Origin of the sequence: Paenibacillus sp. FSL M7-1455 (assembly GCF_038004655.1) — a bacterium.
Classification (GTDB): domain Bacteria; phylum Bacillota; class Bacilli; order Paenibacillales; family Paenibacillaceae; genus Paenibacillus_AQ; species Paenibacillus_AQ cookii.
On sequence record NZ_JBBORO010000001.1, the window covers coordinates 4664177 to 4721847 of the forward strand.

General features: G+C 55.3%; 47 protein-coding genes (1 of these 47 cut by a window edge). 17 read left to right on the top strand and 30 right to left on the bottom strand.

What is annotated here, in order from left to right:
* Positions 1 to 576: the 5' portion of a YeiH family protein gene (locus NYE48_RS21530; protein ID WP_340999915.1), read on the bottom strand. 450 nt of this gene lie to the left of the window's left edge; only the first 576 of its 1026 coding nucleotides appear in the window; its start codon is at positions 574 to 576; the stop codon falls past the left edge of the window.
* 325 nt (positions 577 to 901) lie between these two features.
* Here NYE48_RS21530 and NYE48_RS21535 point away from each other — a divergent pair, with 325 nt between their 5' ends.
* On the top strand, positions 902 to 1804 hold the full coding sequence (locus NYE48_RS21535; protein ID WP_212948233.1) for a LysR family transcriptional regulator: 903 nt from the start codon (positions 902 to 904) through the stop codon (positions 1802 to 1804).
* Here NYE48_RS21535 and NYE48_RS21540 read toward each other — a convergent pair.
* The 4 genes from NYE48_RS21540 to NYE48_RS21555 form a co-directional block, all read right to left on the bottom strand.
* The gene (locus tag NYE48_RS21540; protein WP_036710946.1) at positions 1789 to 2598 is read right to left on the bottom strand and encodes a formate/nitrite transporter family protein; all 810 of its coding nucleotides are present in this window, start codon (positions 2596 to 2598) and stop codon (positions 1789 to 1791) included. The genes NYE48_RS21535 and NYE48_RS21540 overlap by 16 nt on opposite strands.
* Positions 2599 to 2911: 313 nt before the next feature.
* A complete protein-coding gene (gene moaA, locus NYE48_RS21545; protein ID WP_246536660.1) occupies positions 2912 to 3922 on the bottom strand; it encodes a GTP 3',8-cyclase MoaA in 1011 nt (336 codons plus the stop codon).
* A 40-nt stretch (positions 3923 to 3962) separates the two neighbouring features.
* The gene (gene fdhD / locus NYE48_RS21550; protein WP_340999916.1) at positions 3963 to 4808 is read right to left on the bottom strand and encodes a formate dehydrogenase accessory sulfurtransferase FdhD; all 846 of its coding nucleotides are present in this window, start codon (positions 4806 to 4808) and stop codon (positions 3963 to 3965) included.
* A gap of 13 nt (positions 4809 to 4821) precedes the next feature.
* Positions 4822 to 5163 (bottom strand): DUF2294 domain-containing protein, encoded by a 342-nt coding sequence (locus NYE48_RS21555; RefSeq protein ID WP_036710948.1) that lies wholly within the window; start codon positions 5161 to 5163, stop codon positions 4822 to 4824.
* Between the two features lie 364 nt (positions 5164 to 5527).
* On the opposite strand from NYE48_RS21555, the gene fdhF reads away from it, so the two are divergent.
* Both fdhF and NYE48_RS21565 read left to right on the top strand, forming a co-directional pair.
* The gene (fdhF, locus tag NYE48_RS21560) at positions 5528 to 8443 is read left to right on the top strand and encodes a formate dehydrogenase subunit alpha (protein ID WP_445324076.1); all 2916 of its coding nucleotides are present in this window, start codon (positions 5528 to 5530) and stop codon (positions 8441 to 8443) included.
* 17 nt (positions 8444 to 8460) lie between these two features.
* A complete protein-coding gene (locus NYE48_RS21565; protein WP_340999918.1) occupies positions 8461 to 8934 on the top strand; it encodes a DUF1641 domain-containing protein in 474 nt (157 codons plus the stop codon).
* 221 nt (positions 8935 to 9155) lie between these two features.
* On the opposite strand, the gene NYE48_RS21570 is transcribed toward NYE48_RS21565, so the two are convergent.
* From NYE48_RS21570 to NYE48_RS21595, 6 genes are all read right to left on the bottom strand, one after another.
* Positions 9156 to 10460 carry a Gfo/Idh/MocA family protein gene (locus NYE48_RS21570; RefSeq protein WP_340999919.1) on the bottom strand — a complete coding sequence of 435 codons (1305 nt, stop codon included), beginning with the start codon at positions 10458 to 10460 and terminating at the stop codon, positions 9156 to 9158.
* Between the two features lie 83 nt (positions 10461 to 10543).
* Complete coding sequence (locus NYE48_RS21575; RefSeq protein ID WP_340999920.1) at positions 10544 to 12214, bottom strand: response regulator; 1671 nt, start codon at positions 12212 to 12214, stop codon at positions 10544 to 10546.
* 13 nt (positions 12215 to 12227) lie between these two features.
* Positions 12228 to 13958 (bottom strand): sensor histidine kinase, encoded by a 1731-nt coding sequence (locus tag NYE48_RS21580; protein WP_340999922.1) that lies wholly within the window; start codon positions 13956 to 13958, stop codon positions 12228 to 12230.
* Between the two features lie 35 nt (positions 13959 to 13993).
* Positions 13994 to 14872 (bottom strand): carbohydrate ABC transporter permease, encoded by an 879-nt coding sequence (locus NYE48_RS21585; RefSeq protein WP_036715606.1) that lies wholly within the window; start codon positions 14870 to 14872, stop codon positions 13994 to 13996.
* A gap of 21 nt (positions 14873 to 14893) precedes the next feature.
* On the bottom strand, positions 14894 to 15799 hold the full coding sequence (locus tag NYE48_RS21590; RefSeq protein WP_340999923.1) for an ABC transporter permease: 906 nt from the start codon (positions 15797 to 15799) through the stop codon (positions 14894 to 14896).
* Positions 15800 to 15919: 120 nt separating this feature from the next.
* A complete protein-coding gene (locus NYE48_RS21595) occupies positions 15920 to 17584 on the bottom strand; it encodes an extracellular solute-binding protein (RefSeq protein WP_340999924.1) in 1665 nt (554 codons plus the stop codon).
* Positions 17585 to 17823: 239 nt separating this feature from the next.
* Here NYE48_RS21595 and NYE48_RS21600 point away from each other — a divergent pair, with 239 nt between their 5' ends.
* Positions 17824 to 18567, top strand: a complete 744-nt coding sequence (locus NYE48_RS21600; RefSeq protein ID WP_340999925.1) for an SDR family NAD(P)-dependent oxidoreductase — start codon at positions 17824 to 17826, stop codon at positions 18565 to 18567.
* 78 nt (positions 18568 to 18645) lie between these two features.
* Here the strand turns inward: NYE48_RS21600 and NYE48_RS21605 are convergent, their stop codons facing one another.
* The gene (locus tag NYE48_RS21605; protein ID WP_212948253.1) at positions 18646 to 19998 is read right to left on the bottom strand and encodes an N-acyl-D-glucosamine 2-epimerase; all 1353 of its coding nucleotides are present in this window, start codon (positions 19996 to 19998) and stop codon (positions 18646 to 18648) included.
* 169 nt (positions 19999 to 20167) lie between these two features.
* Between NYE48_RS21605 and NYE48_RS21610 the strand changes: the two genes are divergently transcribed.
* Positions 20168 to 20590 (top strand): hypothetical protein, encoded by a 423-nt coding sequence (locus NYE48_RS21610; protein WP_246536661.1) that lies wholly within the window; start codon positions 20168 to 20170, stop codon positions 20588 to 20590.
* Here NYE48_RS21610 and NYE48_RS21615 read toward each other — a convergent pair.
* Entirely contained in the window at positions 20548 to 21180 is a 633-nt protein-coding gene (locus NYE48_RS21615; RefSeq protein ID WP_340999926.1) for a TraX family protein, read from the bottom strand. The two genes, NYE48_RS21610 and NYE48_RS21615, sit on opposite strands and share 43 nt — an antisense overlap.
* Before the next feature lie 142 nt (positions 21181 to 21322).
* On the opposite strand from NYE48_RS21615, the gene NYE48_RS21620 reads away from it, so the two are divergent.
* Positions 21323 to 22504, top strand: a complete 1182-nt coding sequence (locus NYE48_RS21620) for a MalY/PatB family protein (RefSeq protein WP_340999927.1) — start codon at positions 21323 to 21325, stop codon at positions 22502 to 22504.
* Positions 22505 to 22661: 157 nt separating this feature from the next.
* Entirely contained in the window at positions 22662 to 24659 is a 1998-nt protein-coding gene (locus NYE48_RS21625; RefSeq protein WP_340999928.1) for a methyl-accepting chemotaxis protein, read from the top strand.
* A gap of 76 nt (positions 24660 to 24735) precedes the next feature.
* Here NYE48_RS21625 and NYE48_RS21630 read toward each other — a convergent pair whose 3' ends face one another.
* Complete coding sequence (locus NYE48_RS21630; RefSeq protein WP_341000703.1) at positions 24736 to 26055, bottom strand: (Fe-S)-binding protein; 1320 nt, start codon at positions 26053 to 26055, stop codon at positions 24736 to 24738.
* 16 nt (positions 26056 to 26071) lie between these two features.
* Positions 26072 to 27487, bottom strand: coding sequence for an FAD-binding oxidoreductase (locus NYE48_RS21635; RefSeq protein WP_212948256.1), 1416 nt, complete (start codon positions 27485 to 27487; stop codon positions 26072 to 26074).
* Positions 27488 to 27767: 280 nt separating this feature from the next.
* On the opposite strand from NYE48_RS21635, the gene NYE48_RS21640 reads away from it, so the two are divergent.
* A complete protein-coding gene (locus NYE48_RS21640; RefSeq protein WP_212948258.1) occupies positions 27768 to 28508 on the top strand; it encodes a FadR/GntR family transcriptional regulator in 741 nt (246 codons plus the stop codon).
* Positions 28509 to 28529: 21 nt separating this feature from the next.
* Here the strand turns inward: NYE48_RS21640 and NYE48_RS21645 are convergent, their stop codons facing one another.
* Positions 28530 to 29003 carry a hypothetical protein gene (locus tag NYE48_RS21645; RefSeq protein WP_340999929.1) on the bottom strand — a complete coding sequence of 158 codons (474 nt, stop codon included), beginning with the start codon at positions 29001 to 29003 and terminating at the stop codon, positions 28530 to 28532.
* A 408-nt stretch (positions 29004 to 29411) separates the two neighbouring features.
* On the opposite strand from NYE48_RS21645, the gene NYE48_RS21650 reads away from it, so the two are divergent.
* Together NYE48_RS21650 and NYE48_RS21655 are read left to right on the top strand one after the other, a co-directional pair.
* Entirely contained in the window at positions 29412 to 30332 is a 921-nt protein-coding gene (locus NYE48_RS21650) for an AEC family transporter (protein ID WP_036713904.1), read from the top strand.
* 113 nt (positions 30333 to 30445) lie between these two features.
* Positions 30446 to 32455: a DUF2339 domain-containing protein gene (locus tag NYE48_RS21655; protein WP_340999930.1), complete on the top strand. Its 2010-nt coding sequence runs from the start codon at positions 30446 to 30448 to the stop codon at positions 32453 to 32455.
* A gap of 130 nt (positions 32456 to 32585) precedes the next feature.
* Here the strand turns inward: NYE48_RS21655 and NYE48_RS21660 are convergent, their stop codons facing one another.
* Complete coding sequence (locus NYE48_RS21660) at positions 32586 to 33314, bottom strand: HAD family hydrolase (protein WP_036713914.1); 729 nt, start codon at positions 33312 to 33314, stop codon at positions 32586 to 32588.
* Positions 33315 to 33750: 436 nt separating this feature from the next.
* On the opposite strand from NYE48_RS21660, the gene qoxA reads away from it, so the two are divergent.
* Genes qoxA through qoxD form a run of 4 tightly spaced genes read left to right on the top strand, consistent with a single transcriptional unit; the run spans position 33751 to position 37563 of the window.
* Positions 33751 to 34713: a cytochrome aa3 quinol oxidase subunit II gene (qoxA, locus tag NYE48_RS21665; protein WP_081992681.1), complete on the top strand. Its 963-nt coding sequence runs from the start codon at positions 33751 to 33753 to the stop codon at positions 34711 to 34713.
* A 27-nt stretch (positions 34714 to 34740) separates the two neighbouring features.
* On the top strand, positions 34741 to 36687 hold the full coding sequence (gene qoxB, locus NYE48_RS21670) for a cytochrome aa3 quinol oxidase subunit I (protein ID WP_212948261.1): 1947 nt from the start codon (positions 34741 to 34743) through the stop codon (positions 36685 to 36687).
* Positions 36684 to 37280, top strand: coding sequence for a cytochrome aa3 quinol oxidase subunit III (qoxC, locus tag NYE48_RS21675; RefSeq protein ID WP_036713917.1), 597 nt, complete (start codon positions 36684 to 36686; stop codon positions 37278 to 37280). Before qoxB ends, qoxC begins: the two co-directional genes overlap by 4 nt.
* A gap of 1 nt (position 37281) precedes the next feature.
* Positions 37282 to 37563: a cytochrome aa3 quinol oxidase subunit IV gene (gene qoxD, locus NYE48_RS21680; RefSeq protein WP_212948263.1), complete on the top strand. Its 282-nt coding sequence runs from the start codon at positions 37282 to 37284 to the stop codon at positions 37561 to 37563.
* 149 nt (positions 37564 to 37712) lie between these two features.
* Here the strand turns inward: qoxD and NYE48_RS21685 are convergent, their stop codons facing one another.
* The 3 genes from NYE48_RS21685 to NYE48_RS21695 form a co-directional block, all read right to left on the bottom strand.
* Positions 37713 to 40205, bottom strand: coding sequence for a WG repeat-containing protein (locus tag NYE48_RS21685; protein WP_340999931.1), 2493 nt, complete (start codon positions 40203 to 40205; stop codon positions 37713 to 37715).
* A gap of 101 nt (positions 40206 to 40306) precedes the next feature.
* On the bottom strand, positions 40307 to 41530 hold the full coding sequence (locus NYE48_RS21690; RefSeq protein ID WP_340999932.1) for an RNA polymerase sigma factor: 1224 nt from the start codon (positions 41528 to 41530) through the stop codon (positions 40307 to 40309).
* A gap of 198 nt (positions 41531 to 41728) precedes the next feature.
* Entirely contained in the window at positions 41729 to 42244 is a 516-nt protein-coding gene (locus tag NYE48_RS21695) for a mismatch-specific DNA-glycosylase (RefSeq protein ID WP_340999933.1), read from the bottom strand.
* A 366-nt stretch (positions 42245 to 42610) separates the two neighbouring features.
* Here NYE48_RS21695 and NYE48_RS21700 point away from each other — a divergent pair, with 366 nt between their 5' ends.
* On the top strand, positions 42611 to 43996 hold the full coding sequence (locus NYE48_RS21700) for an ABC transporter substrate-binding protein (RefSeq protein ID WP_212948271.1): 1386 nt from the start codon (positions 42611 to 42613) through the stop codon (positions 43994 to 43996).
* 48 nt (positions 43997 to 44044) lie between these two features.
* The gene (locus NYE48_RS21705) at positions 44045 to 45670 is read left to right on the top strand and encodes a DUF4091 domain-containing protein (protein ID WP_340999934.1); all 1626 of its coding nucleotides are present in this window, start codon (positions 44045 to 44047) and stop codon (positions 45668 to 45670) included.
* A gap of 166 nt (positions 45671 to 45836) precedes the next feature.
* On the opposite strand, the gene NYE48_RS21710 is transcribed toward NYE48_RS21705, so the two are convergent.
* Complete coding sequence (locus NYE48_RS21710; protein WP_052147294.1) at positions 45837 to 46697, bottom strand: MurR/RpiR family transcriptional regulator; 861 nt, start codon at positions 46695 to 46697, stop codon at positions 45837 to 45839.
* A gap of 250 nt (positions 46698 to 46947) precedes the next feature.
* Between NYE48_RS21710 and NYE48_RS21715 the strand changes: the two genes are divergently transcribed.
* Positions 46948 to 47496, top strand: a complete 549-nt coding sequence (locus NYE48_RS21715) for a hypothetical protein (protein ID WP_340999935.1) — start codon at positions 46948 to 46950, stop codon at positions 47494 to 47496.
* Positions 47497 to 47580: 84 nt separating this feature from the next.
* Here NYE48_RS21715 and NYE48_RS21720 read toward each other — a convergent pair whose 3' ends face one another.
* The 9 genes from NYE48_RS21720 to NYE48_RS21760 form a co-directional block, all read right to left on the bottom strand.
* Positions 47581 to 48327 carry a hypothetical protein gene (locus NYE48_RS21720; RefSeq protein WP_036713931.1) on the bottom strand — a complete coding sequence of 249 codons (747 nt, stop codon included), beginning with the start codon at positions 48325 to 48327 and terminating at the stop codon, positions 47581 to 47583.
* Positions 48324 to 49022, bottom strand: coding sequence for an ABC transporter ATP-binding protein (locus NYE48_RS21725; RefSeq protein WP_212948291.1), 699 nt, complete (start codon positions 49020 to 49022; stop codon positions 48324 to 48326). Before NYE48_RS21725 ends, NYE48_RS21720 begins: the two co-directional genes overlap by 4 nt.
* Positions 49000 to 49416 carry a GntR family transcriptional regulator gene (locus NYE48_RS21730; protein WP_212948293.1) on the bottom strand — a complete coding sequence of 139 codons (417 nt, stop codon included), beginning with the start codon at positions 49414 to 49416 and terminating at the stop codon, positions 49000 to 49002. Before NYE48_RS21730 ends, NYE48_RS21725 begins: the two co-directional genes overlap by 23 nt.
* Before the next feature lie 43 nt (positions 49417 to 49459).
* The gene (locus NYE48_RS21735) at positions 49460 to 50209 is read right to left on the bottom strand and encodes an ABC transporter permease (protein WP_340999936.1); all 750 of its coding nucleotides are present in this window, start codon (positions 50207 to 50209) and stop codon (positions 49460 to 49462) included.
* Entirely contained in the window at positions 50202 to 51167 is a 966-nt protein-coding gene (locus NYE48_RS21740; RefSeq protein ID WP_340999937.1) for an ABC transporter ATP-binding protein, read from the bottom strand. The genes NYE48_RS21735 and NYE48_RS21740 overlap by 8 nt, the downstream gene beginning before the upstream one ends.
* Positions 51168 to 51307: 140 nt before the next feature.
* Positions 51308 to 53428: a CAP and S-layer homology domain-containing protein gene (locus NYE48_RS21745; RefSeq protein WP_340999938.1), complete on the bottom strand. Its 2121-nt coding sequence runs from the start codon at positions 53426 to 53428 to the stop codon at positions 51308 to 51310.
* Positions 53429 to 53795: 367 nt separating this feature from the next.
* Entirely contained in the window at positions 53796 to 55127 is a 1332-nt protein-coding gene (locus NYE48_RS21750) for an arsenic transporter (RefSeq protein WP_340999939.1), read from the bottom strand.
* Between the two features lie 378 nt (positions 55128 to 55505).
* A complete protein-coding gene (locus tag NYE48_RS21755) occupies positions 55506 to 56594 on the bottom strand; it encodes a dihydrodipicolinate synthase family protein (protein ID WP_212948301.1) in 1089 nt (362 codons plus the stop codon).
* Position 56595: 1 nt separating this feature from the next.
* Positions 56596 to 57618, bottom strand: a complete 1023-nt coding sequence (locus tag NYE48_RS21760) for an NAD-dependent epimerase/dehydratase family protein (RefSeq protein WP_373316205.1) — start codon at positions 57616 to 57618, stop codon at positions 56596 to 56598.
* Positions 57619 to 57671: the final 53 nt, after the last annotated feature.

Genomic DNA, 57671 nt, shown 5'->3' on the forward strand with positions numbered 1-57671 from the left:
GTATGCCGAAGGCGTCAGTCCGAGGAACGGGTAAAGCCCGACATATAGCAGCGTAAACAACGTGCCGAGGATCGCGACGGTCGCCGCGCCGACGGCGGTTTCCTGCTCCCTCGCTTTGATCAGCGGCGCGATGGCCACAACCGCGGCTGCGCCGCAAATGGCCGTCCCGCATGCCGTCAAAAGCGCCAGCGGGCGGTCCACTTTAAACAGTCTCGCCAGTCCGTATACAACGAAGATCGTTACCGTAATATTTATGGCGGCAATCAATACGACCCTTGGCCCGGCATGGGCGATATCCACCAAATTCAGCCGCATCCCCAGCAGGATGATACCGAAACGAAGCAGCTTTTTGTTGGAAAAGCCTACACCCGGCATCATCGATTCCGGCACGCCGACCGCCGCCTTGTAGATCATGCCCAGTATAATGGCCAGAACGAGCTGACCCATAATGCTCAGAAACGGAAGCAGCGACAGCCCCTTGGCAAGCAAAGATAAAATGAGCGTCAAGCCGATCCCCAACATCAATGCGTTTGTGTTCCTTTTTCTGCGCGGAGCCGCAGATTCCCTTGAAATCATGGCATTGCATCCCCTTTGTTTTCACTCGGTGTTCTCATACGCTCACTATAAAGTCGGCCGGCGGGGAAGGGAAATACCGATTTGCTATCCCTATCATGAGGAAAACTTATCATTGGGAAGATGCGGAATTCTTTTGGTATTGTTCATCCGCGAAATGAAGTTTATACCTGGGGGTTTTGCAAACTCATGACCTGATACATCGCAATTTATTTATTGCAAAATGCAAACTATGTATTACGATTTATGGGAAGAACCAAAAAAGACGAAGACGATACATAGATCAGGGATGGCCGATCATCCCGAACCGCACTGGAGGAAGATCCCGATGATTACCGATACATTAAAAGTGTTTGTGACGGTGGCCGAGCAGAGGAACTTCTCGCAGGCCGCCAAGCTGCTGAACTTGTCCCAGCCGGGCGTCAGCCTTCATATCCGCAACCTCGAAAACGAGCTGGGAGCCAAACTGATGCACCGTTCCCCGAAGCTCGTGAAGCTAACCGAGGCCGGAGAAATTTTATTTCTCAAGGCGCAGCAAATATTGGCTTTGTACGACGAAGCGAAGGAAGATATCCATATGCTCCGGGACGAAGTGACGGGTTCCCTTTCCATGGGAGCGAGTTTTACGATCGGCGAATACATTTTGCCGAGGGTGCTGGCGGAATATGCGCAGCTGTACCCGCTGGTGGACGTGCAGGTCCATATCAGCAATACGGGCAATATTTTGCAGGATATCCGCGCAGGCCGATTCCACATCGGCCTGGTCGAAGGCAAGGTGGATGCGAAAGACCTGAAGGTGACGGCTTTCATGAAAGACGAAATGGTGCTGATCGCCGCGCCGGACCACCCCATCGCTTCCGAAAAAAGCGTTGATTTCGGCCGGCTGCAAAATCAGGTATGGGTCATGCGGGAGACGGGTTCCGGCACGCGCGCCTACAGCGACAGGCTGATCCAGGACGGGGGGCTTGCCGTGAAACGCAGCTTCGTGTTCAACAGCAGCCAAGGGGTCAAGGAAGCGGTCGCCTGCGGGTTGGGCATCGCCCTTTTGTCGCGCTGGGTCGTCCGCAAGGAGCTGGAAAGCGGGGAACTGCAGGAAATTCCGATCCGGGGAACAAAAATCAGCCGGGATCTGTCCCTGCTGCAAAGCAAGGAAGAACCGGCTGTGATGGCGGTGCTGAAGTTTATTCAAACCTTAAAGCTGAACGTGAAGTCGCTTTACGCCGATTTTTGAGCTTCCTTCATCGTCAGCGCCTCCGCGCCTGCAGGCTGGCGGTAAGCAATAAAGTAGGCGCCGGCCACGAACGCGATGCCGCCGACCAGATTGCCGAGGAATACGGCGGCGAAGTTCGGGAAGTATTGGCTCCATGTCATTTGCCCGGCAAAAATGGCTGCCGGAATGACGAACATGTTGGCGACGACGTGCTGGAAGCCGATGGCGACGAAGGCCATGACCGGGAACCAGATGCCGGCGATTTTGCCCGCGAAGTCCTTTGCGCCGTAAGCGAGCCATACCGCAAGGCATACGAGCCAGTTGCAGCCGATGGCGGATACGAACGCTTGCGCAAAGCTGTCATGCACTTTCCCGGTGGCGATGGCCACCGTTTTAGCCAGGAAAGCGCCTTCGGTCAAACCGACGACATGGCCGAAAAAATAAGCGACGAATACCGCCCCGATAAAATTGGCGACCGTGACGAGAACCCAGTTTTTCAGCACGGCACCGAACCCGATTTTACGGGAAAACCAAGCCATCGGCAGCGTCATCATATTGCCCGTCAGCAATTCCCCGCCCGCGAGCACGGTCAAGATGAGCCCCACCGGGAACACCGCCGCTCCCAAAAAGCCCGCGACCGAACCCCATTCTTTCGGCGCCGTGCCGATGACGCGAATATCCAGCAGAAATCCCAAAGCAATAAAAGCCCCGGCCAAAAATCCAAGGACAAGCACCGAGGAGACGGGGATTTTGGCTTTCTTTTCCCCGTTTTCGGCCGCGATTTCCTTTATTTGTTGCGGTGTGTAAAACGACATGCTGCATACCTCCATACCATTTCGTTGAACTGAATATCATTTCGTTGTCCGAAAACGCTTACCAGAGCAGCGTTAACGGGAAAACCAAAAAAACCGCCACGAACCTTTCTTCTCGCCAGAACCGAAAAGAAAGATTTGTGCCGGTTAATCCTCCTACACGTAACCTATAGGAGCATCAATCACACGTCCAATCGTTCAAATAAAGCGGCTGCAATGCCTACAACCCCTTCATTTGCTTGACATAACACATGATAACATACGTTTTATTTTTGTCAACAATGTGAACTTCAAGATTTTTTGTCCTCTAAACGTTTTAGCCGCCGATCCGGGACATTTCCACCTTGGCCCCGTCGCGCTTCTGCCTGGCCTCGTCCCGCTCCAGGGAATAACGGTCATGGCGTCCTTCCCAGATCGAACCGATCTCCTTGGCGATCGTCTCGTCCGAAACGTCCGAACGCAGCAGCGTCCGCAGGTCATGCCCCTTCGTGGCAAACAGGCAGGTGTAGAACATGCCGTCCGCCGACAATCGGCCTCTCGTGCAGGACTGGCAGAAGGCGTCGCTGACGGAGGAAATGATCCCGATCTCGCCTTTGCCGTCCGCAAAGCGGTAGCGGGAAGCCACTTCCCCCGCGTAATTGGGGGCGGCAGGCTCCAGCGGGAATTCCGCGCCGATCCGCTCCAGCATTTCCTTTTTGCTCACGACATGCTTCAAGTCCCAGCCGTTCGTGTTGCCGACGTCCATATATTCGATCATGCGCAAAATATGGCCTTTTTCGCGGAAATAGCGGACCATCGGCAGCAGGGCATGCTCATTGACGCCTTTTTGGACCACCATGTTCACTTTGACGGCCAAACCCGCATCCGCTGCCGCATCGATCCCTTCAAGCACCTGGCGCACGCTTGCTTTGCCGCCGTTCATGGCCATGAAGGTCTCGTCGTCCAGCGCGTCGAGGCTGACCGCCACCCGCATCAGCCCCTCCTCGCGCAGCTTCGCGGCTTGTTTGGCCAGAAGGCTTCCGTTGGTCGTCAGGGCGATATCCTGCACCCCTTCGATGGCGGCAATGCCGCGAATGATCTCCGGCAGCTCCTTGCGCAGGATCGGCTCGCCGCCCGTGATCCGCATTTTCCGCACGCCGAGCCGGGCGAAAATCCTGGCGATCCTTACCGTCTCGTCGACCGAAAGCACGGATTCCCGGGGCAGGAACGGATAATCCTTGCCGAATACCTCCTCCGGCATGCAGTAACGGCACCGGAAATTGCAGCGGTCCGTCACGGAAATCCGCAGGTCCCGGAGCGCTCGTTTGAAATAATCACTGGTTTCCATGATGCTCTCACTCCATTTCGCGTGCCAGGGGCAGCCGGACTTACGCGTCCGGCCGCTCTGCATCTGCCGTATTTGGGTTCGGCGCCGGCCGGCATTCGATGATGCGCTGCGGGTGCGTATACACGTTGCATGATTGTCCGCGCACGAAGCCGACCGTTGTAATGCCCAGATTCTCCGCCAATTCCAGCGCAAGCGCCGTCGGCGCCGATTTGGACAGGATGACGCCGCAGCCGATTTTGGCGACCTTAAGCAAAATTTCCGAGGAAATCCGCCCGCTGAACACGATGATTTTATCGTTCACGGGAATGTTCCGTCTGAGGCAGTAACCGTAAATTTTATCGAGCGCGTTATGGCGGCCGATGTCCATCCGGTCCAGCAAAATGCCCTGCCTGTCGCAAAGGGCAGCATTATGGACGCCTCCCGTTCGGCTGAACGTCTCCGATCCTTCCTGCATCTGCCGCACCAGCCTGAAAACGTCGTCAAAAGACAGCTCGACCGGTACGTCGTGCAGCCGCTTGGCGGTTTTGGCGTCGTTGAAAAAAACGAATCCCTGCCGGCTGGCGCCGCAGCAGGACGTGACGTAACGTTTGCTGTACAGCTGGCGGTGAAGCGGACTCCAGCGGCTGACGGTCGCGTGGACGAACCCTTCCTCCTCCTGCACCCATAACTCCTGCAATTCGTCGATGCCGGCAATGACGCCTTCGGACGCCAAGTAACCGACGGCCATATCCTCCATGTATTCGGGCGAACACACGAGCGTGGCGAATTCCTCGCCGTTGATTTTGATCGTGACGGGATGCTCGGCGACGACGAGATCGGATTTTTGCGCGATCCGGCCCTGCTCGAAGCGGATGATGCTCCCCCGTTCTTTCGTCACAGCATTCATGCCGGCCACTTCCTCACACTATATTTTTTTCGAACATGAACACGGAAATCGCCACGTCTTCATCGACCTTGATATCCGTGAACAGATGCACGAGCCGGGAGCCGCAAAGCTCTTCGAGCCCTTCGGGCACCTGGTCTTTGTACAAATCCTTGATCATGTGCGTTCTGGCGCTGTGCACCATCTTTTTGCCTTCCGGCGTCTGCGCGATAAACTTCTCGGTAGGGGTAAAATTCCCGTACATCCGGGTGATCGCCATGTTTTCGACGAAGGTCGTATGAATGCGTTCAGGCCCTTTGCCAAACGTGTCTTTCCGGACTTTCCGGATGATGTCGTTAAACGCAACTTCCTTTTTCATCCCTCAATCACCTCATCACAAGTTTAACACTATACTAAATCTTAGGGACATTGTACAGAATATTTCAACCTTGTTTTTTCGGGCGGAAGTAGTATAATCATGGCGAGACGTGAGTTTTTTCATTGCATGTTAATTTCATAACGGAATGATCAGTTTAGTAGGCCATTGCTAATCGGTTACTCCACTACAACCTGCCGCACCAGAACTAGCGGACCGGGTTTAGTGGAGTTTTTTGTTTGCGGAACTTTTGAGACAAAATTCTGCATGTTTTTGTATGCATATACAAGCGCCCGAAGTCTTCCGTTAACTCCAGGAAAAAATGTTGGGAAGAGAGGTTATTTTCGTGAGCAAACAAACGGTAAGCATTGCTTTGAACGGACAACAGGTCGAAGTCAAAGAAGGAATGACGGTGCTCGAAGCCATTAACCTGGCCGGCCTGTCGCATCCCCAAATCTGTTACGTTCCCGAGGTCGATCCGATCCAGACCTGCGATACGTGCATCGTCGAGATCAACGGCCGGCTGAAACGCGCCTGCTCGACCAAAGCCGAGGACGGCATGGACGTCCGGCTATCCTCGGAACGAGCAAAAGAAGCGCAAACCGAAGCGATGGACCGCATCCTCGAAAACCATTTGCTGTACTGCACGGTGTGCGACAACAACAACGGCAACTGCAAGCTGCACAACACGGCGGAAATGATGGAAATCGAGCATCAAAAATACCCTTACCGGCCGAAGGTCGACCCTTCCGAGGTCGATATGTCCCATCCGTTTTACCGGTATGACCCGAACCAGTGCATCGCCTGCGGACAATGCGTCGAGGTCTGCCAAAGCCTTCAGGTCAACGAGACGCTGTCGATCGATTGGGAAGCGGACATTCCGCGCGTCAAATGGGACGATGGCGTATCCATCAACGATTCCTCCTGCGTCAGCTGCGGACAATGCGTCACGATTTGCCCGTGCAACGCCTTGATGGAAAAATCGATGCTGGGCGAAGCCGGGTTCATGACCGCGATCGACAAGCCGATCCTCGATCCGATGATCGACCTGGTCAAAGAGGTGGAACCGGGATACAGCGGCATTTTCGCCATCTCCGAAATCGAGGCCGCGATGCGCGACACGAGAACGCGCAAAACGAAAACGGTATGCACGTTCTGCGGCGTCGGCTGCTCGTTCGAAGTGTGGACCAAAGGCCGCAAAATCCTGAAAATCCAGCCGTCCCACGACGCGCCGGTCAACGCGATTTCGACCTGCGTCAAAGGCAAATTCGGCTGGGATTTCGTCAACAGCGAAGAGCGCATCACGACGCCGCTCATCCGCCAAGGGGACGCTTTCGTGGAAGCGACCTGGGACGAAGCGTTGTCGCTCGTTGCGGAACGGCTCGGCGGGATCAAAAAAGAATACGGTTCCAATGCGCTCGGCTTCATCTCGTCCTCCAAAATCACGAACGAAGAAAATTACGTCATTCAAAAGCTGGCGCGCCAGGTGTTCGAAACGAACAATATCGACAACTGCTCCCGCTATTGCCAGTCGCCCGCCTCGGACGGCCTGATGTCCACCGTCGGCATCGGCGGCGATGCCGGATCGATCAAAGATATCGCTTCGGCCGGGCTGGTCATCCTGATCGGCTGCGCGCCGGCGGAAGGCCATCCCGTGCTGGCGACGCGGATCAAACGCGCCCACAAGCTGCATGGCCAGAAGCTGATCGTAGCCGATCTGCGCAAGCATGAAATGGCGGAACGCTCCGATTTGTTCATCCGTCCGAAACAAGGCACGGATTTCGTCTGGCTGAGCGCCGTCACGAAATACATGATCGACCAAGGCTGGCATGATGAAGCTTTCGTGCAGCAGCATGTGCATCAGTTCGGCGAATACAAGCAGCTGCTTGAGAAATTCACGCTGGAATTCGCGGAACAAGAAACCGGCATCTCCAAAGAGACGCTCATTTCGATCGCGACCATGATCCATCAAGCCGACGGAACCGCGATCTGCTGGGGCATGGGCGTTACCCAAAACGTTGCCGGTTCGCATACGTCCGCCGCGATTTCCAACCTGCTGCTGGCGACGGGCAACTACATGCGTCCGGGTGCCGGCGCGTATCCGCTCCGCGGACACAACAACGTGCAGGGCGCCTGCGACATGGGCACGCTTCCGCCATGGCTGCCGGGCTACCAGCATGTATCGAACGACGAAGCCCGCGGACGTTTCGAGCAGGCGTACGGCGTCAAAATTTCGCCGAAACCGGGCATGGACAACATTCAAATGCTTGACGCGGTGGAGCGCGGCGAGCTGAAAGGGATGTACCTGGTCGGGGAGGACATGGCTTGGGTGGATTCGAACGCCAACCATGTGCAGGATCTCCTCAGCAAACTCGACTTTTTTGTCGTGCAGGACGTGTTCCTGTCCCAAACCGCGCAGTTTGCCGATGTCATTTTGCCTGCCACCCCTTCCCTGGAGAAGGACGGCACCTTCACGAATACCGAACGCCGCGTCCAGCGTCTGTATCAGGCGCTCGAGCCGCTCGGCGACTCCAAGCCGGACTGGTGGATCACGACGCAAATCGCCAAACGCCTCGGCTTTGATTGGGGATACACCCACCCGAGCGAAATTTTCGCGGAAATGGCCAGCCTGACGCCGTTTTTCGCCAAAGCCAGCTACGAAGTGCTGGAAGGCTGGGGCAGCTTCACCTGGGGTTCGCCGACCGGCGAAGACACGCCGCTGCTGTATACCGACGGATTCCATTTCCCGGACAAAAAAGCGCGCTTCTCGCTGGTCGATTACATCCCGCCGGTGGAATTCCCGGCCGAATACGATCTCGTGCTGAACAACGGCCGCCTGCTGGAGCAGTTCCATGAAGGCAACATGACCAACAAATCGCATGGCATCAACGCGAAGCTGCCGGAGGTGTTCGTGGAAATTTCGCCGGAGCTTGCCGCAGAACGCGGCGTCGAAAGCGGATCGCTCGTGCGTCTCGAATCGCCGTACGGATCGATCAAGCTGAAGGCCCTCGTGACGGACCGCGTGCACCGCAACGAAGTGTACGTTCCGATGCATTCCACCAGCCATGAGACGGCGGTCAACCTGCTGACGGGCGGTGCCGTCGACGTCCGCACGCATACGCCTGCCTACAAGCAGACGAGAGTCCGGATGCAAATCCTGAACGTCAAAGGAGCGAGCCCGCTGCCGCTCAGCAATCCGCGCAACAAAAAGCGGCATCCGCAAAACGGCGTCGAAGTGCACCGCAAATGGAGCCGTCCGGATTATGTTTCTCTTGTGGACTAAAGGAAGGGGGAACGAACATGGCCGAACCTATATCGTTTATCAAAAAGAAAGTTTTAACCGAAGAAGAAGTCAAACAGCAGTCTCTCGACCAGCTCAAGGACTCCCTGGCGGAGCATGAACAGGCGATCGACAAAGCGATCGACGTTCTCAGCGAGCTGTACGGCAGCGGCGTGCTGGAGGCGGCCGAGGCGCTTCTGAAAGCGAAAGCCAAGGTCGCCGAAATCGCTCTGCATCAATTGAAGCGTCCCGAAGTGACGAACATGATCAACAACGGGATGGCGGCGGCCGGAGCGTTGGCCCAGATCGACCCGGAACAGACCTCCAAGCTGCTCGGCAGCGTGGCCAAAGGGCTCGAGGAAGCAAGCAAGCCGCAGGACAAAAAGGTGACCGTATTTTCCATGATGAGCGCCTTGAAGGATCCCGACGTCAACCGCGCCATCGGCTTCGGCCTGCGCTTCCTGAAAGGGATGGGCAAGGAGCTTGGCGATTAGACAGAGCTGAAATCGATTTGCAAAATAAATAGAAAAAGAGCCTTCGACCGAATCGGAGGCTCTTTTTTGTTGCCGCGCATATAAAAACATACCCCGGAGCAGCGGACTCCAGGGCACAAGAAATATATTTATAAAAGGGGTATGGCTTCATTATAGAAGCCGATTCTTAAAATTAGATGAAAATAACCTTCAAGTTTCCTTAAAATTTTATGACGGAAGGCCTAACATCTCATCGGCACCGGCCGCCGCCCGCTGAACGAGTTCCGCCAGTTTGACGGATTTCCCTTCGTGAAGCCGCGATTCCTCCGCGGCAAACGCGATTCCTCCGCGGCAAACGCGATCAAATGGCTCTGCAGCGAAGCCGTCGCCGAAGTGAGCGCCGCGCCGGAGCCGTCCCCGTGCTCCCGCACCTGGCGAAGGAAATCCGCGACCATCCGCTCGTCTCCCCCGCCGTGGCCGTCCCCGGCAACGCCGCAATGGAACACGATCTTCTCCCCGCCGGCAAAGCGGCGAAGCGTATAGGTTCCTTCCTCCATGTCGCCGTAGATCTCGCCTTTCGTGCCCATGATCCGTACGCTGCGCACTTCCCTTTCGGTAAAGCCCGACAGCGTAAACGTCGCGTTGGCCCCGCCCGCGAACTCCATGTTGACGACCTGGTGGTCGACGACGTTGTTATCGCAGCGGTAAACGCAGCGCCCGAACGGCCCCTCCTTTAAAGCCTTCATGATCCCTTCGGGGGACAGGTCATGCGTAATGTACCGCGCCCATGGATGTTCCGGAGGCTGGTTATACAGCTTCAGCGCCGAGAACGGGCACTCCTTTTCCACCCGGCAGCCGTCCGTGCACCGGTCGGTCGAACCGGCGGGCGCATGCTCCTTGCGGAAATGCAGCAGCGATCCGAAGGAGCTGACGCTGATGCACGGCTGGTCGATCAGCCAGGAAATGATGTCCAGGTCATGGCAGGACTTGGCCAGAATCATCGGGCTCGTTTCGGCCGAATTCCGCCAGTTGCCGCGCACGTAGCTGTGCGTCATATGCCGGTAGCCGACGAATTCCGCATGCTGGATCGTCGCGACGGCGCCGATTTCCCCGGCTTCGATGCAGCGCTTGATGCCGGACCAAAACGGCGAATAGCGCAGCACGTGGCTGACCGTCAGCACCCGCTTGCGGGCGATGGCCGCCTGCTCGATCCGGATGCATTCTTCAGGCACGGGCGACATCGGCTTCTCCAGCAAAATATGATAACCCAGTTCAAGCGCCTTCATCGCCGGCTCAAAATGCAGGTGGTCCAGCGTGCTGATGATCATGACGTCCGCGATCCGCCCGTTTTCGAAAGCATGCTCCCATGACGCATAAACGTTTTCGGGCGCGATACCATGGATTTCCGCGATTCGCCGCCGGCGCTCCTCGTGTGGCTCCGCGACCGCTACGATTTTTAATTCCTCCGGATGTTTCTCGGCATAAGGCCCGTAAATATACCGTCCCCGGCTCCCTGCTCCAAGCAATACGGCTGTTAATGTCTTCACGCGGGTTCCTCCTCGTTATGGTGATGCAATGCCCTGATTGTACGCCACCATGCGCAAGGCCCGAAAGAGACATTTCCGTACATTCATATACTATTGTTGACTTCCCTTGCCTGGCGCTGCAGACGGTATTCCTGGGGCGTCGCCTGGTTCTGCTTTTTGAAAAAGCGGATGAACGCCAAAGCCGAATTGTAGCCGAGCTCCCCGGCGATTTCGCCCACCTTCATCGTGCTGTTCAGCAGCCATTCCTTGGCTTTCAGGTTGCGGTATTCGTTGATATAGTCGGACAAGCCGATTCCCGTCAGCTGCTTATACAACCGCGAAAGATAGGAAGGGTTGAGCCCGACATGCTCCGCGATCGCAATCAGCGAGATGTCGCGCGCCAAATGCTCCTCGATGTAACGGTGCACCCGTTTGACCAGATCGCTTGGCACTTCCTCGCCCTGATTCTCCTGCTTCGCAAAATAACAGTCGGCCAAATTCCAAAAATACTGCTTGACGTCCGGCCAGGCGATGCCTTCATCCTTCCGGTAGAGCAGCATCGTGTCCAGGGTTATTGACGCTTCCTGCTTGAACTCTTCATTCTGGTCCATCATCGACAGAAACATCGCCGCCATCGAGTGATACAACTCCATCTTGCGTCCATAGGCATGGGCATCGTCGGTCCAGACGGACGTCAGATGAAGATACAGCTTGTTGAACTCTTCCCTGTGCTTGTTTTCGAGGCAGCGCTGCAGCAGCTGCAGCCGGGCATGGTGGCAGTAATCGTTTTTGCCTTCCCCGCCTTCCTGCATCTTCAGCAAATCCACGTCGGAGACGATGACGGAAGGGGACAGGCCGAGCCCGTAGACGAAACAATATTTCAGCAAATGGAAGCGCTCCGAGATGGAAGGCAGCGCCGTCGGCTCGCTGCTGATCGCAAAAGATACCGACACGCGCAGCAGGCGCCGGCAGGTCTGCTGAATGGTGTCCAGCAACCCGCTGATATGGCCGTACCCCGCCTTCCAGGCATCCGGCTCCCCGGCGCCTTCCTCCTCCCAAGGCTGCAGCAGCCATATGATGCGGGAGTTTTCGTAAACGCAGGAATAACATGTCATGCCGGCTCCGGCGTATTCTTCCGCAATGTTTTGAATGCCGTAAAGCAGCAGCGCTTTGTCCATGGGCGTATACGATTCCTTCCACGTATCCACCCTTCCAAGCAGCAGCAGGACGGGCCGGTCCGCCCGAAGCAAAATGCCAAGCTCCTCGAAATGGCGCGCAAGCTCCTCGGGAGTCTCCTGCTTGCCTTGAAGCAGGTCCCAGATATACTCTTTTTGGAGCAGGGGGAGCGCCTCGCGCATCCGCCTGTTGGCCCGCTCCAGCATCCGAAGGTGTTTTCCCTCCTCCTCCAGCTTTTCGAGGGCCCGCTCCACGGATGCGATGATCTTGTCGTCGCTTTCCACCTTCAGGATATAATCGAACCCTCCGTAAGCCATCGCGCTCCGGATATAATGAAAGTCGTTGTATCCCGTCAGGAAAATCACCTTGCAGGCAGGCCAATCGGCCTGAATGATCTGCAGCATCTCGATGCCTTCCAGTCCGGGCATTTTAATGTCGGAAATGACGATGTCGACCGGCCCCTCCCGCATCAACCGGAGCGCTTCTTCGCCCGAATACGCTTTCAACACGTCGAGCTCCAAATGCTCCGTCGATTGGAACAATTCCAACAAACCGTCAACGATGATCGGCAAATCGTCTACGACCAAAAGCCTACGCATAACCGATTCCTCCTTATTCCATGCCAAGATGTATAAGCACCTTCAGTCCGCCCAGCGAAGATCGTGATACTTCAAGCCCGTATTCCTTTCCGTAATGAAGCTGAATTCGCCGATGCACGTTGATCAGCCCCGTCGTTTCATCCATGCGGTCCCCGGCATGGGCCAACCGGATCCGCAGTTGTTCCAGCTTCTCCTCGTCCAGGCTGTTTCCGTTATCCTCGACGCAGATCGTGAATCGGTCTTTCCCCTGCTCGCTGTAAACGCGGAGATCGCCTCTGCCCGCCATCCCGCCGATGCCATGTTTATAGGCGTTTTCGATAATCGGCTGGAGAATGAGGCGCGGAACCCGCAGCGGAAGCGCCGCTGCTTCGAAACGGACCTGGATGCGATCGCCGTAGCAAACGGTTTGCATGTCGACGTAAGTGCGCGAATGATGGATCTCGAGCTCAAGCGGAATAATATCTTCGTCATCCCGCGTAATAAATTGGAAATATTCACCGATATAAAGGCAAAACTGGTAAGCTCTCTCCTTTTTGTCGGACTTGATCAGCCTGCACAGCACAAAAAAACAGTTGTACAAAAAATGCGGATTGATCTGCGATTGCAGCCGCTTCAGCTCCGAGCGCTGATTCCGGATCTGCTGCTCGTAATTTTGCTCGATCAGCGTCTTCAGCGAATGGACCGTGTCGTTGAAGGCCTGGTACAAATAACCGAATTCGTCCCGCCTTCGATCGATGGTCAGCGGGATAAGCTCCAGCTTTTGCACCCGTTTGAAACCGTGGATCAGCCTCATTAACGGACGGTACATCAGCTTGATAAGCGAATAGGAGAAAAACGCCCCTACCCCGACCGCAAGGCCGCATGCCCATAAAAACCATCGTCTGTACGTCTGGATCGGTCCGAGTACCGCCGATTCGGGAATGCAGGTGACGGAATAGGACTTCCACACGTCGGAGTATTTGAAAACGGTAAGGTAACGCCCGTCGTTGAACCGGACCATCTCATAACCCTGCTTGGTTCCTTTCGACTGCTTCTGAAAAATAAAGTCTTTGAGCGCATCCTGCAGTTCGGGTTTTTCGTCGCTGCCGATCACCCAGCCCCGCTCCACGTTCAGGAGCATGCTTTCGCCGCCGGGCGAACCCGCGATTTGCTGCAGCGCTTCCTTGATTTTGGCCGTGGATAATTCGATGCCCACCATATATAAAGGATCCTGGAACGTGTTCGTAGGGTAGGACATCGTGAGGAACAAGCGGTCGTTCCAATAGACGAACGGCTCGACGTAAAACGGCCCGTCATGCTGCATCGCCGCGTATTCCGCTTCATTGATCCCCGTCTCGTATTTCACGCTGAGCAGCGTTCGCCCGATCATCGGCACGTAGGCCTTGGATTCCCGAATGAACGGGCTCGAGTTTTTCATCAGGTCGAGGCGTTTTTGGATCAGCGTGATGCTTTGGGCTCGCTCGTAATCCGTCATATCCGTCCCGATGGCCGCAAGCTCCATCAAATCGTTGTCCATGACGTAATTGGGCAAATACTGCATGATGCGCTCAACCTCTTTATCGAGCGAATCGAGGTAAAAGCCGGCCGTATTCAAGGTGGAGCGGGAAATTTCCGTCTGGATGCTGCTCGCCCCCCGCTCGTTGATAAACCAGGTAACCATCATGAGGGGGAGCAGAACGATCAGGAACACCGCCATCATTTTCATAAAAATCAAGGAATCTTTCATTCGGAATAACAGCTTCATCGGTCGTCCCCCGTTAGTTGAGATTGCCGGAACTATTATTCTTTGACGCTCCCCATCACAATTCCTTTAATGAAAAACCTTTGAAGCACCGGATAGATGACCAGGATCGGAAAAGCGGCGACGAAAATTTGCGCGGCCTTGCTCGTCCGGTCGGACAGCTTCTGCATCAGCTCGATGTCCTGGGACTTCAAGAAGCGGAGGTCCATCTTGATGATAATCGATTGCAAAAAAGTTTGCAGCGGATAATGATCGGGATGATTCATCAAAATCATGCCGTCGAACCAGCTGTTCCAATGCCAGACGATCGTAAACAGCCCGGTGGTGGCCAGTGCGGGAAGCGACAGCGGCGCATAGATTTTCCACAGCGTCGTGAAGTGGCCCGCGCCGTCGATTCGGGACGACTCCTCCAATTCCTTCGGCAGGTTGCGGTAGAAATTCAGCAGCAAAATGATATTAAACACCTGTACCGCGCCCGGCAGCACCAGCGCCCAGATCGAATCGATGAGGCCCACGGCTTTGATCGTCATGTACCACGGAATCAATCCGCCGTTGAACAGGATCGTAAACACGAAAATCCAGGCGTAAAAGGTGCGCATCCCGAATTGATGCGTTTCTTTGGAGAGCGGGTACGCCGTCAGAATGGTCAGGAACATGCTGATCGCCGTGCCCAGCACGACCCGCTGAATCGTAACCCAAAACGCCCGCAGGTATTCGGGTTTGCCGAATACGTTCTGGTAAGCCGCCGGCGTGAATTCCACGGGCCAGAGAAGCACCTTGCCGGCCGAAGCGGCCGAACCCGAGCTGAACGAAATGGACAAAATATGAAGGATCGGCATGAGGCACATCAGCGACAGCAGCGCGAGAAAAACGAGGTTGCAGCCCAGAAACAGCCGTCTGCCCAATGACTTTTTCATAAGTATGACTGTTCTCCTTTTCTAGAAAATGCGGTAATTGGCGAAGCGGTAAGCCATGACGTACGATACCGAGATCAGGATGAAGGACACGACCGATTTGAGCAGTCCGACGGCGGTCGCAAACCCGTACTGCGCCTGCTCGATCCCCATCCGGTACACGAAGGTGTCGATCACGTCCCCGCTTTCGTACACTTGCGGGCTGTACAGGTTGAAAATTTGATCGAAACCTGCGTTCAGCACGTTGCCGATATTCAGCGTCAGCATCAATATGATGATCGGCATCATGCCGGGCAGCGTAACGTTTATGGTCTGCTTCCAGCGGCCGGCTCCGTCGATTTCGGCTGCTTCGTAAAGCGACGGATTGATGTTCGTCAGCGCCGCCAGGTAAATGATCGTGCCGAAGCCGAACTCCTTCCACACATCGGTAATGACCATCACGTAAGGAAACCATTTGTTGTCCCCGAGGAAAAAAATCGGCTTGGCGCCGAACAGCCCCAAAATTTGATTGACAATGCCCGTCGACGGGGACAACACGTCGATGATGATCCCGCTCAGCAGGACCCAGGACAAAAAATGCGGCAAATAGACCATCGTTTGGAACGTACGCTTCATCCATTCCTGGCGCAGCTCGTTCAGCAAAATCGCGATCGTGATCGGCACGACAAGCCCCGCGATGATTTTCATCGTCGCGATATACAGGGTATTAAACACGATCCGGCCGATATCCGGGTAATCGAGCAAATACTTAAAATGCTTCAAACCCACCATCGGGGAGCCGAACAGGCCTTTGGTCGGGATGTATTTCTGAAATGCCATCAGGACGCCGGCCATCGGGATGTAACTGAATAGGACAAGGAAAATCAATGCGGGAACCACCATGAAATGCAGCGGCCATTCGCGCTTCCATCTGCGTGCGAGTTGATTCATACATGCGTCACCTGCTTCAAGTCGAATTAGAAAAAGGGGGGAATCGATTTCCGATTCCCCGCGAATGATCTTACCGTCGTCGTTGTCGAATTGATTGACTCCTTCAAGCTTCCAAGCCGATTACTTGTTTTTCGCGTACCACTCGTTGACTTCTTTCGTGATGTCATCGCCGCCAAGCTTTTTCCACTCTTCGACGAACTTGTCGAATTCGTCGATCGGCACTTGGTTCATAATGATTTTCAGGAAAATTTCGTCGCGCTTGCGGTTCAAAATTTCCCGTTTTTCCACCATCGTCGGCGTCGGCGCGCCGTAGAACTTGTTCTGATGGAAGAGGTTATGCTCCTTGAGGTACGGGATGTTTGATACCGCTCCTTTAGGTCCGGAAATCAGATATTCCCACCACATGCTGATATCTTCGCCGTTGACGTATTTCATCGCGCGCTCGAAGCGCGTTTTTTGGTCCTTCGTTTTCGGCAGGCCGGCATCCTTCGTTTCGATCGCTTTCGACAGCACGTCGCCGTTGTCGCTCGTCAGGTTGAACGCCATGACCGGATTCAGCAGCCAGTAGTTGTTCCCTTTTTCCTTCAGATCTTTACCAAATTCATACACCTTTTGCTCCGGAGTCGTTTGATGATTGTCTATAGCGATCCACTGATTCAGCAGCTTGATCAGCGCTTCCGGATGTTTGGCCTTTTTGGATACGACGTAATAGCTGTTCGTGCCAAGCTCGATCTGCGTGGAAGCTTCCGTGCCGTCAATGGAAGGCAAGCGGTATACGCTCCATTCCTGAACGACTTTCCCGTCTTTGACGGCGCCTTGGGCCAGATGGGCCGGCGTCCATTCCGCGCCGTACAGCACGCCGATTTTGTTGCTGAAGATCAGTTCGGACTCCTTTTGCATATCCTTGACGGCGAATTCCGGATCGATCAGGCCTTTTTTGAACATGTCCTGCAGGCCGCGCAGCGCCTCCTTCATCTGGGGCTGGATGTCGCTGTACATCAATCCGCCGTTCCCGTCGTCGATCCATTGGTTCAAATACGCATGGTAGCCGTTCAGGAAACCGACCAGTCCCAGCGCGCCCTCGTCGAATTTTTTGTTCAGGGCGATGCCGTAGGATTTTCCCGTACCGCCCGGATCTTTGGTCGCGAAAGCTTCCATGATGTTCATCAAATCCTGCATCGTCTTCGGTTCAGGCAGGTTCAGCTTTTTGAGCCAGTCCGAACGCACCCATACGAGCTGCGGAGCAAACGGGTTGCCCGTCTGCGGGATCGCCATCAGCTTGCCGTCGAAGGTGCCGGACTTCATCTGCAGGCCGCCGTCCTTTTGCATGAACTCCTTCGTTTCGTCGCTGGCGTATTGATCGTATACGCTCGTCAGATCCTGGATCATGTCCGCCTCGATCAGCTGCTGCACTTGAGCCGGGGTCGCCGGGAAGAAATCGGGAATGTCGTTGGTGGTGATGGCCATCTTCAGCTTTTCCTGGAACTGCGGCCCGTCCACGGTGCCGTCGACGACCCATTGGTTTTTGATGCGGACGCCGATGTCTTTTTCATACGCGTCGTACACGGCGTTTTTGTCGAAATTCTCCCCTTCGTCAAACTTCAGATACGGGTCTTGCGCGCGCACGGTCGAAATTTCGATGACTCCGCCTTCCTTGGAAGCCGCCGGCTGCCCGGCCGCTTTTGGCTCCGCCGATCCGGTATCCGCCGTTTTGCTGCTGCAGGCCGTGACGCCCAGGCTCAGGATCAGCGTCAGCGCCAGCCCGATTTTACGTATTTTTTGCACAAATGACCCTCCCATGTTTGGAAATTACCGATTTTGTTGAAATCCCTTGATGATGCCTTTCATGATTGTTTCTATCCTTATTATAGGTAGCGCCGCCGGGCAGGGGCTATATCCCGGTCTTTACTTCCGTATACAACTGTTGCTGGCCGGAGGGCCCCGGCAGGATATTATTTCAAAAGCAGGCCATGATAAGGGAGGAAAAATACTGATATCCATGTCTGCAAAGGAGCGTTTAGCGTATGAAACTATCCGGCAAATCGGCCATTGTTACCGGCGGCGCCAGCGGGATCGGCCAGGCGACGTCGAGATTGTTCGCGGAGGAAGGCGCCAGCGTCGTGATCGCCGATTTTTCCGAAGCGGGGGAAGAACATGCCAAGCGGCTGCGGGACGACGGCCATCAGGCCATCTTCTTCAAGGTCGACGTCACGAAGGAAGACCAGATCCAGGAGCTCATCGATCACACGGTGCACGCCTTCGGCAAGCTGGACATCATGTTCGCGAATGCCGGCGTCGCCAATGACGATCCCGCCGACCGGCTATCGCTGGAAAAGTGGCAGAAGACGATCGACGTCAATTTGACGGGCGTTTTTCTCTCCGACAAATATGCTCTCATTCAAATGCTGAAGCAGGGAACCGGCGGCGCGATCGTCAACACCGCCTCCATACACGGCCATGCCGCGAAAGCCGGGGTCACCGCCTACGGCTCGTCGAAAGGCGGCGTGGTCATGCTGACCCAAACCCTCGGCATCCAATATGCCTCCAGAGGTATCCGCGTCAACGCGGTATGCCCCGGCTATATCGAAACGCCGCTGCTTAAAGTGCTGCCGCCGGAGGAGAAGCAGAAGCTGGTCGATCTGCATCCGATCGGCCGTCTCGGAACGCCGGAAGAGGTGGCCAAAGCCGTCCTGTTCCTTGCCAGCGACGACGCCTCGTTCGTAACGGGCGCCAGCCTGCTGGTGGACGGCGGATATACCGCCCAATAAACGAATAAAAGCGCCGGGAATCGGTCGATTCCCGGCGCTTTTTCATGTTCAGGATTCATGGCGCCAAGCGTTTCGTTTTCATTTGACGAGGATTCGGGTCCCCGGCGGCGTTTCGTTCGGCCGTTTGCCTTTGACGTGCCACAGCGACGGCGTATCCTTTACCTGCCGCAGCTCGATCTGAAAAGGCCGCCGCTCGGGCAGCCGGGGAAATCGCAGCCGCAGCCTGTTCCCGTCGACATGGCTTTCCGCGGGCTGGATCTCGCCCCATTGCCCTTCGTGTTCATCCAGCACGATGACGCCGGAGGATTCGGGATCGAGCCGTTTGTTGAAGGATACGGTCACGTCCGCGGCGCCATGGACGACCGCCGTCAGAGGCTCGGGAGGTTCCTCGTACATGTACCCGCCCAAATGATATTCATAGGCCGTCCAGGTATGGTATCCCAGATCGTAGACCGTGTTTTGGAACGCGTTCAGCCACTTCCGGCTTTTAACCATATTGGCCCTGGAGCCGACATCCGCCTGGATGCCGAGCGGAAGCTCGGGATACGCGGCGCGGATCGGCGCGGCAAAACTTTCGTACGACCGGACGTATTCCGCTTTGAGCCCGCGTTTCATCCAATCCGGCCAATGCGTCTGCAGCATGTGCAGGTCCGGTTTGACCTTGCCGATCATGGAAATGGCGTCGAGCCCCTGCCATTCCTTCAGCCTTAACGTGGAGACGGCTCCGCCGTCCACGGCAAGCGACCAGGTGGCCACCAGGGCATCGGGACGGGAATCGCGCGCCCCGCCGCGGCCGTTAATGATTTCATCGATGAGTGCATTGACGGCGTCCACGCGGAAATCGATCCATTTGGCGTAAATGTCCGGCGTTTTTTTATAATAATTGGCCGCGAACCTGTTCGCGAACTCGGGAACGTCAAAACCGTATTTTTCTTTGAAAGCCTGCTGCGCCGCTGGCCCGATGTCCCCGTAGACCCCGCGGCGGAGGCCGTCCCATTCGGGGAAATACGGCTCCGCGACTTCGATGCCGTCAAACGGATAGTCGCGGAGCATCCGCGCCACGGCTTCTTTTTTCCACTGCACGTACGCTTCCGAAAACGGGGAAAACCGTACGAACCCGTCGTTCAACTCCTTCATCAGCCCCATTTTCCAGGACGGCCATTCCGGAGGCAAACCCGCGGTCGAAAACGTCCCGTTGCCGATCACAAGCGCCCAGACGGCGATGCCCCGCCGGTGCAGGCAATCGATCAGTTCGCCGTCGACCGCCGTTTCCTTCACGACGAAGTAATGGACCGTCCGGTAACCGGCAAGCTCGATTTCCTCGGCGACGCTGTCCCTGGAGCGGTTCTGATAGTACGGAAACGTCGGGTCGATTTGAATGCTGGGGCCTTCCAAAGCCCAAAGTTTCAGGTTCTCGGAATCCTTTTTCACGTTGTTCTCCTTCCCTCCCGGCTTCGCTAGCTGCGCCTTCCCGTAGTAGCATTGCCGGAAATGGAAAATTTCACCCTTCGTCTTTTTTCCCCGGGAGCCTCTTCACCCCTCACCCGCCCAAAAAGGAGCACATACAATAGAACAAACACGTAACGGAGGGGGGATTTCCTTGTCGATACTCAAACGGAGGAAAAACATCACGCTCCAGCAGCGGCTTGCCCAATTGACGGGCCATCTGGCGGAAATCAACGGCGAAGGTTTGGGGCTTGAGCCCGGAAAATTGCAGCGCGTCTTCAAAAGAAATTTCATCCAGGTTTCGGGCGAATTGTTCGTCCCGCTAAGCCTGCAGTCGATCCGGGTCTTCGACGTTAAACCCGCTGCCCGGACCGTCCGGGTCGGCCTTAGGACGACCTTTAAAACGGGGAAAGCTTTCTCCAGCATCCGCCTGGTGCAAATCGGGACCGATTTTGTCGAAGTACAGGCCAAAGGGAAGTTTCCTTCCCGGATTCTGTTCCCGCTGAATAAAATCGAAGGCATTTTTCCGGTCGGCTACCATGCGGCCCCTTCCAAGGCGGCTAGCGTCAGCAAATGAAGGGGATAAAAGGAACGCCACACCCATTTGCGCACCCGGAATTCCTCAAGCCTCTTCCATGCGGCCGGCCCATAGACGAGAACCAGCGTCGGCACGATGCTCAGCATCTGCAGCATGCCGCCGAGCCCGTAAACGAGCATGTAAACCAAATTCAGCAGCAAATGGATAAAAAGAAGGCGTTCGGATGCAAAATAGCGGAAGGACAAGACAAGTAGCAGCCCGTAACAACCGTAATCAAACGGAAAAAGCTGCATGACCGCCCCGGCGCCAAGCACGATGCCAACCTTGGCCCAAACCCGGGACGTGCGGTCAAGCGCCTGCATCACGGCCGCAGCCATGAACAGGGTAGCGACGACGTTCATCCCTCCCGGATTCAGGGCCAGCTGGTAAGGCACTTGCGACAATAAGGCCAGCACGAACAGCCTGACCAAATATCGGGATGGCGACTTCGTATAGCGATGCCCTTGAACGAGGGCGTAGGCATAAATCGGAAATGCCGCCCGGCCGACCATCCGCAGCCAAAGCCGGTCTCCGAAAAATACGATGCCGATATGATCCATGAGCATGGTCAGCATGGCAATCAGCTGCAAGACGACTCCTCTCCCTTGCCGGACAAAGTTTGAATCTAAACCTATTTTACTTGGCTGCGGCTCTTTCTCCAAGTTCCCCTCTGATATAATATAGGCATGAACGTTTTATTTTCTTCTACTTATCTTCGAGGAGGGCAACATTTTGAATTTTGACAAACCGATATCGCGACACATGACCGGCTGCGAAAAGTGGGACGGCATGAAACATATTTTCGGTACGGCGGACGCGCTGCCGATGTGGGTGGCGGACATGGATTTCGAATCCCCGCCATCCGTCATCTCCGCGCTTAAGGAGCGCGTCGAGCATGGGGTATTCGGTTATACCATGCAAACGGACGAATATAAGGGGGCCGTGGCCGGATGGATGAAAGAGCGCCATGGCTGGGAAATCGACACCGATTGGATCGTCTTTTGCCCGGGCGTCGTGCCTGCGTTAAGCTTTGCGGTCCAGGCCTTTACCGCTCCGGGAGACAAAGTGGTGATTCAGCCGCCCGTTTACCCTCCGTTTCACAGCGTCGTGGAAGAGCATGGACGCGAGCTGGTCATCAACCCGCTCCGATCCGAAAACGGCCATTATTCCATGGATTTGAAGGGCCTGGAAGAGATTTTGCAAGGCGGGCAAATCAAAATGCTCATTCTGTGCAGCCCCCACAATCCGGTCGGACGGGTATGGACGCGCGAAGAGCTGGAAGCGTTGGTGACGCTTTGCGTGCGCCATGACGTGCTGATCGTCTCCGACGAGATCCATGCGGACCTGGTTTTCGAAGCGAAGGCCCACACGCCGATCGCCCTGATCTCCGAAGACGCCAAAAAGAGATCCATCATCTGTACGTCGCCAAGCAAAACCTTTAACATTGCCGGATTGAACACGTCCAACATCATCATTCCGGATCCGGACATCCGCAGCGCCTTCCAAAGCGCGCTCCGGCTTTACCATGTGGGATCGATCAGCGCCCTCGGCAGCACGGCGGCGCAAGCGGCCTACACCGGGGGACGCGAATGGCTGGACGAGGTTTTGGTTTACCTGCAGCAGAACATGGATTACGTGATAAACTACGTCGAAACGCATATGCCGGAAATTAAGGTACGGAAACCGGAAGCGACCTATCTGCTATGGCTCGATTTCCGTGCCCTCGGCATGGATCAGGACGAGCTTTCCGCTTTCCTGCTTGCCAAAGCGAAGCTGGCTCTGAACAACGGCGGAGCTTTTGGCCAAGGCGGGGAAGGATTCATGCGCATGAACGTCGCTTGCCCGAAAGCGACCGTCGCCGAAGCGATGGAACGGCTGAACGCGGCGATGAAGGAATGGCGGCAATTGCAATAGAAGAACCCTGCCTGATCAAAGGGGCGTTGGAGAATTCGGTCAAAACCGAATTCTCTTTTTTTATTTGCGCTATGAAAATTAGCACTGTTTTTGTCGAAATATAGGAGGTGAACTCTTCAAGGGACCACAACATACATATATTTTTTGGGGAATCTTTTTGAAAAAACAACTCAAGGGAGTTTTGCGCCTCTTTAAGATCAAAAGACTGCGCACCAGACTCATGATCATTGTCAGTCTCATGGTCATCATTCCCAACATTTTCGTGGCGTTATTTTCCGTGAACAGCGCGAAAACGGAGCTGCAGGACAAAATGGAGGAAACGACGAAATCCAGCGTCACGCTGCTGGACAACCTTGTGGACAGCATGATTCAAATGCAGGTATCCAACGTAAAAATGCTCGCGGGCCAAATCACGTCCGAGGACATCAGCGTGAACTCGATCAAGGTCCGGAAACTGATCAACGACTACAAATCCCAACACCCGGAGGTCGAATTGGTCTCGGTCGGCAATGACCGGGGAGCCTGGATGAAAGCGCCGGATCCCGGCAAGCAGAACGACTACGATCCGCGCACCCGCGAGTGGTACAATCTCGCCAAACAATATCCGAATCAGGCGATGGTCGCCGATCCGTCCATATCGTACACGACCGGCAATTACGTGCTTTCCATTTCCAAAATGCTGCCTGATGGAGAAGGGGCGATCACGGTCGACTTCAGCATGGACAAGGTCGTCAATAACCTTCACCTTGGCAACAAGGGATACCTGTACATCATGGACCGCAACGACCGCATGATGGCCCATCCGACCAAAAAAATCGGCGATGTGGCGACCGGGCCGCAGCTGGCGATCATCCACAGCCGGAAGGAAGGCTTCGTCCACTATGCCAACCCTGACACCCACGTGCCGCAGCAGGGGTATTTCACGACCAACGGAACGACCTCCTTCAAAATCGTGGGCATCCTTCCCGACAGCGAATACGCCGACGCGACGCGCCCGATCCTGTACACTTCCGTGGGCGTGCTCGTTATTGCCGTTGCCGCTATTCTTGTCATCATGTTCTTCATCATCCGCGGCATGACCAAACCGATCGAGCAGCTCAACCGCTCGGCCATCCGGGTCAGCAACGGACATCTGAACGAGCGGGTCAGCACCAAACGCACGGATGAAATCGGAACGCTCGCCGAAAATTATAACGGCATGGTCGCTTCCCTCCGCAACATGGTCATGGACATGGGCAACACCTCCAGCCAATTGGCGGCGTCCAGCGAAGAGCTGACCGCCAGCACCGAAATGAATGCGCAGACGGTCGAATCGGTTTCCCGCCTCGTCTCCGAGTCGTCCGAGGGCGCCGCAACCCAGGCTCTGGCCACCGAAGAAAGCGCCCGTACGCTGGAAGAAATGACGCGCGGAATCCAGAAAATCGCCGAGTCGGCAGGAGCGATCGTGGACTCGTCCGGCCGCACGGAAGAAGACGTCGAGGCCGGCAGCCAAAAAATCCGCCAGGTCAGCGCCCAGATGGATACGATCCGCCAATCCACGGTGGAATCCGCGGAGCTGATGGATCAGCTGCATAACCACAGCGCGAGCATCGCCGCGATGAGCACCGCCATTGCCGAAATCTCCAAGCAAACGAACCTGCTGTCGCTGAATGCGGCCATCGAAGCGGCCCGCGCCGGCGAACATGGCCGGGGGTTTGCGGTCGTCGCCTATGAGGTTCGCAAGCTGGCCGATCAGTCCAGCATCACGGCCGACGAAATCCGGCAAACGATCGTCAAGATGACCGAGCTGATCTCGAGCGCCTTCGACGTCATGAAAAACAAGGTGCAAGCCGACGTCAGCCATGGGCTCGACGTCACCGCGGAAGCGCTCGAAGCGTTCGTGAACATCGAACGCTCCGCCAAACGGATTTCGGACCAGGTGCAGGACATCTCGGCCATCACGGAACAGATGTCGGCCAGCAGCCAGCAAATTTCGGCTGCGGTCCACGAGGTTGCCGGCATCTCCCGCCAAACCGTCTCCTCGCTCGAGCAGGTCTCCGCGGCAAGCCAGGAACAGCTCGCGTCCATGGAGGAAATCAGCTCCTCCGCGGCGGGCCTCGCCCGGATGGCGACGGACATGCAAGCCATGATCGACCGCTTCAAGCTGGATGAATAAGAAAATAGGCCGCCTTTCAAGCTGCGTCAGCTTGAAAAGGCGGCCTTTTCATCTATTGAGGCCACGAGAGGGGCGCTTATTTGTTCAGCCGTTCATGCAGGAAATCCACGATGTGGACCGCCTCCATCCGCCCGCTGAGCCCGTGTTCCTCGATGCCGTGCTTCATTTGCAGCAGGCAGCCCGGATTGCTGGTCAGAAGATAGGAAGCCTGAGTAGCTTCGGCATGCTCCATCTTATGGTCCAGAATTTGCCCGGCCATCGCCGGCTGGGTAATGTTGTAGATGCCTGCCGAGCCGCAGCAGCGGTCGGCGCCCGTCATCTCCACGTACTGCGCTCCCTCCACCTGTCGCATCAATTTGCGCGGAGCGTCCGATGAGCGCATGACGTTGCGGAGGTGGCACGAATCCTGATACGTGATCCGAACCGGTTCCGTACCGCCGGCCGCATCGTCCCGGCCGAAGTCCAGTTTTCTTCCGAAGCGTACCAGCAAATCGCTGATATCGACGACCCGTTCCGCAAACCAAACGGCATCGTCCCGCCACTGCGGATCCTCATGCAGCAGATGGTCGTATTCGGTCAGAATCGCGCCGCATCCGCCCGCATTGGACACGATATAATCCACGCCGGCCGCCTTGAACGTTTGAATATTGCGTCTGGCCAGCTCGCGCGCTCCCTCCGCTTCCCCGCTATGGGCATGCAGCGCGCCGCAGCAGTTCTGCTCGCGCGGGATAACCACCTCAAAACCGGCGGCCGTCAACAAATCGACCGTGTGGATGTTCGTGTCGGTAAACAGCACGTCCATGATGCAGCCCCTGAACAAGGCCACCGTCGCGATTTTTTCGCCTTTCGCCGGATGGCGGTCGCCGATTTGCTCCACGACGCCGCGCCCGGCTGCATCCGGCAAAATTTTCTCCATATCGCGCAGATGTTTCGGAAACAGCTTCATCGCTCCCGTGGCATGGGCTGCGGCACGGAGCCCGGATTTCTGGTAAAACCGCAAGCCGCGCCCGACCCATTTCATCCGGTTCTGATGCGGGAATACCGTCTTGAAGGCCGCGTGGCGGGCGGCTCTCACAAGCGGCTTATGCCGTTTATGGTCTTCGATCGCGTCCCGTGCCTGCTCGATCAGCTGGCCGTATTTGACGCCCGCCGGGCACGCCGGCTCGCAGGCGCGGCAGCCGAGGCAATGGTTCATCTGGTCTTCGAAAGCCTGATCCGGCGCCATCAGGCCGTCCGTCACCGCTTTCATGAGGGCGATCCGTCCCCGCGGGGATTCGGCCTCCAGCCCGGTTTCCGCAAACGTCGGGCAGGCCGGAAGGCAGAAGCCGCAGCGCATGCAGTTGGTCAGCTGATCTTCGTCAAGGCGTAACCGGAGCTTTTCCGTCAGCGGATTCATCGGTTGCGTTTGCCCGTTAGCCACGTTGGATCACCACCCGTTTCCGCGTTTCTTTCGCGAATACTTTGCCCGGATTCAGCAGATGATCCGGATCGAAGGAGTTTTTGATCGCTTTCATCACGTCCATCCCCGCCGGGCCTACCTTCCATTCCAGATACGGGGACTTGACCATCCCGACGCCATGCTCGCCCGTGATGGTTCCGCCCAGCCGGATCGCCGCTTCGAATATTTCCTCGAAGGCTTCTTCCACCCGCGCGATCTCTTCCTTGTTCCGGGCATCGGTCGTTGCCGTCGGATGGAGGTTGCCGTCCCCCGCATGCCCGAACGTGCTGATCTGCACCTGGTGCTTTTTCGCGATCCGGTTGATTTCGATCACCATGTCGGCGATTTTCGAGCGCGGCACGGTCGCGTCCTCCAGTATGGTCGTCGGGCGCAGCCGGGCGAGCGCCGTAAACGCGCTGCGGCGCGCGGTCAATAGCTTCTCGGCCTCTTCCGGGCTGGCTGCGATGCTGACCTGGTCGGCATGTTCGCTTCGGCAAACCTCGGTGATGATGGCGATATCCCGTTCCACGGCTTCTTGATCGCCGTCCTGCTCGATGATCAGGATCGCCTCCATGTCGAGCGGCAGCCCCAGCTTCGCGAAATCATCCACGACGCGGATGGTGGCGTTATCCAGAATTTCAAGCGTGGCCGGGATGATGCGGTTTTCGATGATTTTCGATACGGTGCGGGCGGCGCCGTACAAGTCCTTGTACATGGCCAGCATCGTTTTCTTGTATCTTGGAGGCGGAATCAGTTTCAGCGTGGCCTCCGTAATGATGGCCAGCGTCCCTTCCGAGCCGACCAGCAGCTTGGTCAGGTCGTACCCCGCCACGTCCTTCATCAGCTTGCCTCCCGTGCGGATCACGTCGCCGCTTGCAAGCACCGCTTCCAGGCCGATCACGTAATCTTTGGTCGTCCCGTATTTCAGGCCGCGCAGCCCTCCGGAGCATTCGGCAATGTTTCCCCCGATCGTGGAAATGGCCATGCTGCTCGGATCCGGCGGGTAAAACAAGCCGAGGCTTTCGACATGCGTGCTGAACTGTTTCGTGTTCAATCCGGGCTGTACCGTGGCCGTCAAATTTTCCAGGTCGATTTCCAAAATGCGGTTCATCCGGTGCATGACCATGACGATGCCGCCCTGCACGGGCACCGTGCCCCCGCATAAATTGGTGCCGGAACCTCTGCCCACGACCGGGATTTTGTAGCGGCTCAGCACCTTCATGATCCGCGACACCTCCTCGGTGCTGGACGGGTAAACAACGCCGTCCGGCAAGGATTGCAGCATCGGCGTGCCGTCATAGGAATGGGTGACGAGCGACTGCGGATCGTCCTTGACGTATGCGCTGCCGAGGATCGAGATCAGTTCGCGTTTGACTTCTTCTTGCAGCAAGGAAAGTCCCTCCTTGGGATTCATTCGGTATCGATGGAATATTTAAATTAATCAGGTCATCTGATGACTTTTCTTGGGAACAAGTATACACTAGAATAGATGAATCGAAAATAGACGTGTCGAAATTTTTTTCAGACTTGTCCGCTGCCGATGATAAAATTGCTTCAGATGTTATGGACTCGCGAAACATGCTGCATGACGGGCCAGTTGAATGCCAATAACGATAATGAAACTATAGAGACGGATCAGGATCAGGAATTCGGGAAGGACGTTGAGGAAGATGACCAACCAGCAGAGACCGCTTAAGCAGTACGAATGGGTCATGAACGATTTGAAGGAACGGATGCTCGACGGGCGCCTTGCGCCCGGGGACCGGCTTGCTTCCGTCGTCGACCTGGCGGCCCAATACAACGTGGGCAGATCGACGATCCGGGAGGCGCTGAGCGCGCTGAAAGCGATGGGATTGCTTAACATTAAACAGGGCGGGGGAACGTTCGTCAAAGCTGTTCCTTCGGAAGCCGCGCCGGCCCACCCGATGCAGCGTTACGACGATTTATGGGAAGGACGGGCCGCATCGCTCCGCCACCTTCTGGAGGTGCGCCGCGTTCTTGAGACCGGATGCGCCGCGCTTGCCGCGCTGCATCGAACGGAAGAGGACCTGACCGTCCTCGAAAAGCTGCTCGAAGAGATGGAAAATTCCGATGACGAGCATTTCATCGAACAGGCCGACGTCAAATTTCACCAGCAGATCGCGGCCGCAACCCGCAACCCGCTGCTGCTTGAACTGATGGAATCGCTGTCGAGCCGTCTGCATGAAAACATGAAGGATATGCGCGCGCTTTGGTTTTACGCCGAGCGTTCTTCGGCCGAGCGATTGCTGCAGGAACATATCCGGATCTGCGAAGCCATCGCCAAGCAGGATGCCGGGGAGGCGTCCGCCCGCATGGATTTGCATATTTCGAAAGTCGAGCAGGTGCTGAACGAGAAAAAAGCCGGGGACCATCATCTGCGGATGACGTAAACCGGCTTCTTTTTTTCGCTGCTAATTTTCGAGCCTGATGACCACGCCGCTCCCGACCGCGCATCGGTCCAGCCCTTCCAGCGTCTGCTCCACCCGCTCGATCATTTTCGCCAGATGGTCGCCGTCGTTGCCGGGCAGAAAAGCCGAATCTTCGGACTCCGCGATATATTGCAGCGTGTTCAAAAACAGCTCCGTTTCCAAATCGATCTCGGCGACATCCCGAAGCGTACCGATTAATTCGTCATAATACAGATCCTCCGGCGGAAACCTGCCTTCCGATTGCAAATAAATTTGCTTCAGCTTCGCTTTGACGCTCATGTGGGCCACGACCAGCGCCGCTTTGCAGAAGCCCGCTTCCAGCAGGGGGCGCGCAAAGTTCATATAACTTCGAGACAAATCGTTCCAGCTGCGGGCTTTGGCATACAGCTCGTACACATCCTTTTCAAAAAGGCCGTTACGGATGCTTCTTTGCGATTGTACCGAAAAAGGCAGCATGTAAATAACCTCCCGTTCAGGATCTTGCAAATGTTGCGATGCCTGACGCCTTCCATGCTTTCGACAGCCGAATGGAAAACGGATCCGATGAAAGACACTGCATGTAATTCGACAAAATCCCCGTTACACCATTTAAACTTCTACCTTGGGACACTCGAGCTTTATGCCCTGCGCTGCTATGAATGGTACTAAGGACCTCCAAGTTCATGCGTCTGGATACCCAGTGTGATCCCTTATTGCGTGTATGCTATATATGTCGGCCTTTCTTACTAAAAAATGAATATTATTCCAACAAAAAATGCGCGACTTTTGCGAAAGAGCCTGATTTTGGGGCCCCGCCGCTTTGACGTGGTGCTATAATGAATAAGCCCGCCATTTTACATCATGAAGAGAAAGGAAGCTGAATGTATGATTGCTACCATATTGCTTGAAGTCGTGCTGCCGGTGTTTGTGCTGATCGCGTTCGGCTCGCTGATGCAGCGGCTTTTCCAACTGGATTTATACACTTTATCCAAAATCAACTTTTATTTCATCACGCCGGCCGCGGTTTTTATGAGCATGTACCATTCCGATATGTCCGGCGAGCTGCTGGGGACCGTCGTTATGTTTTACGCCTTGTACGTCCTCATTTTATGGCTGCTGGGGACCGTGACGGGGCGCCTGTTCAAATTCGAAAGCAGCATGAAAGCGGCCTTTAACAACAGCATCATGCTCGACAATTCCGGGAATTACGGGATGCCGATCAACGCGCTCGTCTTTAAGGGGGATATGCTCGCTTCGTCGATGCAGGCGCTGATCATGTCCCTGCAAAGCCTGCTGACCTTCACGTACGGCGTCATCGCGATCCAGGGAGCGAAGATGAAAGGCAACTACCGGAGCATGCTGATCGGCTTTTTGAAGATGCCCGTGCCGTATGCTTTGGTTTTGGGGCTGCTGCTGCATGTGCTGAAGGCGCCGCTGCCTTTGTTCGTATCCCAGCCTTTAACCTACGCGCAGCAATCGATGGTTGCCATCGCGCTGCTGACCCTGGGGGCGCAGATCGTCAAATACCCGCTCAAGCTTTACCGCTTGGACGTATACGTCAGCATGTTCCTGAAGCTGATCATCGGTCCGGCCATCGGATGCGCGCTCGTCTTCGCGCTGGGACTCAAAGGAATACCCGCGCAGGCGCTGCTGATCGCATCCGGCATGCCGACGGGCGTCAATACGTCGATCCTGGCCGAAGAATATAGGAACGAACCCGACTTCGCCGCCCAAACCGTGCTGCTCTCCACCCTGTTTAATGTCGTGACCATTACGGGATTGATCTCCCTCGCAAAGATGTTCTGAGCGAATTCGAATCGAATCCCGAGCATATTCCGTGCTAAATTCGCCGTCATTCTGTGGTAAGATGGATATACGGCAATAGAGCTTAATATTGGGAATTCAGGAGTGGTTAACCATTGGAGTTGGAAAAAAGGATTGAACAGCTAGAAGCCAAAATGAAACAAATGGAGCTTGAGCTGACGGAACTGCGCCATGCCAGGCGCGGGGCGGACCAGCCCGTTCAGGGGCCGGCGCCGGGGGTAACGCCTCCGCACGCGGGCGCTCCGGGGCATGCCGGGCATCCTCCGCAGGCTCATCCGCCTTACGGTCAGCCGCGGGTCCCGAACCAGGCCGTTCCCCCGCAGGGCATGCCGGGGCATCAGGCCCCTCCGGGCCAGGGCATGTATGGCCCCCCGGCTCCGGGACAAGGGGGGCCGGGTTACCGGCCCGGACCGCAGGGCATGCCGGGATATCCTCCTGCAGGCGTCCCGGGCCAAGGTTATCAGGGCCAGGTTCCGCCGCAACAGCCCCGGATGCAGGAGGCCGGCCGGCCTTATCCGCCGGGGATGAATCCGTATGCTTACCCCGGGCAGCAGGCGCAGGTTCCACGCGAACCCAAGCCGCCGAAGGACTGGGAACATCTCATCGCCAGGGTATGGCTTCCGCGGGTCTTTATCGTGGTCCTGCTGCTCGGCGTGTTATGGGGATTTACGGCAGTGGTCAAAGCCGGATATTTGACCGAACCCGTTCGCTGCCTGCTGGGCGTCGTCGCAGCCGCCGTCATGTATTGGCTGGGCGAACGGCAGCTCCGCAGCAAACGGGAGGCGCTCGGACAGGTGCTTTTGGGAGGTTCGATCGGCATCCTCATCTTGTCCGTGTTTGCGGCCCATCAGCTGTATGACCTGATCCCTTCGGGCATCGCGTTTGCGCTTTACGTCATTTCGATTGCGCTATGCGTGTTTACGGCGCTCAGACGCCGCTCGCAAACGCTGATCATCATCGCGACGATGGCCGGGTATCTCGTTCCTTTCCTCGTGCATTCCGCCGAGCCGAATGCTTGGGTGCTGGCGGGATACGAGACCGCGTTTTCGCTGGCGATGATCGCCGTCGCCTTGAAATTCGATTTCCGAGCCGCCTATTTCGTCGCGGCCGGGGTGCTTCATCTGCCGCTTCTGATCGCTTACGCGGCAGGCGACTTCGATGAAAGCCGCCACGTTTTCATCGGAGCGGTATTCATTCAGCATGCGGCATTGCTCGCCTACGCCTTCTTCGGGCCCGGACGCCGCAAGCTTGACGAAACGTTGTCGTTATTCCCCGGATTCGGCGTCATGGCATTATGGATGTATGCCTTGTACCCGCTGTGGGAAGGTTCCGTCCATTGGCGGCCGTTGATGCTGCTCGTGTGGGCGCTGGTTTACACCCTGGCCGCATGGGGCAAATACATGAAGGAACAGCGTTCCCCCGTGTTCGTCTCCATCGCAACCGTCGCCTGGTTCCTGTGGGCATTCGATATTTCGAACCAGCATTATGCGCCGGCTTCCGCGATCGTCATTGGAACCGCGGGCATCGTCCTAGGCATGGTGCTGAAAAGTTATATGCAGCAAATCACGGCAGCCATCGTATTGCTGTACGGCGCGGCGGGCACGCTGTTTTTGGCCATCCATCGCATCTTTTCCGCCGAAACCCTTTCCTGGCTCGTGCTGCTGGCCTCCCTTGCGGTTCTGTCGTACGCGCTGCGGCGTATGCCGCAACGGATGTTGTCCAACCGCTGGCCGGATATTCTCATGTGGATCGATGCCGGGCTTGCGATCATTTTTATTACCGAGGCGACCAACGTGCTGACCGGCGGGCTGACGAAAGACCTGCGGCATTTGGTGTTGTCCGCGGTGTGGGCGGTGTACGCCATCGCCGTCATCGTATGCGGCGTCATGCTTCAGCGCCGGATGGTCCGGCTTGCGGGCATCGGCTTGCTGTTCCTCACGCTGGTCAAAGTCATCGTCGCCGACCTGCCGGACGTATCCGTTGCGGTCAGAGCGATTTTGTTCATCGGACTCGGCGCGATCGGCATCATCGTCTCCAGGCTCATGTACAAACGCAAACAGGTTCCGCCGCAATCGCCGCCTGATGATGCGGCCGTGGAACGTTAATGCCGACGCGTCGGTACCTGCCTGAACTTATACGAGAAATCGTTTATAGGATGTAAATGCAAACAAAGCAGTCGCGACCCCGTAGCGGGAATGCGGCTGCTTTGTTTTCGTTCGTTCATCCCTGAATCCTTTAAGCCAGCAGCAGGTCGGCAAGCTCCCGGTAACTGCCTGCCGTATACTGCGGCTGATGTTCCGTTTCGGGCTCAACCTGCCTGTGGTTGAACCAGATCGCGGTCCAGCCCGCATCCAGCGCCCCGATCACGTCATTTCGCCACGAATCGCCGATGTAGAAGCAGCGCGAAGGATCCGTCCCCGTTTGTTCATTGACGCGGGCAAACAGGCGCGGGTCCGGTTTGTCGTAACCGACCGCCCCCGATACGAAAATATGGCCGGAAGGGATGGCGGCATCCAGCGCCAGCGCCTTGATTTTGGCCATCTGGTGCTCCGCCGGTCCGTTCGTGATCAGCCCGACGACATGACCGGCCGCCTGCAAATCGCCGATCAGCTCCGTTGCCCCCGGAAACGGGCTGATCCGGAACTGGCGCTCCAGGTATTGTTCCTGGATCCGGGCCGCCTCCCCATCCGTCACCGCGATCCCGAATTCCGCCAAAGCCAGCTTGGCCCTTTGGATCCTCATCTCCTGCAAATCCCGTTCCGCTCCGGCGGCATTGACCGCGCCATGGCTGGCGGAAAGCTTGTCGCTGTAATATCTGAATCGGTGATATACCGCCTCATACGGAAAGTCCTCTCCGGTGCCGAGCACATGCCGAAGCGCCTCCCTTAGCGGCTGCAAATGATCGTAAAGCGTATCATCCACGTCAAAAAATATCCCTTTTGCGTTCGTCCGTTTCTCTCCCATTGCGCTTCCTCTCCTATGGTCAGGATTGCAAAATCCTTATTGTGATGTTTGTTACGGCAAACGAATTTATGTCTATTTTAGCACATTATGCCGCGGTACAAGCAGGTTTCAGCGACCGCCGGACACGGGTAAAAAAGACTTACCCCGGGCTTAAAACCCTTTCAATTGTGACAGAACTGGCACAACCGTTCCCCGCCCGTTCAATTTTGAACAAAAATGAAAATCGCCGAATTTAGCCTTTTTCAAAGCTTAATCGGATTTTTTGGCCTTTTTTTGCGAAGAATGTGAAGATTATCACAGAATAATTGTATTTTATTTACAGTTATGTATTCTACTGTATTTGTTTTCTTTTTCACAAGTTACTATGCTATGGCTATAAGGATTCGCGAATTATCCAAACACTCAGCGATTAAGGCATGCTAGAAAGGAGTTTCCCGTGAAGAAAAAAAGATGGTTGTTTTCACTCATTTTTATTTCCGTCGTCATGCTGCTCAGCGGATGCGATACGAAACTGATGGTCCTGGATCCGAAAGGGCCGGTAGCGAAAACACAATCCAATACAATTATCTTCTCCATTCTGATGATGGCGCTCGTGTTAATCGTCGTGTACATCCTGTACATTTTCATGTTGACCAAATACCGGGCCAGCAAAACGCCGGACGATTATGAACCGCCTCATATGGAAGGAAGCAAATGGCTCGAATTTATTTGGACTGCCATTCCGATTATCATCGTAGCCATTTTGTCCGTCGTTACCGTACGTACGACTTATGCCGTAGAAAAGGTGCCGGCCGGCTATGAGGATCAAAAGCCGCTTGTCATCTACGCCTCCTCTTCCAACTGGAAATGGCATTTCAGCTATCCGGAGGAAGGCATCGAAACGGTAAACTACGTCAACATCCCTACGCACCGTCCGGTCGAGTTCCGTCTCTACTCGTACGGTCCGATTTCAAGCTTCTGGGTTCCGCAGCTCGGCGGACAGAAATACGCGATGAGCGACATGATCACCAAGCTGAATCTCGTCGCCGAACATGAAGGTTCGTACATGGGTAAAAACTCGAACTTCTCCGGTAAAGGTTTCGCCCAAATGGAATTCGAGGTGCTTGCCCAATCTCCTGCCGATTACACGAAATGGGTCAAAGAGGTGCAGCAAACCGCTCCGAAGCTGACCGAGCAGGAATTCAACTCCGTATTGCATACGGACTTCGTCGGACGCAAGTCTTACAGCTCCACGCACCTGAAATTCTCGGCTCCGCCTATGGATATGTCCGAACACGGCCATGGCGGGGACAATTCGACAGACAGCAAGGAATCCGGCAAGGATTCAGCGGATCATATGCAGGACATGGGTGACATGAAAGACATGAACGATCATTCTTCCATGGAACACGGTCACTAACATCATGGAGAAAGGAGAACAAACTGCATGAAATGGGACGAATTTTTTGTTACCGGCGAGCCGATGATCTACGCGGCCGATGTCAGCATCGTGCTCGTATCGCTCGCCATCGTGATCGGATTGACCTATTTCAAAAAATGGGGCTATCTGTGGCGTGAGTGGCTCACCACCGTGGACCACAAAAAAATCGGCATTATGTATATTTTGTCGGCGTTGATCATGCTGTTCCGCGGCGGCGTCGACGCCCTGTTGATGCGGGCGCAGCTCGCGACGCCGGACTCCAAATTTTTGGACGCCCAGCACTACAATGAGATATTTACGACGCACGGGGTTATCATGATTTTGTTCATGGCGATGCCGTTTGTCATCGGGATGATGAACGTGGTCGTTCCGCTGCAAATCGGGGCCCGCGACGTCGCTTTCCCTAGACTTAACGCCGTCAGCTTCTGGATGTTCTTTATGGGAGCGATGCTGTTTAACATTTCGTTTGTGATCGGGGGATCGCCGGATGCCGGCTGGTCCGCGTACTTCCCGCTCGCAAGCCTTGAATTCAGCCCGACGGTAGGCAATAACTACTACTCGCTCGCGCTGCAAATATCCGGTATCGGTACGCTGATGACGGGCGTCAACTTTATCGTGACGATCCTGAAGATGCGTGCTCCAGGCATGAAACTGATGCGTATGCCGATGTTCACCTGGTCGGTACTGATTACGAACGTCATTATTTTGTTTGCTTTCCCTGTGCTCACCGTAGCGCTTGCCCTGATGATGTTCGACCGCGTGTTCGGAAGCCAGTTCTTTACGATGGCCAACGGCGGTATGGATATGCTCTGGGCCAACTTGTTCTGGGTTTGGGGACACCCTGAAGTATATATCGTTATCTTGCCTGCTTTCGGTATTTTCAGCGATATTATTTCCACATTCTCGAAAAAGAATTTGTACGGCTACAAATCGATGGTTGTCAGCATGGTCGCCATCTCGGTCCTGTCCTTTCTCGTATGGGCGCACCATTTCTATACGATGGGCCAAGGCGCCATGGTCAACGGCTTTTTCTCCATCACGACGATGGCGATCGCGGTTCCGACCGGGGTCAAAATTTTCAACTGGCTGTTTACGCTCCGCAAAGGCAAAATCTCGTTCACGTCTCCGATGCTGTACGCGATGGGCTTTATCCCGATCTTTACGATCGGCGGCGTAACCGGCGTCATGCTTGCGATGGCAAGCGCCGACTATCAGTATCACAATACGATGTTCCTGGTGGCCCACTTCCACTATGTGCTTATTCCGGGTACGGTATTCGGGGTACTGGCCGGCATGCATTACTGGTTCCCTAAAATGTTCGGCTTCCGCCTGAACGAACGTCTGGCCAAAACGGCCTTCTGGCTGATCATCGTCGGCTTCAACGTGGCTTTCATGCCGCTGTTCTTCCTTGGACTTAACGGCATGACGCGCCGGATGTACACCTATTCGGCCAGCACCGGCTACGGTCCGCTGAACATGATCGCGACGATCGGCGCTCTCATTCTTGCGGTCGGCTTCGTGGTCCTGTGTTACAACTTCTTCTACAGCTTCCGCCACAGCCCACGCAACGAGGGCGGGGATCCATGGGATGCACGTACGCTGGAATGGAGCACGCCAAGCCCGGTTCCGGTTTACAACTTTGCGAAAGTGCCTGTCGTGCACTCCGAAGATGCTTTCTGGCATGCCAAAAAGCATAACGTTCCGCTTTATGAAGAAGGACCTTACGAAGAGATTCATATGCCAAACAACAGCGGGCAACCGTTCATTCTCGGCGTAATCATGTTTTTCCTGGGCTTTTTCCTCGTGTTCAGCTGGTTCATTCCTGCGATCATCGCAGGCGTCGGCGTGATCATCATGCTGGCGGTGCGTTCCTTCGAACGCGATCACGGCTATCATATTCCACCGAAGGAAATCGCCGCTACCGAACAGAAACTGCGGGGTGATACCGTATGAAAATAAATGACACGCTTCCGCTGGAGTACAGAACCGAGGAGAACAGCAACAAAATCTTCGGCTTCTGGCTCTTCCTTGGAGCAGAGATCGTCTTGTTTTCCACGTTGTTCGCCGTATACTTCACGCTTTGGAACCGTACGGGCAACGGCCCGACCGGCAAAGAGCTTTTCGAGGTCGGCGGTGTTATCTGGGAAACGTTCCTGCTGCTCACAAGCAGCTTTACCTGCGGCCTTGGCATTCATGCCATGCGCCTCGGCTTGAAAAAACCGATGATGATTTTCTTCGTCGTCACGTTGCTGATGGGCCTCGGGTTCCTCGGCATCGAGATTACGGAATTCGTCAACTACGTGCATGAAGGCGCGACGCTGCAAACGAGCGCATTCCTGTCCAGCTTGTTCGTCCTGCTCGGAACCCACGGTCTTCACGTGACCATGGGGATCCTGTGGGGCGCAGGCATCCTGATTCAAGTGGGTCGCCAAGGCTTTACGGACGAGACCGCGAACAAATCGTTCATCTTCTCGCTGTACTGGCACTTCCTTGACGTCGTCTGGATCTTTATCTTCAGCTTTGTCTACCTGAAAGGATTGATGTAATATGGCACGATTGTTCCCGATACGTCACGTGATGGGATATATCTTTTCGCTGGTCCTTTCACTCGTGGCACTTGGCGTGATTTACTGGGATCTGACGTTTTCGGCCGCCATGGTCATTCTGATCATCAGCGCATTGATTCAGGCTTCGCTGCAGCTGGTTCTGTTCATGCACATCGGCGAAACGTCCTCGAAAAAGACGCTCTACCTCAACATCGCTTATGCGGTATTCGTCGGCGTTGCCACGATTTTCGGTACGCTCTTTGCGATGATCTGGGGATACTGATACACCTGAAATCGAAAAAAGCTGTCCTTTGCGGACAGCTTTTTTTTGCGTTATTGACGATGGACAAGCCGGTTCGTTTCCCCTCCCCCGTATTGCCGGTCACAAGCGCCCCGGAACGGCCTTGCACCGGTATGGATGCCCCCGTCCCGTCAATGAAACGCCTTCCAAAACGCCCCTGTCGTATCGATCAAATCGCGGATTTGGGCAAAGGGGATCATAAAGGTTGGGAAACCTGCGGCATACGGGGCGATTTCGTACGGATCGAAAACAAGATGAAGGGCGTCTTCCGTCATGTAAAAGGATTGATCCGGCGAAATTCCTTGATAACTTCCGGGAAATACGTAAGCATATTGCGGGTCCTCCTCAATTTGCCTGCCGACGATGTCGCTCAGCCGCTTTACGTAATCGCTGCCGGGCTTAAACAAATCGTTGAGACGGAACATCCGCCCCGTCGCCAGATCGATCAAAGCAAATGCCTTTGTCGGCATGCCATGTGCCGCGCCAAGGGGATACCGGTATCCGTCCAGCTCCAGCACAAGCAGGTTTTGTTTATAAAACAGAACCTCAAAGTCGCCCGTATAGGTGTAGTCCAGCGTCTGATCCGCAGGAACGGGCTTTACCTGCGACAGCTCCTTCAATCTGGCATTCACCGACCGCTGGGCCGCCGGGTCTTTGATTCCTTCCACGACCGGATCATAAACCAGGTAATCCGGATTCGGCTTATATTTCTCTTCTTTCACGAGGTAGGGCGGCTGCAGCGGAATGACGGTGTTTTGCCGCCAAATGACCCGCCCGCTGCGGTCGATATAGGACAACCGCTGGTCGACGAATGCCTTGATCAGCCCTTCGTTTTCCCGCTCCAGGGTTCCGCTGCCGCCGACGCGAGGATATCCCGGTGCCGGGTTTCCGGTCAAGTCGATGAAAAAAGTGTATCGCCCGTCGGAGGCCGACGCCAATCCGCCTTCGTAATTGGTTACGTCGCGATAGAGAAAATCGGTCAGCCTCCTGCCGTTCTCGTCCGCAATCGCATATAGCGAACCGATGTAGGGCTGCTGCGGATCGACGGCACGGCCGAGCGCAAACCGCCCTTCGTTCAAATCCCGGATATCGTCGTATTCCGGGCGGATCACCCATTCCCCTTGCCGGTCGATAACGCCGAATCTGGATTGGTAATCCTCGGCGGTATTAACGATGGCACGGCCTTGATGGAACGGGAACGCCGAGGCGAAAGCGGCCGGGATCGCGACGCTGCCCTTCTCGTCGATGTACCCGTACTTCCCGCCGGCTACCTTTTGGAATGCAAGCAGCCCCTCTCCAATCGGGCCGACGTAAGCATAAGGGTACGTCGCCAGCCTGCGGCCGTTCCGGTCGATCAAGGCGTATTCGTTCTCTCGGATTTTGACGACGGCCTTGCCGCCGGAATAATCGCCGGCTTCCGCAAATTGCGCAGCAATGGCTTCATGGCCCTCCGGATCCAGATAGCCGTACCGGCTGCTTCCATTCCCGCCGGCCGGGTCATTGAAGACGGCCCGGCCTTCATGCATATCCGCAATAAACGCATATGTTTTGCGGGTAAGCACCCGGCCCTCTTGATTGATCAGCGTGAAGCCTTGTTCGTCGTTCGCGACGGCCCGGCCCTCCGAAAAGGGATTGATCCACTGGTACCTTGGTTGAACGACAAAACGCCCCGCCGAATCGATCACCCCGTATTTCCCTCCTGCCGCGGCAACGGCAAGACCGTTCTGTTGAAAATCCCGGGCATCGTCGAACTGGGCCGGAATCACCAATTTATCTTCGGCATCGATATATCCCCACTTCGTTCCGTGCGTCGTTTTCAGGGAAGCGGGAAACAACCCGGAAGGCCGCGGAAAGCGTCCGCTTCCGTGCAGCGCCTGCTCGATGTTCCGCTCGAGTTCGCGGAGCGTTTCCTTGGACGGATAGGGATCCGGAAAGGAAAGGGCCCGGCGTACCGAAGCCAGCGCGGGTTCCGGCATCCCGGCCCGATACTGGGCGTCCGCCAGGTAATACCAGTAAAAGGAATAATCCGGATGCTTCCGCGTCAGCCCTTCGTAATACCGTACCACGGTCGGAAAATAGTACCGGTACGCATCCGGCGCGGGAACAAACGCGCCCCGGCTCCACCGAACCACATCCACCCGGTATGCGTCCCCCGTATCATGAATCCAGAGGGCGATTTCGGCCTGTCCGTCCCGTCCGTTCGTCCCGGGCATATCCTCGACATGGACGAAGCTGCAGCTCATGCCAGGCGGGGCGGCATCGGTCAGGATTTCACCCGACCAGGCATAAACGGACAACTTTGACCAAATAGAACCGATCTGCCAACCGATGACTACATGGTTCGTTCCAGGCTGCAGGACCGGCGCGGCAGCCATGTAAGTGACGCCGTATCCCGGTCCCTTCATCCGGGCGGCAGCCTCGTAGCGCCCTTCCCGGTAAACAAGCACCATAACAAATAGTTCGCCTTGCAAACGGTAAACCGCCGTGATTTCGGGAATTCGGTCTCCGGTCATATCGGCGGCAAGAACGGCCGGACGGGGCGCGGGACCGCCGATGTTCGCCAGTTCGGCGCCTTGCGGCAAATGCCGCCTGGCGATCTGGATCGGATGATCGTGTACGGGCATCTTGGGATAACCTCCCTTATTCAACAAGCTCCTTCGCCTAATCGTATGCGGCCAGCCGCCATATATGAGTTCTCCCGTCCAAAAACACTGTCGTAGAAGTATTATTTCTTTATATACTCAACCATTTCCTTATGCAGTTCCAGCTCGGAACATTTGAAGATCCCATGAAAATCATGAGGATTACGAATCACTTTGTTTAATGCATCAATTCCGTATTGTTCACATACAAATTCCACGAACATATAGGAGAACTGGAATCCTTTCATCGTTTCGAAATCCCAGGTATCGTTATTTAATTCATCAAAGGATGGGATCGCCAGATTGCGGATCGCATCTTCCGTCGAACCTTTTATAAAGTCCTGAGTCATCTGTTTGGCTTCGAATCCGCCTATCCCCTGCCTGATCCATTTGGGAGCCATTGGATTAATGTCATTGATTAGCCACATGGTGAACAAATGGACCGTGCTTTTTAGGATGGATTGGTACGTATGTTCGGGTCCTGGATTCAACGGAGATACGATCTTAAGAATATGTCCTTCATATGTGCCCATAAACCAATTGGGTGCATCGGCTTCTCCTACAGCTTGATGAAACGTCGGCAGGTCAGGGTATATTTCAATAACGACTTTTCGTGATGGACGGTGATTGTATTTTGTCGAGATACGTTCTACATTATTGCTGAGTTCGGCGAACAAGTCATGTTGTACCTTCTTCAAACGATTACTCGAGTCCTCGTTGCCACCCTTATCTACAATTGAAATCAAATCTTGAATAGACATGATGGTAATATCTCCCCATTCTTTGAGTTCTTTTTTTAGTCGTTCCAGTGACCTGTACAATCTGTTCTTTACTGCACTCTCACGCATCCCAACGATCTTGGAGATTTCAGACAACGTGCAGTCCACAAAAAAACGCAGGGCAATAATTTCTTGGTCTACCTCATCTAATTTTTTTAGCGCCGCTCCGATATCAATCCGAAAATCAACATACTTCGTAAATTCAAGAGAGATCGACTGTGATTCGTAATCTTTAAAATCAAAAGGAGATTCTTTTTTTCGGGATAACTTCCGATATTCGTTTTTTACTGTATTCTGAGCAATCTTAAAAATCCACGTGAATAAATTAGAGGTACCTTTAAAGCTGTGAATATTTTCGGCAGCCTTTAAAAAAACCTGTTGAGTCATGTCTTCCGCAACCCGTGGGTTTAATTTCAGCGAGAAATATTGGCGGATTCGTTGACGATGCTGCTCATACGCTCTTTCAAAGCTTGTGGTGATCGCCTGTTCATCCGGATAAACAGGTTTTGTGTCATGAGCTCCTGACATGGTGAAAACCTCCTCTTGATTTACAATGAATTAGACACCAGAGGGAGCCAAAAAGCCACGTACATACAAAAAATATTATGTATTACACGTTCGGCAAACGAAAAAAAGCCGCAGTTCGCGGCTAATTAAGCGTGTGCGTCCTTGTCGTTTTACATGTCCTGTCTGTCGTGTACGTTGAACCTTGAGCAAGCCACGCCCTTACTCCCCGTGCTCCGCGATATATTCCGCCAATCGGCGGTAGATCCCCACGATCTCCTCCATCGGCATCCGCACAAGACCGCTGGACGACGGAGCCACGAACTCGTGGATTTCCGGGATGACCGGGTCCGGTTGAAATCCCCAGTCCACTTTGCTTTTCTGGCTGTATTCGGTATAGACGCCTTTGCCGACAAAGCAAGCGACCTTCGGGTGATACTTCCGGAGCTTCGCGCGGAGAATTTCTCTGCCCTCGGCATATTCGCTGCGATCGATGTCATCGATTCCGCGCGTCGGTCTCGCAACGATATTGGTAAAGCCGTACCCCATTTTCAGCAGGTCCCGGTCCTCCGAGGCCTCGTAAAGCCGCGGCGTTAATCCCGCCCGGTACAATATTCGGTAAAAATGGTTGCGCGGATTGGCGTAATGATGCCCGGTCTCTCCGGACCGCAGGCTCGGATTAAAGCCGATAAACAGGATGGACAACCCCATGTCCAGGTGATCCGGTATTTCCGGCATCGCGCTCACCTCCTTTGGATACGTTGGATTCGGAAAGGCATCGACCGGAGGACCGGTTTATTCCCGCCGTTCGGCTGTTGCCCGGTCCCCCGCCCCGCAAGCCTTAGGCTTATGATCATGGTATACCCCGGAGCAGCGACCTGCAACCAGATCATCCGAACCTTTAACACTAAATTAACATCCCCCTCCCTATAATGAAGTTATCGCCAAAGTCCAGGGCCATGCGAATTGAATGAAGAAAAACATCTACCGACGTACGTTCTCAGTAGACAGACCGCGTTTAGATGAAGGTTTTCCTGCAATATCAGGAAGCAATGGCTCTGCAGTTTATACTCTCTGATTTTATCAGAAAGGGGTAACCTGATTATGAAACAAAGAAAGCGCTATCAAATGATACTTGCCGCCTTTTTCCTCCTCTTCTCCACGGCGTTGTCCGCCTGCTCCTCGTCAAGCTCAACCGGCAGCGCTCCTCCGCCCACGGAAACCGCAAAAGACAGCGCCGAAGCAACGCCAAGCCCTGCGGAAACGCCCAAAGAAACAACCGATGAACCGGTCACCATTAAAATTTTGTATCCTTGGGGGGCCGATGCCTTCGAGCAGCGGTACCGCGGAATCGAAAAGCTGCTTCCGAACGTGACGATCGAACTGGTCGATTCCCAGGCCCAGATGGATCCCCTCCAGGAGCTGAATGCCCAGAAAATCGTTCCCGACATCATTTTTGCAAACTGGGGGCTCGATGCCTTATACGAGCTGGACATGATCGAGCCGCTGGACGACCTGATTCAAAAACACCAGTTTGACCTGAAGGCGCTGGACCCTTCGCTCGTCGCTTCCATTCGCGCGATGGATCGCACGGGCCAAGGACGGATTCTCGGATTCCCCATTCAATACAGTCCATACGGTATTTGGTACAACAAAGAAGTGTTCGACAAATTCGGCATCGAATATCCCACGGAACGTTTGACCTGGGACGAGGTGGTCGAGCTTGCGAAGCAGATGACCGCGGAACGCGACGGGGTTCAATACCGCGGATTGGAGATGGGACCCGGGCTCGCCTCGGGCGAGGTCACCGTTCCGTTGTCCCAGCTTGCGGTAAACTTGACCGATCCGGACACGGGCGAAGTGCTGATCGACAAAGAGCCGGCCGTGACGCGGTATTTTGAACTGATGAAAAAGATTTACGGCATTCCCGGCATTGTGAACGAAGACCCGGAAGCCCGCAAGGATTATGAATTTCCAAAGAAAAACGTAGGCATGATCGTCTCTTGGATCGAATATTTGCGTTGGGGCGTCGGCGACCCCGAAGTTGCCGCGAACATGGAGGCGGCCCCGCTGCCGGTATGGGGGGACGGGGAAGAATCCGCTCCGCCGGCGGGAAGCAATCTGCTTGTCATTAACAAATACAGCGAGCATAAGGACGCGGCCTTCAAAGTGCTGGCGGCTTACCTGTCCCCAGAGCATCAGACGGAGCTCGCCAAAATCGGGGATGCACCCCCGTTGTTCAATAATAAAGACGTAATCAGCCACTTCGGCGAAAACGTGGAGGTGTTCCAAGGAAAAAACGTTGCCGCCTTTTACGAGACGTCCCCTGCTTTGCCTCCGGCGAAAATCAGCACCTGGGACCCATACGTCGACATCGGGGGCTCCATGTTGAAGTTTTCCCAATCGGACATGGACATTGCATCGTTTTTGCGCCAGCTTAAAGAGGAATCCGAAATCAAGATCAAAGAAGCCAAAAAACAAAAGGAATGATGCGGCTTTCGGCTTAAGCAAACTCAAGCATAAAGAGGTGAATCCTGCTTGAAATACCAGGTATTTAGCGCCAACGAATGGCTGTATCCCGATCAATCCGTCACGCATCCCTCCGAACATGAGCTTCAGATTCGAATCGCGGGAGCCCGGGGCTCTTATGCAGGCTGTCAGGTTCTCTTGAACGATTTGCCGGTTCATAAGGTTTTAAACTGGGCGGTTCATGACAACGGAAAAGGGCTGCGGAGCCTTTCCGCCCTTGCATCGGGCTTTAAGATCTACCGGCTGCTGGACGTGCAAGTGAACGAAAATACCGATATCGACGTATCTACCGTGCCCGTCGGGACGCCGGCTCCTCCTTACGTGACGCGCCAAGCCCCGTTCCGCGTGTACGATGCGCTGCTTCCGGTCGAGAAGCCGTGTGCCGCAAGGAACGCCGCCGAAGCCTACTACCTATGCTGGCACATTCCGGAAGAGGCTGCACCGGGCATTTACGGCGGGGACGTCACCCTGACGGTCGATGGTCAAACCTGTGTCATCCCCGTTCACATCGAGGTATTTAAGGCCGTGATTCCTGCCCAAGGGCGGCTCCACGTCGCCAATTGGTTTTCGTCGCGCAACATCGCCGAGCGGCATGGCCTTGAGCCCTGGTCCGAAGCATTTTGGTCGATGCTCGAACAATACGGGCTGGCGATGAGGCGCTGCCGTCAGACCCATTTCATGGTGAACGGCTCTTTTATCGACGTCACAGCCCTTGGCGATGGACGTTATGCCTTTGACTTCTCAAAAGCGGAACGGCTGATCACGCTGTTCCTCAAGCTTGGATTTACCCATATCGAAGGCGGACACGTGGCCGGACGTGTGAATTGGGAAGATCCGACCTTCGTTTTGAATGCAGTTCCGGGCATCCAAGCCACCTCAAGAGAAGGGTACGCCTTTCTGTCGCAATATTTGAGCGCATGGCGGGACTGGCTTGAAAAGAAAGGGTGGCTTTCGCTGCTCGTTCAACACGTTGCGGATGAGCCGATCGCGCCTTCGGCCGCGGACTATCGCATCCTGTCGGGGATCGTGCGCAAATGGCTGCCCGGGGTGCCGCTCATCGACGCCGTCATCGATACGGGCGTTGCCGGAGCCGTGGATGTCTGGGTTCCTACCAATAAGGAATACGAGCTCCGCCGGGAAGATTACGAGCGCTACCGGAGCTGCGGGGATGCGCTGTGGTTTTATACGTGTTGGAATCCGGGCGGCGTTTATTTGAACCGCTTCCTCGACATTCCGCTTTTGAAGACGCGTTACCTTCATTGGGGCAACGCGAAGTACGGGCTGGACGGATATTTGCATTGGGGATTCAATTATTATTTCCAAAACCAAGATCCGTTCGAGCTGACGAATCCGCTGCTTGCCCCCGACGTCCACGATCGGCGCGTACCTGCCGGAGATACCCACATCGTGTATCCCGGTCCCAACGGCCCGCTTCTCAGCATGAGGCTGGAAGCCATGCGCGCCGGCGTGGAGGATTACGAGCTGCTGCGGACTCTTCGGGATCATGACCCCGAGCTTGCCGAAGACATCCTTGCCTCCTGCATGAAAAGTTTTACGGAAGTCGACACGGACCCCGCCGCTTTTGACCGGGCTTACCGGCGGCTGCTGGAAGCGGTATCGGCGTATGCGCCTTAGGCAAATCGATTTCCCGTCATGATTTGCGCGCCTCGAAAGGCGGACCAAACCAAAAACGGCTGTTCCGTCCGTAGTCTTGAGCTACGAAGGAACAGCCTTGTTATTTCATGCCTGTCTGAACGCCGGAGAACCCTGGGGCCGACAACAGCCCCGACAAACCTGCAAGTCAATACAGCTTGTCCGAAGTTGCCTTGGCGGTAATTTCCCTGTATTTGATCGCTTGGTCTTTCATTCTTAACGATACGGCGACGTTCAGGATGTCGATGATCGCAAGCTGCGACATTTTGGCCGCGAGCGAGCTGCCCTGCAGCGGATTTTCCCTGCCCACCACGATCAGGACGATATCCGCGATTTTCGTGATCGGCGAACGGGCGTTGCTTGTGACGGCAATGATGCGGGCACCCGCCTTTTTGGCGATGTTCAGGTTGTCGATCGTGTCCTTGGTGCTGCCCGAAATGGACAAGCCAACGGCGACGTCGCCTTTGTTCATCAGGGAAGCCTGCATCGCCTGAAAATGGGTGTCGCTGCTCGCCATGCTGTTTTTGCCGATTCGGGCAAAGCTGTGCGCTCCCTGGGCCGCAGTCAATCCCGACGAACCGACGCCGAAAAAATGAACGTTCGCGGCTTCCGCCAGCGCGTCGATCGCTTGGGTCAGCTGCTCCTCGCTGACAAGCTCCCTCGTCTGCTCCAGCGTCCGCAGATGCGTGCCGATTATCTTTTGGCTCAGCGTCAGCGGGTCGTCATCCTCGGCGATTTCCTCATGAATATGATCGGTCGGCTTCACCAAGTCCTGGGCCAAAGACAGCTTGAAGTCCTGAAAGCCCTGGAATTTCATTTTCCGGCAAAAACGCAGCACCGTCGTCTCGCCTACTTCCGCCTTCTCCGCCAGCTCCGTCACCGAATCGTAAATCAAATCCTGGGCGTTTTCCAAAATATAATGCGCGACCTTCTGCTCGGTTTTCGTCAGGCCGTTCAAGTGGCTGCGGATGCTCAGCAGCGTTTTCCCCATTTCCTGTGCGCCCGGCATGTTTTCCTCCCCTTCCCGTACCATGTCAACGTTTCCAAAACGGCTCGCCCGGAATATGTTCATCTATTGTGCATATAAAGGTGAATTCCGCCTCTAAGTCAATCTTATTGTACCCGGTCGCAAACGCGGTTGGCAAGCGGAGGCGCGTATCCCCAGCCCTGAAACGGACCCTTTCCTCATCCCAAAAAAACAAGTTGCGAATCGAACTAAATATAGTAAAATCTAGAAAAAAGCTCGGGTGGTGGATAGTTTGAAAAGCCTTGGTTGGATTCTGTTGTTGATTTTTGCGTTAAGCGGATGCGGTGGAGGCACTGAAAAAGAAGACGAGAAGTTCGCCCAAGAAGACATGGGCATCGTCAAAACCGCCAGCGGCGAAAAAGTGCATTTCGGCATGAAACGGGCGGATGCCGAAAAGGTGCTGGGGAAAGGCAAAGACGCCGGAAAAGGCCGATGGGAATACGAACCGGGCATCCTCGTGTTCTATAGGAACGACTCCGTCGCCATGATCACGCTGGAGGAAAAGACCCAGGGCCAATACCAAACGACCCGCGGCGCCGAAATCGGCATGCGGCTCGAACAAATCAGAAGCCTCTACGGCGAAAACGACATCCCCGATCCGTCGGGCGCAAACCTGAATTATATTTACGATTTTAACAAAGGGGAGTTCCTTGACGAATACCCCTCCGTAACGGATGAAAAAACCAAGGACACGGTAGTGTTTTCAACGATGTTCGATTCCAACGGGCAAGCTGATGCGCTGATCATGATCGACGTCTATTTTCAGAATCACGGCGAATGAGCGCAGAAGCCCACAGCCGGTATTTTTTCATAAAAAAATAAAGCCCGCGCGAATACGTCCGCGGCAGGCTCTGACGATATGGGGTTATCTTGCTTCGATGCGCTTTTCCACGCACCACTTGATGACAAACAGAAACGCGATGCTAAGCAGCAGCTCGAAAACGAACGATCCTAGCCAGTTCCAGCCGGCCATGGCGGTCAGCGAATCATGCGTAATCGTGCCGGTCCCGTTTTCATAATGGAAAGTCACCAGATTGAACGCCTGAGTGGAATCCTGGCCGAACAGCAGGTTTTCCAGCCAGTCCATGACGGCCGACAGGACCAGGAACAGCAGCAGGCCGACCCAAAACGCGCCTTTTTTCGTGATGCTGCGGGCCAGCGCAATCACGACGTAAAAAAACAAAAATCCGTAAACGGTCGTAATCACGGCCTCCAGCACCAATCCGATCCACACGTATACGGGAAGATGAAGCGCATCTCCCCAAAAAGACGTATCGAAGCGGCCTAGAAAATACATTCCCGCCCCGGCAGCAACCACCAGGACTGCGAGCGTGTTCAAGATGGCGTAGACGAGGGACGCCCAAACGTAGGAGAGGGTGTTTACCGGCAATAGCCTGCGGCTCACCGATTTGATGTTGTAGTCGAACACCCTCAGGTTGTTGATCATGAAAATAACGGCGGCCGTAAAGTTGGCAATAAGGATGACGACCATTTTGACTTCCAGCATCGCGGGAGACAAGATCATTCCTAGTTCGCATAAAATCAGCACGGCGCAAACGGCCAGCAGCAAATTCGCGTTCCGTCTCAGGTCGTATTTAAGCAGCTTCATCATTCGCCGAACACCTCTTTGAACATGTCGTCCACGCTCCTTCCATGCTTCATGCGGATGTTTTCCACTTCCTCATGCAGCACGATGCGGCCGTCCCGCAAAAACATCACTTCATCGAAAATCCGTTCCATGTCCCCTACCAGATGGGTGGAGATGATCAGGCTGCTGTCTTCGCGGTAAAAACGGACGATCGCATCCAAAATTTTGCCGCGGGCCACCGGATCGACGCCGCCGATCGGCTCATCGAGCAAATACAGGCTGACGTTCCGGGAGAGGGCCAGCGTCAGCTGCAGCCGTTCATTCATCCCTTTGGAGAGGATGCTGACGCCGCTTTTCTCGTCCAGTTTCATGAAATCGAGCATCTCGCGGGCTTTTTCCATATCGAAATCCGCATAAAAATCGTTGTAGAAGGCGATGGCATCCCTCACCTTCATCCAGCTTTCCGTCATCGGGCGGTCGGGCATGTAGGAAATGAGGCTTTTCGTCTCTCTGCCGGTCGGTCGGCCCATCACAGAAATGTCGCCGGCCGAGGCCGGGGTCAGCCCCGCAATAATTTGCATCAGCGTGCTTTTGCCGCTGCCGTTCGAGCCGAGCAGGCCGATCAGCCGGCCCGGCCCGATATCGAAGCTGACGCCGTCCAGCACCTGTTTTTTTCCGTATTTTTTCGACACGCCGTTAACCTTCAGAAGTGCGTCCATCCGGATGCCCCTCCTTCCGGTCCTTGCCGCTTTCAGCCGCCACGGCCTCTTTAACGATCGTCACGATGTCCTGATTTTTGAACCCCAGCTCCTGCATGCCATGGATGAATTGGTGAAGCAGTTCTCCGGCCATTTCTTTTTTGATCGCCATAATTTTGGATTCCTCGCTTGTCACATATCTTCCCAGACCCCGTTTCGTCTCAACGACCTCCTCGCGTTCGAGTTCCTGAAACGTCCGCTGAATCGTGTTGGGGTTGATTTGCAAATCCGCCGCCAGCTCCCTTACCGACGGGATTTTGTCGCCGGGCTGGAGCAGGCCGGATACGATCTGTCTTTTGATATGGTTCATGATTTGAAGATAGATCGGCAAATTGTTGTCGAATTCGATGCTCAAGTGGACAGACTCCTTTCGCCGTCAGCTTAGCTCCTTCGCCGCATCAGGCTATATCACGTTTCTTAAACGTAACAAAGCTGGCGCCAAGAAACAAGACCATATATACCGCCAGTACCGCAATGGAAAAAGGAAGCGTCATCCCTTCGATCGGCGGCTGCCCTCCGTGGCTGTACACCGACAGATCGGCGTTCGGGAACAGCACGTATTTGTAAAAGCTTTTTGGAATCGTTAAGCTGCTGAACACGACCGCCGCCATGCCGACGCCCATCGCCGCGCCCGTTGAACGGGTGAGCACGCCCATCATGAAGCCCAGCGTCACGTAAACGATGCTGTACACAAAAGAGCTGCCGCCCGCGATCCACAGATCCCGCCAAGCGCCGGCACCAGCTTCCATTCCGAAAAACGCCGCGCCGGAAGCGAATCCGACCGCCATCAGCCATACGAATAGCGATAGCGTAAAGAGCAATGCCGCTGCATATTTCGAAGCAAGCACTTTCCCCCGGCTTTGCCCGCGGATCATCAGGAACTTGATCGTTCCCAGGCTGTGCTCGCTTGCAACCATCCCGGCGGTAAAGATGACAGCCAGCATGGCGGTAAATTGACCGAAGAAGCTCGTCGATGACATCATGGCCGTAAATTCGGAGGCGGAACCGATCATATCCCCTCCCCAGCGTTTAAAGGCCCAGGACAGCGCTACGAGCGCAACGGCGATGATCGCGTAAGGAATAAAAAAGCTGCGTTTTTTGGACATTTTCAGCCATTCGTTTAAGACAAGCCTGTTAAAACTAAGCAATGCGGTTTCCTCCCGTCCATTTCAAAAATTCGTCTTCCAGCGACTGCTTCAGCTCCGTGATCTGATAAATCGGAACCCCGGCGGCGCCCAGCGCGGTAACCGTCTCCGGAATATCCTTGTATCGAAGCGCCACGAGCAGTTCGCTTTGCTCCTCCGCGACCTGCAAAATTTCGGCATGCTCCTGGCTTCCCAGCACTTGCTTCGCTTCATCGAAACGTCCGACCCGGAACATGACGCGCACGAAGTTTTTCTCTTCCGCCGCGGATGCTCCGCTTTCGCCGATGGCGCGAACCGTCACGAGCTTGCCGTCCTGTATGACGACGACGCGGCTGCACAGCTGCTCCATTTCCAGCAGCAAATGGCTGGATACCAGGATCGAAATGCCTTCCTCGCGGGCAATCGTTTTAAGGTAATCGCGCATTTCGCGGATGCCTGCCGGATCGAGACCGTTGGTCGGCTCATCCAAGATAAGCACCGACGGCTCGTGCAGCAGCGCTTGCGCAATGCCGAGACGCTGGCGCATGCCGAGCGAGTAAGCTTTCACTTTCTTTTTCATCGCCTGTTCGAGTCCCACCAGCCGGACCACCTCGTCGATCCGTTCGTTGCTGATCCATTCGTTCATCCGCTGATATTGCTTCAGATTGTCGTAACCCGTCATGTAAGGATAAAATTCCGGGTTCTCGATAATGGCCCCGATATGTCGGATCGCCTTCTTCCATTCGTGCCGGATGCTGCTGCCGCGGACGAACACGTCGCCCTCGGTCATTTGGATCAGTCCGGCAATCATCCGGATGGTGGTCGTTTTTCCGGCGCCATTGGGCCCGAGCAGCCCGACGATCTCCCCTTCGCGCACGTCGAATGAAAGCTGATCGACGATTGTTTTCCCTCCGATTTTTTTGGACACGCCCCTTAACGAAAGCACGGCGGTTTCTTCATGTATGTTTTGAGATTGCGTCACGTTCACATCTCCTTTGTATTAGTGTTATAGTTAGATAGTACACTAGAACAACGGTGATGTAAAGCCCGAATTGAATCCGGCAAAAAATACGGAAAAGCCGCCCCTTTGTTTCAAGGAGCGGCTTTTCCAACATGCCGTCATTATTTATATTGGCTCACGTTCAAGCTTCCGGCAGCGACATCGATCCAATAATAAGCCTCGGGCGTAACCAGGTACAAGTTCAAGGCATCCTCGTTATAGGGTACCGCGCCAGCCAGGTGGAAAACGCCGTCCTTGTCGAGCGTAACGTGAAGGTCCTCGATCTGCTGCGGCCGCTCTCCCCCGGTCTGCACCATGATTTTCAACGTTTCCCCCGCGTGGCCCGCAAACTTTCCGTCAAGAGCAAGCGTACGGTCGGCACGGAAATCCGCGACGAACATGTAGTCCTCCAACCGATCCGGCTTCCGGTACACTTCCCGTTTCGGCAGCGGCGGCAGCGCGGTTGACGGCGTTACGGCCGCCGGTCTGCCGCGAAGCTCTTTCAGCTTCGGCCGCAAATACTGCAGCAGCTCCGCGGCTTCCCCCCGCGTAAGTTCCTCGCTTCCCTTGAAGCCTTCCAGCGAGCGCTCCGTGACGCCCTTTACATAGTCGAGCGCAAGGACGTACCAGACCGCTTGGCTTTCCGGGTAGTTCACCCCATCCGCCGCAGCAATGATTTCGGCCGCTTTTTGACGTGTAATCGCCCGGTCCCTTGCGGTTTTATTAGCGATTCCGGCAAGCGGAATGTTCCGATCGGCCGCGGCTTTATAAGCTCCGTCCGCCCAATGCGTTTTTTTTGCAGGCGCATAAGCCTCATCATCGACTCGGTACATCCGAAGCAGCGCCGTCCAAAATTCGGCCTCCGTTACCGCCGCATCGGGCCGAAACTGATTGCGGTCCGATGCGGTCATCACTCCCGACCGAAGGGCCCATTCGATCGCGGATCGGCCCGCGTGCCCGGCGATATCCGTTATCGCGGCGGGATTCGTTCCCGGATATTCCTTTAGCTTGAGCTTCGGCAGCACTTTGACCTTGATCCGGTTTTGAACGCTCCCCGATGTCATCGTTACCGTATAATCGCCGGGTTTAACGCCTTTTAACATGCCCCCCGGCGAGACGGCCAGCCCTTTGGGCTCGCTGCTGGCGTAGCCGACTCCGGTTTGGAGCGGTTCCGTCACCCCGTCGTCATACATCCCCTCGGCTTCGATCGGCAGTTCCCCGCCTTCATTGAGAACAAGCTCGGAATATCGGGATTGGACGGAGACCAATTGATGTCCTTTTCCGGTGGTAAAAGACCATGTCTTTTGCAGCTTCCCGGACGTTCCTTTCATCTGATAGGAAAGCGATATTTTGTATGTATGATTGCCTTTCAGAATCTGTTTGGGATACAGAAACAGCGTATCCCCGCCGTAAAGCTCCTCATAATACGGCACCGCCGCGCCGCTTTCGTCCGCGATTTGCGCTTCATGCCAAACCATATCCCGTTCCGTCGTAGCCGAAATGATGTAACCGGAATGATCCACGTTAAATTGGCTCAACGGGTTCGGAGATTCAAGACCGTCAAAACCGACCCCGACGTTCGTCATGCCGTCATAGGGATACACCGAGATGCCTCCTTGGATCGGACCAGGCTCCGAAAAACCGGCAAAGTCGGCCACGGCCGTTCCGTCCGCCAAACCGAAGCCGACTTCCCTGTATTTCGGGCTGAGAATGATTTTGCGGTGATAGGCGGTGTCCAGCCAGCCGTCGATCGAATCCTTGCTGCTCGCCTGCTTGTAATGCATGACCTCCCCGGTGGAATACCCCTTCGAACCAAACGTCCAGCCGGCGGCTTTCAACCGGTCCGTTACGGTTGCTCCCGTATACCCGGGCATCCCTTTGGTTTCGTTATGGGCGCCCTCGGTTTTCTTCCCGTGATTGGCGTTGTAATACGCCGCATGAAGGCTTGCCGCCTTGGATATCACGCCGCTCAGCTGCAACGGCTGCAGTCCGGCCTTCGCCCGGACGCCGTTCAAATGGGAGAGCGCCTCGCTTTGATCTTGGTCCGTCCCTGCCGAAAGCGCCTGCGCGGCAAACGCCGGCGTCGCTATCGCCCCCGTTCCCAGCAGCAGCCCCGCGGCAACGAGCGGCATGATCGCCCATTTGCGGAGCCCTCCGTTTCCTGCGCGCGTTCCCTGTTGTGCGTTTCTCTTCGGCACTCCAACGTCCCGTAAGGACGACTGCCCGCTTTTTTTCATATTCATCGAATAATCTTCCTTCCTTTCCTTCGGATGTTCTCTATATTCGACAAAATCCATCATTTTCCTTCCAAACCAAAACGGGACTTCCGGCCCTATAGCGCCTGAAGTCCCGTTTTTTTTCGATTCGTCACGGATGGTCCCGTGCCTGATACGGAAATTTGCCTATTCCTTTTCGGCCGTACCGGCATAGATTATGCTATATCCATCATCTCTATTATGGACCTGCCCGAAAACGTAGGTCCTTTTTCGTCTCGTTTTTCAGTGATGTTCATTACCGACGCACCTTCACAGAAGACAGACCGCTTTTGGATGAAGTTTTTCTTGCAATATCAGGGTGCAACGGCTCTGTCGTTTATACTCTCTGATATGATCAAAAAATCCAGCTGACCCAATACGAAAGGACGATGAGCGTAAACAGCACGGTGACGGGGATAGCAATGGCTGTCACCTTCAGGTATTGGCCCCAACCGATCTTAACGCCGCCTTTGCGCACGATATGCAGCCACATCAAGGTTGCGAGCGTGCCGATCGGCAGTAGCAGGGAACCGATATCGCTTCCGATGACGCTGGCCAAGTATGATATTTTTAACGTGAGCGGGTCAAGCCCCATATTCGTCAAAGTGATCGTCCCGACCATCAATGCCGGGTGATTGTTGAATATGTTGGATAAAACGCTGAGCAGGCCGCCCATCAGCACGCTGGCGTACAGCAGGCTTCCCGACACGAGCGGCTGCAGCAACCGGATCAGCCAATCCGTCAGACCGATATTGTTCAAGCCGTAGATGATGACGTACATGCTAAAGGCGAAGACTAGAATGTACCACGGCGTTTTTTTCAGCATGTCGGTAGGGGGGATTTTAAGGCGGTACCAGCGCCAGGCGAGCAGAAACGCCGAACCGATAACGGCCATCAAGGATACCGGGAAATGAACGAAGGAAGCGACGAACAAACTGATGCGGACGCAGAAAACGAAAATCAAAATATTTCTCATGAATTTGGTGCGGTCTTCCTGCTGAAGCGGCTGCTGCAGCGGATGCTGTCCGGGTTTTAAGATCCATTTCGGTTGGGAAGGAATCCTTTTCGGCAGGGTCCGGTAAAAGATGAGAAACAGGATGACGGTGAGCAGGAGGAGGCCGAGCGTTGCGGGGACGAACACCATGGCCGTATGCATGTACAAATCCATGTTCACGATTTTGAGGGCGATCAGGTTGACGATGTTGCTGACGCCGATCGGAGCGCTGGAAGCGGTGGCTATAAGGGCGCCCGAGATTAGGTAGGGTATTTTTTGATGGTTTTTGAGCCCCATGTTTTTCAGCATCATCAGCAGGATCGGCGTCGTGATCAAAATGCTGCCGTCATTGTTCACGAACAGCGTCATCAAAAAACAGAACAGGTTCGTCAGCCAAAACAGCCGGATTCCGGAGCCTTTGGCCTGCCTGGTGAGCAGCTCCGTCGCCCAATGGAAAAAACCGAAGCTTTCCAGAACGATGGCCATGACGATGGTCGCCATGATCGTAACCGCCGCGCCGCTGATCGTTTCCGTGATGTTCCCCAGGTCGGCCAGCGTGACGCTGCCGCTGATCAGAACCAAGGCCGCGCCGATCGTTGCCGGAATCGCTTCGTTGACTTGGGGACGCCAAAAGATAAAACCGATGGTGAACAGGAAGGAACAGACCGTAATCAACACCATGAAATCATGCATGTTAAACCCTCATCTCTAACTTAAAAATATTATTTCCAGTGCACAACTCTCCTTTGCTTCGAAATCTGGAATCTCGTTTTCTATTAAAACTCCATCCGCCCCCCTCCTTAGGTTTCGTCAAATGGATGTCACTGGTGATACTGTATGTATACGTGAAGTAAACGAGCTTCGACATGGCCAACGCCACGGTTCTCTCAAAATCTACTAATGTCAATCATCGGCATTCGGCCCGGGATGGCATAGGCCGATCCGGGCGGATTGCCCTGAAAAATTACTATTTTCCAAGCGTATTTGCGAGAATGGGAGCAGATGACCCCAACAAACGTTTCACGCAAAAAAAGACCTCAGCCGTTTGGCTGAAGCCTTTCGTTTCGCCGATCATGAATGGATGTTTGCCGGTCCCAGCCATCCGTCCAACCGGGCCTTGACGAACGCGTCGTCATTCAAATGCGGATACTGGCGGTATACGCGGTCGATTTCTTCCATTTGCCCCGGCGACAATTCCTCCTGCGGGTTCAGGCACCATCGCCCCTCCAGCAGCCCCTGCCGCCGCAGCACTTCATGGATGCCCGGAATGCAGCCGCGGAATTGATGGGCCGGATCGAAAAAGGCGGCGTTGCTGTCCGTCACCTCGGCGGCGCGCGTCAGCCATTCGGCCGGAACAAGCTCCGCCTCGCGCACCTTCTTGATCTCTTCCAGCATGGTTACCGCCTGCCGCGTCCAAACGGCCCAATGCCCCAGGAGTCCACCTGCGATGCGCTTCTCGACGACTCGGCCGCCGACCTCAAAGCGGAATTTCGTCAGCAGGTCGATCACGATGTTATCGTCGTTGCCCGTGTATAAGGCGATTTCGTCCCGGCGATCCGACTCCATGACCGCCCGCACCACGTCGAGGGATTGGTAGCGGTTAAACGGCGCCATTTTGATCGCGATAACCCCGTCGATTTCCGCGAAAGCCCGCCAAAAATCGAAGCTGAGCGTTCTCCCGCCCACGGAAGGCTGCAGATAAAAGCCGAACACCGGCAAAACGTCGGCCACGCGCCGCGTCCGGTCCAGCAGCTGTTCCTCGGTCAGCTCCCCCAGTCCTCCCATGCTCAGAAGCCCTGCATCGTACCCCAGCCGCGAGGCCAGCTCCGCTTCCGCCACCGCCTGCTCCGCCGGCCCGCAAATGCCGGCGATTTTCATGAACGGGCGGCTCAGGTTGGCGTTTGCCGCCTCTTCGGCGGCCAGGCGCAGCACGGGTTCCAGCAAGCCGACGTCCTTGTCCCGGATCTCGAACTGCGTGGAGTGCACGGCGACGGCGATCCCGCCCGCCCCGGCAGCGATATAGTACCGGGTTAAGGCGCGTTGGCGCCTTTCATCGAGCCGGCGGCGCCCGTCGAGGGCGAGGGGATGCGCCGGAATGGCCAGCCCGTCATGCAGCGCCGCGGCCAGCTCCGGGTTCAAACGTTGTGGCGTCGTGTTCATATCAATATTTTCCCTCCCGCTCCTGAAAGTGCGTCGGCTTGTTCCAGGTCGCCCCGTCCTGACGCACCCAGTCCGCGATCCAGTCGATCATCTGCAGCACCGACACTTTTGGATAGCCGAACGTTTGCATCGCCTTCGAGGCGTTGCTTAGCAAGGCCGTCGGCGCCTCTTGCCCCGCGAACACCGGCTTGACGCCGAGCCTGCGCCCGAACTCCTCGCCGACCCAGCGCAGCGACAGCGTCTCCGGCCCGGTCACGTTCATCGTTACCGGAGGCGAGCTGCATACGTTTAACGCCCTTAACGCGATTTCATTGGCATCCCCCTGCCAGATGACGTTGGCGTGCCCCATGGTCAAATCGATCGACCGGCCTTCCTTGACCGATTTGGCGAGCTCAAGCAAAACCCCGTACCTTAAATCGATCGCATAATTCAAACGGTAAATGAACATCGGGATGCCATATGTTCTGGAAAAATGCTCGAATACGCGCTCGCGTCCGAGGCAGGACTGCCCGTATTCCCCGTTGGGGTTAGGGGCGGTTTCCTCGGTCGCGCCTCCCCCGCCCACCGGCGTAAACGGGTACACATTGCCGGTCGAAAAGACGACGAAACGGGAATGTTTGAATTTCTCGGCGACCCGGCCGGGCAAATACGCATTCATCGCCCAGGTAAAATGCTCGTTGCCGGTCGTCCCGAATTTGTTGCCCGCCATAAAAATGACGTTTTTGACGTCAGGCAGCGCCTTAAGCTCCTCCTCGTTCAGCAAGTCGGCAGAGATGGTCCGGACGCCCATGTCCTCGAGCTGCCGCTTCAAATCGCCGCTGGAAAAACGGGATACGCCGATCACCTTTTTGTTGAGCCCGCCTTTGCGGATGGCGTTCACCGCCAGCCTCGCCATGCTGGGCCCCATTTTTCCGCCCACCCCAAGCAGCATGATGTCTCCGTCGACCTTGCTTAGATCGGCGATCAATTCGTCCGACGGTTCCGCCAGCTTGTTTTCCAATTCTTCGATCGAATGGATGCTCATTCTTGCCCACCTTCCTTTCATCGTCGGTTTCCGTTTCGTTCTCGGATTCGGGC

Coding starts and splice junctions, on each gene's coding strand:
- NYE48_RS21535 (WP_212948233.1), top strand. CDS start 902: ATGATTACCGATACATTAAAAGTGTTTGTGACGGTGGCCGAGCAGAGG.
- NYE48_RS21725 (WP_212948291.1), bottom strand. CDS start 49,022: ATGGACGCACTTCTGAAGGTTAACGGCGTGTCGAAAAAATACGGAAAA.
- NYE48_RS21660 (WP_036713914.1), bottom strand. CDS start 33,314: ATGGGAGAGAAACGGACGAACGCAAAAGGGATATTTTTTGACGTGGAT.
- NYE48_RS21700 (WP_212948271.1), top strand. CDS start 42,611: ATGAAACAAAGAAAGCGCTATCAAATGATACTTGCCGCCTTTTTCCTC.
- NYE48_RS21750 (WP_340999939.1), bottom strand. CDS start 55,127: ATGCATGATTTCATGGTGTTGATTACGGTCTGTTCCTTCCTGTTCACC.
- NYE48_RS21760 (WP_373316205.1), bottom strand. CDS start 57,618: ATGAGCATCCATTCGATCGAAGAATTGGAAAACAAGCTGGCGGAACCG.
- qoxD (WP_212948263.1), top strand. CDS start 37,282: ATGGCACGATTGTTCCCGATACGTCACGTGATGGGATATATCTTTTCG.
- NYE48_RS21585 (WP_036715606.1), bottom strand. CDS start 14,872: ATGAAAAAGTCATTGGGCAGACGGCTGTTTCTGGGCTGCAACCTCGTT.
- NYE48_RS21690 (WP_340999932.1), bottom strand. CDS start 41,530: ATGTCAGGAGCTCATGACACAAAACCTGTTTATCCGGATGAACAGGCG.
- NYE48_RS21645 (WP_340999929.1), bottom strand. CDS start 29,003: ATGCTGCCTTTTTCGGTACAATCGCAAAGAAGCATCCGTAACGGCCTT.
- NYE48_RS21555 (WP_036710948.1), bottom strand. CDS start 5,163: ATGAAAAAGGAAGTTGCGTTTAACGACATCATCCGGAAAGTCCGGAAA.
- NYE48_RS21600 (WP_340999925.1), top strand. CDS start 17,824: ATGAAACTATCCGGCAAATCGGCCATTGTTACCGGCGGCGCCAGCGGG.
- NYE48_RS21640 (WP_212948258.1), top strand. CDS start 27,768: ATGACCAACCAGCAGAGACCGCTTAAGCAGTACGAATGGGTCATGAAC.
- NYE48_RS21745 (WP_340999938.1), bottom strand. CDS start 53,428: ATGAATATGAAAAAAAGCGGGCAGTCGTCCTTACGGGACGTTGGAGTG.
- NYE48_RS21710 (WP_052147294.1), bottom strand. CDS start 46,697: ATGCCGGGCGCACAGGAAATGGGGAAAACGCTGCTGAGCATCCGCAGC.
- moaA (WP_246536660.1), bottom strand. CDS start 3,922: ATGGAAACCAGTGATTATTTCAAACGAGCGCTCCGGGACCTGCGGATT.
- fdhD (WP_340999916.1), bottom strand. CDS start 4,808: ATGAATGCTGTGACGAAAGAACGGGGGAGCATCATCCGCTTCGAGCAG.
- NYE48_RS21720 (WP_036713931.1), bottom strand. CDS start 48,327: ATGATGAAGCTGCTTAAATACGACCTGAGACGGAACGCGAATTTGCTG.
- NYE48_RS21695 (WP_340999933.1), bottom strand. CDS start 42,244: ATGCCGGAAATACCGGATCACCTGGACATGGGGTTGTCCATCCTGTTT.
- qoxC (WP_036713917.1), top strand. CDS start 36,684: ATGAAAATAAATGACACGCTTCCGCTGGAGTACAGAACCGAGGAGAAC.
- NYE48_RS21580 (WP_340999922.1), bottom strand. CDS start 13,958: ATGAAGCTGTTATTCCGAATGAAAGATTCCTTGATTTTTATGAAAATG.
- NYE48_RS21685 (WP_340999931.1), bottom strand. CDS start 40,205: ATGCCCGTACACGATCATCCGATCCAGATCGCCAGGCGGCATTTGCCG.
- NYE48_RS21630 (WP_341000703.1), bottom strand. CDS start 26,055: ATGAATCCGCTGACGGAAAAGCTCCGGTTACGCCTTGACGAAGATCAG.
- NYE48_RS21650 (WP_036713904.1), top strand. CDS start 29,412: ATGATTGCTACCATATTGCTTGAAGTCGTGCTGCCGGTGTTTGTGCTG.
- NYE48_RS21755 (WP_212948301.1), bottom strand. CDS start 56,594: ATGAACACGACGCCACAACGTTTGAACCCGGAGCTGGCCGCGGCGCTG.
- NYE48_RS21565 (WP_340999918.1), top strand. CDS start 8,461: ATGGCCGAACCTATATCGTTTATCAAAAAGAAAGTTTTAACCGAAGAA.
- qoxB (WP_212948261.1), top strand. CDS start 34,741: ATGAAATGGGACGAATTTTTTGTTACCGGCGAGCCGATGATCTACGCG.
- NYE48_RS21590 (WP_340999923.1), bottom strand. CDS start 15,799: ATGAATCAACTCGCACGCAGATGGAAGCGCGAATGGCCGCTGCATTTC.
- NYE48_RS21540 (WP_036710946.1), bottom strand. CDS start 2,598: ATGTCGTTTTACACACCGCAACAAATAAAGGAAATCGCGGCCGAAAAC.
- NYE48_RS21575 (WP_340999920.1), bottom strand. CDS start 12,214: ATGCGTAGGCTTTTGGTCGTAGACGATTTGCCGATCATCGTTGACGGT.